We start from the raw sequence: 56,425 nt of genomic DNA, 5'->3' as shown, positions 1-56,425 counted from the left end.
CGGGATCAGCGCGACCGCGGCGAGCATCTTGTAGCCGTAGTTGACCGTGCTGACCGCCAGGAACAGCGAGGTCGGCCACTGCTGCGGGCCGAGCACGAAGGCGATGTAGAGCACGACGAAGCTGTCGACCAGTTGCGAGACGGCCGTCGAGCCGGTCGCGCGCAGCCATATGTGGCGCTCGCCGGTCGCGCGGCGGATACGCTGGAACACGGCGGTGTCGATCAGCTGGCCGGCGATGAAGGCAACCAGCGAGCCGGCGATCGTCCACAGCCCCTGCCCGAACACGGCGGCGAAGGCGGCCTGGTAGTCGTCCACGCCCTGGGGCTGCGCCGCGGTCACCCACCAGCCGGCGGGCACCAGCGCAATCGCGGCGAACGCGAACGCAAAGCCGTAGACGATCAACCCCGCCGCGAGCCAGGAGATCATCCGCACGCCGCGGCGGCCGTAGAACTCGTTCACCACGTCGGTCAGCACGAACACCATCGGCCACAGCAGGGTGCCGGCGGTGAAACTCAGCGAACCGCTCTGGCCGAACAGGTTCCACTGCATCGGCTCGATGCCGAGGGTGTCCTCCAGCGCGAAGATCTTGACCCCGATGAACTCGGCCAGCACCGCATTGGCGCAGAAGAACGCCGCCAGTGCGATGAACAGCCGGGTGGCGCGGTCGTGCAGCGGGTGGTGCATCACGGCCGTTCGGGCGGCGGCGAGAACGGGATCGACTCGGGCGAGACCGCGCCGCCGGAGATGATGAAGCTCATCGCCTGGTCGACGGTCCAGTCGGTCGGGGTGATCTTCTCGACCGGCACGATCTCCAGGTAACCGGACGTCGGGTTGGGCGTGGTGGGCACGTAGACCGCGGCCAGTTCGCGCCCGGTGCCCTGTTCCTTCAGGACCCGGGTGACGAAGCCAATGGACTTCATCTCGGTGTGCGGGAAGTCGATCAGCACCACCCGCTGGGTGCCGTCAGGCTTGGTCTGCAGGATGTCGAGCAGTTGCCGCGCGCTGCCATAGATGGTGCTGGCGAAGGGCACGCGCCGGATCAGCGACTCGAACCAGCGCAGCAGCCGCTGGCCTATCACCCGGTGCGCCATCATTCCCGACAGCAGGATCACCAGCACGGTGGCGACCAGCGCGATCAACGTCTGCACCCAGTCGCTGGCGAGCCAGCCGGCGATCTGCGGGTAGTCGTTGGCCAGCCGCACCAGCACCGGGCCGGTGATCGGCCGGCTGGTATCGGACAGCAGCACGAACACGAACTTGGCCACGACCCAGGTCAGCCACAGCGGCAGCAGGGTCAGCAGCCCGGTGATGAAGAGCCGTTGCAGGGTGGGGGGCTGGCGCATCGCGCGATTGTACGGGCGGCGCGGACGCGCCGCCGGTGCCTAGAGTTCGCGCACCAGCCGGAAGCCCACGTCGTCGTAGCCGCGTTCGGCGTCCAGCGCCCGGGCGCCGCCCTCCTCGTTGCGCCAGGAGGTGCCGAGCGCCTTGCGTTCGGTGCAGGTGGCGCCGCAATCACGCAGCCACAGGGAAATGTCGCGGCCGCTGATCTCCGGCGCCATCTGGCGTGATTCGGCGGTGCCGGGCAGGCGGTATTCGTGCCCGGTCTGGCGGCTGTACCACTCGGCATACGCCTGGGCGTCGACGGAGGACACGCAGACCACCGGTTCGTTGTCGCCCTGGCCGAAGCCGGGGTCGCGCCAGTCACGCGGCGCGAGCACGCGCAACAGCGATGCGCGTTCGCGGCAGCGGGCGGCGGGGCGCCCGGTGGCGGTGGCGAACTGCTGGTATTCGTCGCGGCTGACCGGCTTGCGGCTGATCGCCACGCCACCGGTGCCGAGCACGGCGCCCGAGGGGTCGTTGGGCAGGGTCTGCCCGCGTCGCGGGATCGCCTCTGCGCGGGCCTGCAGCCGCTGGGTGGCCGGCGCGGGCGAGCCGAGTGCCTGGGCCAGCGTCACCACGGCGGCGGCCCGGTCGCGGTCGAATCCGGCCGCGGCCGTGTCCATGCGGCCTTGCAGTGCCTGGTCGAGGTCTTCCAGCAGCGGCGGCGAGAGGGCAGCGATCGCACCGCCGGTTTCCTCCTCCAGCTTGCGCAACCAGCCGAGGTACTCCCTGGCGCGCTCGTCGCGCTGCCGGTCGACGTTGGCGATCATCTCGGCGCCGAGGGCCGCGGCGAGCTCGCCGGCGACCCGTTGCACCTCGGCGTTGTCGGGGTCGGTCTGCCAGGCGCGGACCACGCTCGCGTACGCGTTGGCGTCCTCGGGCGCGGTGAGGTCGCGTGCGGCCAGTTGCCGGCGTGCGTCCTCGAGCGCGTCCTGGACCGGCGCCTCGGGCAGCGGGCGCATCATCGAGGCGATCGGATCGGCCGAATGGGCCTCTTCGGCGGCGGGCACCCCGGCCCGGAGGAATCCGTCCTCGCCGCCGCGCGAGAGCAGCAGCGATGCCAGCCCGACTACTGCGATTACCGCCAGCCCGGCCCAGACCGGTCGCGGCACCAGCCGCAGCTGGCGGGCGGCGCGCTCGCGCCACATCGTCAGGCGCGGCCAGCTGCGCCGGCGCTCGACCAGGGTGAGCATCTCCGACATCTCGGCGACGTTCTGGAACCGGTCGCCGGTCTGCTTGGCCAGCGCGCGGTTCATGAAACGCTGCCAGTGGCGCAGGTGCGGCGGCAGCCTGGGAATCGGATCCTGCGCATGCATGACCGCCATCGAAAGCGCGTCGCCGGCCTGGTAGGGCAGGTGGCCGGCGAGCATTTCCCAGGCCAGCACGCCGAGGCTGTAGAGGTCGGCGCGACCGTCGACGTCCTCGCCACGGGCCTGTTCGGGGGCCATGTAGGCGGTGCTGCCCACGGCAAGCCCGGCGGCGGTGACGCGCGGTCCGAAGCCGCGCCGCAGGGCGATACCGAAGTCGGCCAGCAGCGGCCGCTCGGTGTCGTCGAACAGCACGTTCTCGGCCTTGACGTCGCGGTGCACAACGCCGTGGTCGTGCGCGTACTTCAGCGCCGACAGCAGCGCGCGCAGGGTTTCGATGACGCGGGGCTCGTCGACGCCGCCGCCCTCGAGCTGGAAGCTGCGCTGGCCGAGGTGGCCGCGCGCCATGTACGGCATCGCGTAGTAGGGCAGGCCCTCGGCGGTGCGGCCGAGTTCGTGGATGCGCACGACGTGGGCGTGCTCGAGCCGGGCGATCGTACGCACCTCGTTCTCGAAGCGGCGGCGGCTGACCTCGTCGGACAGGGCCTGGGTGGCCATGACCTTGATCGCCACCTCGCGGTCGAGCGCGACCTGTTCGGCCAGGTAGACGGTGGACATGCCGCCGTGATTGATCACGCGCAGCAGCCGATAGCCCTTGATCACCGGCAAGGGCGCGGCGGTGGCGTCGGTGTTTTGCGGGTGTGACATCGCGGTCGCGGCCCCCTCTCGCGGAGGTCGAGCATACCCCCCGGCGCAGGGCCCGTGAATCCTCGAATGCGATTGTTCACATCCGCGCCCGCAAGCACTGCGGCCACGGGCGGGAAGGGGCGTGAACCGCCGCGCGCGGTTAGTCCGTGGCGGCACCGGCGCGCGCGCCGCGGCCTTTTTTCAGGCGCACGTAGAGCTGCTTGCGGACCCTGGCCACCACCTCGCCGTCGCTGTCGACCACGTCGGTGTCGAACCAGCGCAGCACTTTGTCGCCGCCGGCCGCTCCGGCGCGCAGTTCATCGAGCACCGCCTCGTCGAGGTCGAAGCGCGCATGCACGACGCCGCGGCCGGGCTTGAGGAAGTCGATGGTGCCGGCGCGGTCCCAGACGATGTAGTCGCGCCCGATCGACTGCAGCACCAGCAGCATCCAGAACGGATCGGTCATCGCGAACAGGCTGCCGCCGAAGTGGGTGCCGACGTAGTTGCGGTTCCACGGCCGCATGCGCAGCTCGACCCGGGCGTGGCGGTAGTCGTCGCCGAGGAGGGTGACGTGGATGCCGCTGAACAGGAACGGCGGCCACAGGTTGATGCCGCGGCGGAACAGGCTGGCTTTCATGGGCGGGGCGGGACGACGTGGGTCGCACAGCCTGCCATACGGCTGCGTACAGTCAAGGCCGCGCGACTGCCGCTCCTACAAGAGCCACGCCCATGTCAGAACAGCACGGACGCCATCTTGCGGCGGTAGCGGCCGACCAGCTCGGCGTCGTCGATCACCTGGAAGGCGTCGATCAGCGCCTTGCGGGGCAGGCCTTCGGCGAAGTCGCGGTCGTGCTGCAGCATCGCGAGGAACTGTTCGAGCGCCTCCTCGTTGCGGCCGGCCGTCAGTCGGTGCGCGCCGAGCAGGTGCCGCGCGTGCAGGTCGGCCGGGTCGGCGGCGATCGCCTGCTGCAGCGACTCGGCCGGTGGCGCGTCCTTCAGCAGCGCGGCGAAGCCGAGGCTGGCACGGGCGCGGCGGGCGCGGTCGTCGGTGGCCAGGTTGGCGGGCAGGCCGTCCAGCAGCGGCTCGGCCTCGGCGGTCGCGCCGGTCTGCAGCAGGGCGACGGCGAGGTCGAGCTTCAGTTCGTCGTTGTCGGGGGTCAGTGCCAGCTCGCCGCGCAGGCGGGCGACCTCGGCCTGCGGGTCCAGCGGCGCGGTCGGCTCCGCGGCGGCGTCGTCGGCCGGCGCGGCCGGTTCGATCCCGTGCTGGCGCAGCAGCTCGCGGATCTGGCCCTCCGGCACCACGCCGGGGAAGCCGTCGACCGGCTGGCCGTCCTTGAGCAGGAACACGGTCGGAATCGAGCGGACCTGGAATGCCGCGGCGATCTGCGGCTCCTTGTCGACATCGACCTTGGCCAGCACGAACGCGCCGTTGTACTCGGCCGCGAGCTTGTCCAGCACCGGCCCCAGCTGCTTGCACGGCCCGCACCACTCGGCCCAGAAGTCGACCAGCACCGGCGTCTGCAGCGATTTCTGCAGGACATCGGCCTCGAAGGTCCCGGTGGTGGCGTCGAAAACGTGCGGCGTGGCGGTGGCGGTCATGGCGGCTCCTGGAGTGCTCGACCGGACATGGTGCCGGATGGCGGTTATTCCAAGCCGGGGATGACCGGGTCAGGGCGACGCGTGGCCGTCGCCCGGCTGGCGGTAGACCACGCCGTCCTTCATGACGAAGTCGACCGCCAGCACCGTCTCGATGTCCTCGAGCGGGTTGCCCGGCATCGCCACGATGTCGGCGCGCTGGCCGGGCGCGATCACGCCCAGGTCGTCGACACCCAGCACCTCGGCCGCGCGGATCGTCGCCATCTGCAGCGCTACCGCGGCGGGGATGCCGGCCTCGACCAGGTAGACGAACTCGCGCGCGTTGTCGCCGTGCGGGCCGACGCCCATGTCGGTGCCGAACGCCATCGGCACGCCGGCCCGGTAGGCGCGCGCTGCGGTGTCCTGGATCAGCGCACCGATCCGCGCCGCCTTCGGCCGCACCACGTCGGGGAAGTAGCCGTCGATCTTCGCCTTGTCGGCGACGAAGCGGCCGGCGTGGATGGTCGGGATGTACCAGGTGCCCTTGTCCTTCATCAGCGCCATCACCTCGTCGCTCATGTAGGTACCGTGCTCGATGCTGGTGACGCCGGCCACGACCGCGCGGCGCATGCCTTCCTCGCCGTGTGCGTGGGCGGCGACGCGGTAGCCGTAGTCCTTCGCCGTCTGCACCACCGCGGCGACCTCGTCGACGGTGAACTGCGGCGCGTCGCCCGACTTCGCGTACGACAGCACGCCGCCGGTGGCGGTGATCTTGATGACGTCGCTGCCTTCCTTGTAGCGCTGGCGCACGGCCTGGCGGGCATCGTCGACCGAGTTGATCACGCCCTCGGTCGGGCCCGGTGGACCGAGCAGGTGCGACAGCGCGGAGTTGTAGCCGTTGGTCGGGTCGGCGTGGCCGCCGGTAGTGGCGATCGACTTGCCCGCCGCCCAGATCCGCGGCCCCGGGACCAGCCCCTGGTTGATCGCGTCGCGCAGGTGCGGGGCGATCTCGCCGCCAAGGTCGCGCACGCTGGTGAAGCCGGACAGCAGCGTCTTCTCGGCGTAGCCGACCGAGCGGAACGCGTAGTCGACCTCGTCGAGACGGAAGCCTTCGGAGTAACTGTCCGGGCCGGACTGGCTGCCCAGGTGCACGTGCAGGTCGGTCCAGCCGGGTGTGCAGGTGTGGCGGGGGAAATAGAACACGTCGGCACCGGCAACGGCGTCGTGGCCCGGCGTCACCGCGGTGATCCGGCCATCGCGCACCAGCACCGTGTGCGGTCCGAGCACCTCGCCGCTGCGGCTGTCGAACAGCTGGTCGCAGTGCAGGGCGGTGGTCGGTGATTGCGCAGCCAGCGGCGCTGCGAACGGGGCGAGAAAGGCAAACAACAGCAGTGAGCGCATGCGTCCGGTCCCGTCGGGTGACGCCCGATCATAGCCGCGGCGCAGGGCCGGTGCGGTCAGGCCACCACGACGCGGTTGCGGCCTTCGGCCTTGGCCCGGTACAGCGCGGCGTCGGCCAGCTCGAGCAGCTGCGCGGGGGTGTTGCCGGCGGCCGGGAAGCTGGCCACGCCGATCGAGGCGGTTACCGGTGCCAGCGTGCGCCTCAGGTGGGCGACGGTGGTACCGCCGATCGCCTCGCGGATCTGCTCGGCGCGCCTGCGCGCATTCTCCGCGTCCGCCTCGGGCAGGACCACGGTGAACTCCTCGCCGCCGTAGCGGCAGGCGATGTCTTCGCCGCGGGTCACGCCTTCGAGCACCTGGCCGACGCGCGCGAGCAGGGCGTCGCCACCGGCGTGGCCGTTCTCGTCGTTGAAGCGCTTGAAGTGGTCGATGTCGATCATCAGCACCGACAGCGGCAGGCCGCGGCGCTGGCAACGCTGGAACTCGCGGGCGAGGTTCTCCTCGAGGTAGCGGCGGTTGTAGAGGCCGGTCAGCGGGTCGCGCAGGGACTGCACGCGCAGGGTCTCGCGCAGGTCCAGGTTGACCATCGTCAGGCTGAGGTGTTCGGCGATGGTCTCCACCAGCGCGGTGTCACTGTCGGCCTCGCCGTCGTCTTCGCGCGCGCTGACGTGCAGCAGGCCGAGCGAGTGGCCTTGCGCGACCAGCGGCACGCACAGCGTCCACACGCCCGCCAGCGAGGGCGCGGGGTCGAGGTGGGCGCAGCGCAGGTGGCCGTGCTGGTCGTCGGTGCGGTGCGGCTGGCCGCGTCGCAGTGCCCAGCACTGGTCGGGTGCGAGCAGGTCGTTGCTGGCGACCGCCGGCGTGCCGAACGCGGCGACGCCCTCGGCGAGGTTCTGCGAGGCGCGCAGCACGTAGCTGCAACCGCCGACGTGCGGCAGCAGTGCCTGCAGGGTGGTGGTGGTCAGCGCAAACGCCTCGTCCAGCGTCTGGCAGCTCTGCAGCATGCCGGCGTACTGGCCGACCACGCGGCGCTGCTCGGACAGGCGGTCGCGCTGCACCAGCACCGCCTGCAGTTCCGCGACCGCGGTGCGGGCCTCCTGCTCAAGCCGGCGCGAGCGGCGGTTCTCCCGCAGCAGGCCGGCCAGCATCGCCGCCAGCAGCAGCAGCGGCACCACAATGCCCATCACCACGAAGGCGGTCAGCAGGCTGGTGCGACGGTCACTGGTGGCACGGCGCTCGGCCAGCAGCCGGCGCTCGACCTCGCGGATGCCGTTGGACAGCGCGACCGTACGGCGCGTGCCGTTGCTGCGCAGGTCGGCCGCGAGCACCTCCTCGCCGGGGAAGCGCGACCGGTCGATCAGGCGTTCCAGCTCGGACAGGCGGTTGCGCACCGCGTTGCGCCAGCTGATCGCGCGGCGCTGCTGCTGCGGATTGTCGGCGGTCAGTTCGACCAACTCGTCGATGTGCTCGGACACCTGCGGCACGGCGAGCTGGTAGTCGGCGTAGGGCGCTTCCAGTCCGGTCCGGCGGTATCCGCGCGCGCCGGCCTCGGCGGCGCGCAGCGAGGCCTGCGCGGCGTCGAGGTGGCCCATGACCCGGTAGGAATGCTCGACCCAGGCGGCGCTGCGCTTGAGGTTCCCGATGCCGGTCACCATCGCCAGCCCGACCGCCAACAACAGGCCCGTCGCCAGCATCAGGGCCGGGTAACGCAGCGGTCGCAGTCGTGAGGTTGGAATGGTCGGGCTCCCCTTCGGACGGCGGCGCCAGTCTAGCAACGGTGCACGCCAAGCGCCGCCAAGGTTGCGGTCACCTTCCGTGGCGGTGGCATGGGCCCTGCGGTAGGCTTGCCGGTCCCCTCCACAAGTGTCCGCGCCGTGTCCACCGAAGCCTCCAGCGTCCCCAGCCAGACCGATCCGCGGGCGTTCGACCCCCAAGCCGTGGAGGCCGCCGCGCAGCGCTTCTGGAACGACAGCCGAGCGTTCGAGGTCGACGAGTCCTCGCCCAAACCGAAGTACTACTGCCTGTCGATGCTGCCGTACCCGTCGGGCGCGCTGCACATGGGCCACGTGCGCAACTACACGATCAGTGACGTCATCAGCCGCTACAAGCGGATGACCGGCCACAACGTGCTGCAGCCGATGGGCTGGGACGCGTTCGGGCTGCCGGCCGAGAACGCCGCGATCAAGCACAGGACGGCGCCGGCCAAATGGACCTACGCCAACATCGCCCACATGAAGCAGCAGCTGCAGGCGATGGGCTACGCGATCGACTGGTCGCGCGAGTTCGCCACCTGCCAGCCGTCGTATTACGTGCACGAGCAGCGCATGTTCGTACGGCTGATGAAGCAGGGCCTGGCCTACCGCAAGAATTCGGTGGTCAACTGGGACCCGGTCGACCAGACCGTGCTGGCCAACGAGCAGGTGATCGACGGCCGCGGCTGGCGCACCGGCGCGCTGGTGGAGAAGCGCGAGATCCCGCAGTGGTTCCTGAAGATCACCGACTACGCCCAGGAACTGCTCGACGGCCTCGACACGCTCGGTGGCTGGCCGGACGCCGTCAAGACCATGCAGCGCAACTGGATCGGCCGCTCGGAAGGGCTGGAGATCCGCTTCGACGTGCGCGACGCCAACGGCAACGCCACCGACCCGCTGACCGTCTACACCACTCGCCCCGACACGCTGCTGGGCGTGACCTTCGTATCGATCGCCGCCGAGCATCCGCTCGCGCTGCAGGCCGCCGCGGGCAACCCGGAACTGGCCGACTTCATCGCCGACCTGAAGAAGGGCGGCGTCACCGAGGCCGAGCTGGAGACGCAGGAAAAGCGCGGCATGGACACCGGCCTGCGCGCGGTGCACCCGGTCAGCGGCGAGGAAGTGCCGGTCTACGTCGCCAATTTCGTGCTGATGGGCTACGGCACCGGCGCGGTGATGGCGGTGCCCGGCCACGACCAGCGCGACTGGGAGTTCGCCACGCGCTACCGGCTGCCGGTGAAGATCGTGATCGTCCCCGATGCCGTGCGTGACGCACTGCGCGAGATCCGCAACGACCTGGGTGAACACGCCGACCCGATGGGCGCCGCCCTCGGCGAATCGCGCCCGACCGATGCCTACGACACCGGCGCCGCGGTGCAGGTGGTGCAGGAGTTCGTGCAGTCGATCGAGAACGACGGCGCGTATACCGACCGCGGCTGGCTGGTGAACTCCGGCGGGCTCGACGGCCTGGACTTCCAGCAGGCGTTCGATGCGTTGGCGGAACGTCTGGAAGGCGAGGGCCGCGGCGCGCGCAAGGTCAACTACCGCCTGCGCGACTGGGGCGTGAGTCGCCAGCGCTACTGGGGCTGCCCGATCCCGGTGATCTACTGCGACGCCTGCGGCGCGGTGCCGGTGCCGGAGGAGCAACTGCCGGTGGTGCTGCCGGAGGACGTCGAGTTCATGGGCACCGGCTCGCCGATCAAGGCGGACCCGGAATGGCGCAGGACGAGCTGCCCGACCTGCGGTGGCGCGGCCGAACGCGAGACCGACACCTTCGACACCTTCATGGAGTCCAGCTGGTACTACGCGCGCTACACCTCGCCGGGCGCCGAGCAGCAGGTCGACGCGCGGGCCAACCACTGGCTGCCGGTGGACCAGTACATCGGCGGCATCGAGCACGCGATCCTGCACCTGCTGTATTTCCGCTTCTACCACAAGCTCCTGCGCGACCAGGGGCTGGTGGCCAGCGACGAGCCGGCGACCAACCTGCTGACCCAGGGCATGGTCATCGCCGACACCTTCTACCGCGACAACGGCGACGGATCGAAGGACTGGATCAACCCGGCCGACGTCGACATCGCGCGCGACGAGCGCGGCCGCATCACCGGCGCCACGCTCAGGGCCGATGGCCGGCCGGTGGTGATCGGCGGCACCGAGAAGATGTCGAAGTCGAAGAACAACGGCGTCGACCCGCAGCTGATGATCGGCCGGTACGGTGCCGACACCGTGCGCCTGTTCTCGATGTTCGCGGCGCCGCCGGAACAGTCGCTGGAGTGGCACGAGTCCGGCGTCGACGGCATGGCCCGGTTCCTGCGGCGGTTCTGGCGCGAGGTCACCACCCACGTCGCCCAGCCCGACCACCCGGTGGTCGACGTGGCCACGCTCGACGCCGCCCAGAAGACCCTGCGCCGGCAGTTGCACGAGACCATCCAGAAGGTCGGCGACGACTACGGCCGCCGCCACGCCTTCAACACCGCGATCGCCTCGTTGATGGAGCTGCTCAACCACGTCGCGAAGTTCGACGACATGAGCGAGCAGGGCCGCGCGGTCCGGCACGAGGTGCTGGAGACGATGGTGCTGCTGCTCAACCCGGTCACGCCGCATGTCAGCCACGCGTTGTGGCAGGCGCTCGGCCATGCGGAAACGCTGCTCGAGGACGTGGCGTTCCCGGTCGCCGACCCGGCGGCGCTGGCGCGCGACGCGGTGACGCTGGCGGTGCAGGTCAACGGTAAGCTGCGCGGCACCATCGAGGTGCCGGTCAACATCGACAGGGCCGAGGCCGAACGGCTGGCGCTGGCCGAGCCGCACGTGGCGAAGTTCCTGGAAGGGCTGACCGTGCGGAAGGTGATCGTGGTGCCCGGCAAGATCGTCAATATCGTCGCGGGCTGACCTGTGCCTCCCACTGTAGGAGCGACGTAAGTCGCGACCTGTACATCGTGGCCGGAAACAACGTGCTTGCAGCTGCCACATTGCCGTCGGAGAAAAACGCCACGGTAATGGCAGGCATGTTTGGCAGGGTCGCCGCCAGCGCATCCTGACGCTCCGGCCGGGTTCGGCGGGTCGCGACTTACGTCGCTCCTAAAAAAAACGCCCGGTCGACCGGGCGTTTTTTATCGTCGAATCACCACCAGCCCCACCACGGCCACGGCGCCGGCCGGGTCACCACATCGACCCGATCGCGCATCGGCCACAGGTAGACCACGTCGGCGGCGACGCGCGGGAAGCGGTAGTCGTACTCGCCGATCCGCTGGTTCTCGTAGCCGTCGATGCGTCCGGTGAAGGTCACCTCGCGGTTCTTCTCGAACAGCGCCGGGTCGTAGAAGCCGTCGCGGCAGGCGATGAAGCGGCCGCCGACGTCGTCGGTGGCCCAGTACGGCCGGCCATGGGCGTTGAGGCGGGTCGACATCATCTCGAAACAGGTGCGGTTGGGTTGCGGTTCGACTTCGACGATGCGCCCGCCCCAGCGGACCACGGCGCCCGTGCGGTCGGTGTCCGCCGCTTCGAGCGGCGTGATCTGGGCGAACTCGCCCTGCAGCGGCCTGGGCTGGCTGACGCATGCGGCCAGCAGCGATACGCCCAGTATCAGCAACCCGAGGCGAGCCGCCGGTATGCCCGGCCCCTTCCCGATCATCCGGCCCTTCGCTGGGCGGTCCTGCTTCAACGTGCTTTTCATCGGCGTGCTCCGTTGTGGCCCCTGTCAGCGAGCCGTTCAGTGCGGACGGTGGGCGCGAAGGGCGCGGATCAACGATCGTCGCGCATTCGCGGTCCCGGTGTGTGCGCCAGCGTAGCGCCAATCGCTGAAACGCTGGCTGAGCCCGCGCACCGCGTCGGCATCCCGTGGGCGTGCCTGGCTGACCCGTTCAGCCCAGTCGAGCGCGGATTCGGCGGGCGCGCGCCCCAATCCCAGCCGGCTATAGCGACGGTCGAGCGCATGCCAGGCGCGCAACACGGAATCGCGCTGGCGCTCGCCCCGGCCGCTCAGCCATGCCATCCACAGCAGCGCCAGCAGCGCCGCCATCGAGAACAGCAGCCCCAGGGTGACGCCGTCCAGCCGTTCGAACCCGAGCGGCCGCAGCATGCGCTGCTGGCGTTCGGCGTCGAAGCCCAGCACGAAGTCGTTCCAGCCGCGGCGCAGCCAGTCGGTGTAGTCGAACAGGCCGCCGGTGTTGTCGAACAGGTCGCCGAACAGGCCGCCTGCGCCGGCACCGGGGCGGCGGTCGTCGATGGTGTCGTAGATGCGCTCGGGTGCGACCGCGGCGGTCGGGTCGACCCGCACCCAGCCGCGCCCCTCCAGCCACACCTCGGCCCAGGCGTGCGCGTCGGACCGCCGGACCAGCCAGTAGCCGCCCACCGGATTGCGGTAGCCTCCGACGTAGCCGGTGACCACCCGCGCGGGAATGCCGGCGCCGCGCATCAGCACCACGAACGCCGAGCTGTAGTGCTCGCAGAAGCCGGCCTGCTGGTCGAACAGGAACTCGTCGACCGCGTGGCGGCCGGGCAGCGGGGTGGTGAGGGTGTAGGCGAACTCGCGGGTGATCCAGTCCAGTGCCCGTCGGACGATCGCGGCATCGTCGGTGCCGGCCGCCGCTCGCCATTGCCGCGCCAGCGCCAGCGTGCGGGGATTGAACCCGTCCGGCAGCGCCAGCGCGATCCGGCGCAGGGCGGGACGCAAGTCGGCTTCGTACGCCAGCGGCGGCGCGGACTCCATCCGCCACCGGGTCAGCGACGTCAGCGGACGCGGCGCCAGGATTTCGTGGGCATGGGTCAGCCGGGTGCGCCCGGGCACGGCGAGTGGCAGGTCGAGCACGACGAACTGGCGCCGGTCGGTCGGCTCGACCGCCACCTCATAGTCCCAGCGCACGTCCGCGTGCTGCACCGGTGCCGGCGGCAACGCGGACAGCCAGCGCGATTGCGACCAGGTGCGTCCGTCGAAGTTCCACAGCACCGGGCCGCGCCAGTACATCTGCGAAGTCGGCGGGGTCGCGCCGAAAAAGTGCACCCGCAGCGCCGGGGTGTCGTCGGCGATCAGGTCGATCCACTGGCCCGGGCTCATCTCGCCCGACAGGCCGGGGCGGGCCATCGATCGCTCCGGCACACCCCACAACGGTGAACCCAGCCGCGGGAACAGCCAGAACGCCGCCAGCGCCAGCGGGAACCCGATGGCCAGCAGGCGGCCGACGCCGGCCAGGCGCCGTTTCGGGCCCACCACGGCGGGATCGCCCGACTCCAGGTCGGCCAGGCGCTGCAGCGCGCACAGCGCCAGTACCGCGCCGGCGACGCCCAGCACCAGCGCCAGCGGCCCCTGATCGAGCAGGAAGGTGGCGAACGGGGCGAACAGCGCAAAGCCGATCAGGCTGCGCGCATCACGCAGGCTGAACGTTTCGGCGGGCTTGATCGCCAGCATCGCCGCCAGCACGGCGCACCCGGTGTCGCGCCCGAAGTTGAAGCCCGACATCAGCACGACCGCGGCGAGCAACCCCAAGGCCAGGACCAGGCGCAGCAGGCCGTGCATGGGTCGCCGCCACGAGGCGAACCCGACCAGCAGCGCCGCGCCGCCGATCAGCAGTGCAAGCGACGTGGGCAGTTGCAGCAGCAGCGGCAGCAGGCACGCGGCCGCAGCGGCCAGCACCCAGCGGCGGCTGCCCGGATCGAGCGCGGCGGATGGGGCGCGCTCAGCCATGCGGCAGCAGGGCGAGCGCGCGCAGGCAAGCGTGGCGGTGCGCCGGACCGTGGTCGGGGCCGATCGGCGGCTGCCCCGGCAGCATCAGGCGATACCGGCGGCCGTCGCGCTCGGCCTCGTCCACCCAGCGCGCCAGCCGCGACACCCTGGATTCGTATGGCATCCGTCCCAGACCGTTCCAGTCCAGCACGACGTCGGCGCCGAGCGGCTGCTCGTACTCGCGCACCAGCAGGGTGTCGCGCCGCGCCGAGGACTTCCACGCGATCGCCCGCCGCGAATCGCCACGCCGGTAGCCGCGCAGGTGGTGGACGTCGTCACCACTGGGATGCACGCGTGCCTGCGCGCGGTCGCCGGAGCCGCTCGGCAGGGGCGGGCCGTCCGCTTCCGGCTGCGGGTAAACCAGCAGCGGCGCCTGCGGCCACACGTAGGACCAAGCGCGGGCGAGGCCGAGCGGCCGCGTCGTCGACACCCTCAGGCGGGGCAGGTCCAGCCATCCGCGTTCGCGCGTCGGCACCGACAGCTGGGCCTCGCCGCGGCCCTGTTCGAGGTTGAGCAATCCGGACTGGCCCGGAGTCGATTCGAGCGCGACCGCGAGTCCGCGGCGGCGTCGCCGGTCATCGCCCTGGCCGTGCACACGCAGCAGCAGGTCGTCACCGGCGGGCACCGGTTTGGCCTCGATCGCGACGACCGCCAACCCGGTCAGCTGCAACTGGCCGCCGATCAGGCTCGCCAGCCCTGCGCCGGCGAGCAGCAGGCCGAGCAGCAGTGCGGGATTGTTGTTGTAGTTCAGCGCGCCGAGCAGCATCGCCAGCAGCAGCCCCGCGTAAAACAGGCCGAACCCGGTCGGCAGCACGTAGACGCGACGGCGATCGAAACGCACCGGCAGCTCCTCGGGCATCCGCGGGCGCGCCCAGGCCAGTGCGAAGTCATGCAGCCGTCGCCGCAGCGTCGCCAGCATCGCTCAGTCCACCGGCACCGCGTGCAGGATCGCCTTCGCCAGCGCCGCTTCGCCGCCGGCGTCGGCATCGGCGACCAGCCGGTGCGCGGCGACCGGGCAGAACAGCGCCTGCACGTCTTCCGGCAGCACGTGTCCACGGCCGAGCAGCAGCGCGTAGGCGCGTGCGGCGCGGAGCAGTGCGAGTCCCGCGCGCGGCGACAGCCCGACCCGCACGCCCGGGTGCCTGCGGCTGCGCGCCAGCAACGCCTGCACGTAGGCGATCAGGGCATCGCTGGCGTGCACCGACCGCACCGCCTCGCGGGCGCCGATCACGTCGTCCACCGTCAGCAGCGGACGCACCTGGGCGATCAGCGCGCGCCGGTCGTCGCCGGCCAGCAGCGCGCGCTCGGCCTCCTCGCCCGGGTAGCCCAGCGCCAGCCGCAGCAGGAAGCGGTCGAGCTGGGAGTCGGGCAGCGGGTAGGTGCCCGACAGGTCGACCGGGTTCTGGGTGGCGATCACGAAGAACGGCGCGGGCAGCGCATGGCTCACGCCGTCCACCGTCACCTGGTGTTCCGCCATCGCTTCGAGCAGGGCGCTCTGCGTGCGCGGCGGCGCGCGATTGATCTCGTCGGCCAGCAACACCTGGGTGAACACCGGTCCCGGATGGAATTCGAACCGGCGCGCCTGCGGATCGAACACCGACACCCCGACCACGTCGGCCGGCAGCAGGTCGGAGGTGAACTGCACGCGCTGGAATTCCAGCCCGAGCGTCGCCGCCAGCGCATGCGCCAGCGTGGTCTTGCCCAGGCCGGGGAGATCCTCGATCAGCAGGTGGCCGTCGGAGAGCAGGGCGACGAAGGCCAGCCGCACCTCCTGCGGCTTGCCCAGCACCAGCGCGTTGACCTGTGTCTGCGCACGGTCAACGGCGCTGCGCAGGCGCTCGGGTAGGATGCTGGCCGAGTTGTGGGATGCCGAAGCCGATACCGCCATTCGCGCTCTCCTTCGAAGGTATTCCGCACCCGCCCTTGAACCCCTGTCGCCGCCGCGGGTCCACTCCCGTGGCGACGCTGCGGGTGCGGCACCACGGGTGCGGCGGCGTTTCCATCCGAGTCTACCGAGGTCGATCGTTCGATGCGGCAAAGCCCACCGTCCCAAACTCCCTTTTCCACCGACGTGCCCGCGCATGCGCCACACCCCGGTGCGGGTCGTGCACGCGCCGTGTTCTGGGCGCTGTTCGCGGTGGTGCTGGCGCTCAAGCTGCTGGTGGCGGCGCGGTTGCCGCTGTTCGTCGACGAGGCGTTCTACTGGCTCGAGGGCCAGCACCTGGCGCCTGCCTATTCCGACCTGCCGGGGCTGACCGCCTGGCTGGCGCGGCTGGGCGTCACCCTTGGCGGCGACACCACGTTGGGGCTGCGCCTGCCGTTCCTGTTGCTGGCTGCGCTGGTGCCATGGCTGGTGATGCGGATCACCGCGCGCGAGTACGGCGACGAATACGGCTGGCAGGCTGGCAGCTTCGCGCTGCTGTTGCCGCTGGCCGGCACCCTCGGCCTGCTGGCGCTGCCGGATGCGGCGATGGCGGTGGCGACGCTGCTGTGCGTGGACGCCGGCGCCCGCCTGCTGCGGCGGGTCAGCGCCGGGGCCGCGCTTGAACTGGCGCTGGGGCTGTCGATCGGCGCGCTGAGCCACTACCGCTTCATCGCGGTGATCGGCGTCGGCCTCGTTGCGCTGCTGCTGCTTCCCGACGGCCGCCGGATCCTGCGCGATGCCCGGGTGTGGACCGCGATCGCGATCGGCGCCGCCGCCTGGACGCCACTGGTGGCCTGGAACTTCGACAACGCCGATGCCGGCCTGCGCTTCCAGCTGGTCGACCGCCACCCGTGGGCGTTCCACATCGAAGGCCTGTGGTTCATCGCCATCCAGGCGCTGATGGTCACGCCGCTGCTGTTCGGCGCGTTGATGCTCGCCGGCTGGCGCGGCAGCCGCAGCGCATTGCCGACCTCGCGCTACCTCGGCCTGCTCGGTGGCCTGGTGGTGCTGGGCTTCTTCGGGTTGGGGTTTTTCGCCGACACCGAGCGGGTCAGTTTCCATTGGCCGCTGCCCGGCTATCTCGCATTGTTGCCGCTGCTGCCGGCCATCCTGTCGGCGTGGCCGCGCTGGCTGCGCATCGCGACGTGGGCCACCGCGGCCGTGGGGCTGGTGGCGATGCTCGGCTACTACACGGCGGTTTCGGTGCCCGACCTGCGTGCCCGCACGGCGGCGGAGAAGTGGTACCCGTCCAACTTCGCCGGATGGGGCGAACTGGCCGAGGTGGTGCGCGTGGCGCGGGCGCAGATGCCGGAGGACACCCGCATCGTGGCGGGCAGCTTCAAGCTTGGCGCCGAACTGGGGTTCGCGCTCGGAGAGCCGCGCATCGCCGTGCTCGACCATCCGCTCAACCACAAGCACGGACGTGCACCGCAGTTGCGTCTGTGGGACTTGCAGAGCGGTGGCGTGGAGGAATGGGGCGAGCAGCCGGTCCTGCTGGTCACCAGTCCGAGCGACGTGCCGTACAAGGACCTGCTGGGGCGGTACCACGACCTGTGCCGGATGGTCGGTCCGCTGCCACCGCCGCAGGTGATCAACGTCGACCACGGCAGCCAGCGCTTCCTGCTGTTCCGCATGGACGCCCGCGGCACGACTGCCACGACCGGGTGCACCGCGCCGGGCATGGCGTGGATCGACGAACCCGCGAGCGGCGCCTCGGTGGCCCCGCGCTTCGAGTTGCGGGGATGGGCGTTCAAGGACGGTGTCGGCGTGGAGCGGGTCGAGGTGACGCTGGACGGGAAGGTCGTGGCCGAGGCGCGCTACGGCCTGCCCAGTCCGGGCGTGGCGGGGTTCTGGCGGATATCCAATGACCCCAACCACCCCCGCGTCGGTTTCGAGGCGGCGGTCGACGCAAGCGCGTTCGGGCCGGGGCGCCACTGGCTGGGCCTGCGCCTGCACGGCAGCGACGGCAGCGTGGAGGCCTGGCCGGAGCAGCCGGTGGATATCCGCTGACGCCCGCGGCCGCCCGGCCGCTCAGGGCAGGGTGAAGCCCGCTTCGCGCAGCAGCCTCGAGGTTTCGATCAGCGGCAGGCCGACCAGGGCGGTCGGGTCGCGCGTCTCGATCGCTTCGAACAGGGTGATGCCGAGGCCCTCGGACTTGAAGCTGCCGGCACAGTCGAAGGGCTGTTCGCGATCGACGTAGCGGGCGATCTCGTCGGCGCCGAGTCGGCGGAACCGGACCGTGGTCGTGTCGAGGGCGACCCGGCGCCGGCCTTGGCCGCACACGCACACGCCGGTGCGGAACGCGACGGCGCGGCCGGACATCGCCTGCAGTTGCGCCACCGCCCGTGCCCGATCGCCGGGCTTGCCCAGCGGACGGCCGTCCAGTTCGGCCACCTGGTCGGAACCGATCACCCACGCCTGCTCGCGGGCAGCCACGGCTTCGGCCTTGGCCACGGCGAGGCGCTGCGCGAGCTCGGTGGGGGACTCGCCGGGGCGGGGAGTCTCGTCCACCTCCGGTCGCGCGGTTTCGAATTGCACTGCCAGCCGCGAAAGCAGCTCGCGCCGATAGACCGAGGTCGATGCCAGGATCAGGCGGGACGTGGTCATGGTCTCAGGCCACCGGCGCGCGGGCGCGCTCGATCCGGCCGAGTTGCAGCTCGATCCGTGCGCGGGCCTGGTCGATCGACTCGCGTACCTGTTCCAGTTCGGCCACGCTGGCGTCGGCGCCGTGCTCCCGCAGCCACAGGCGTTGCCGCAGCATCTCGCGCATCGCGTCGTGCACGGGGTCGTCGATATGATCCCCGGCCACCGCCTCGATCTCCGAACGCGCGGTGCGCAGCCGGGCTTCCAAGGCATCGGCGGCGTCAAGCAGTTGCCGGACCGCGCGTTGCCGGCGGCCGGTCCGCCGCCGCGAACCCACGGCCGTGAACAGGAGAATGGCCGCGATGGCGGCCAGCAGCAGAGCCAGGGTCGTTGCAGTTGCGTTCACGCTGGGCGATACGGCCGGGATGAACGCCCAGTCTGCCGCCCGGCCCCGGAGCGGGCAAATCCCGGCGGCCGGCGCTCGCAGCAGTGCGCCGCGGCAGGGATGTCGGATTGACAGGGGGTGGGGAGCTCCTTAACATTCCGCGGCTTATGTCTGCTGACGCGCCCAAAGTGCCGGTGCCCGAAGTCCTGGATGCCTGGCGCATGGTGGCGGCACGCCGCGGTGTCGAGGGCACGGTGCCTTTGGCGACCCTGGCGCGGTTGCGTGACAGTCTGGTCGATACCGACGGCGAGGTGGCTTTTTCGCTCGACTTCGGCACCGACGAGCTGCAAGTGCCCTACGTGGAGTTGACGGTCCGTGCCGGGTTGCCGCTGCAATGCCAGCGCACCCTGGAGCGGTTCGTGCTCCCCGTCGCGATCGAGCAGCGGCTGGGCCTGATCCGCGACGAAGCCGACGAGGCGGCGTTGCCACCGGGCTACGAGGCGCTGTTGATGCCGCCGGACGGCATGCTGCAGCCGATCGAGCTGGTGGAGGACGAGTTGATCCTGTCGGTTCCGGTGGTGCCGGTGAAGCCGGGCACCGAGGCGATGGAGCGCGACTGGGCCCCGGAGGCGGACGAACTGGAGCGCGCCAACCCGTTCGCGGCGTTGTCGGCCCTGAAAAACAAACCGGAGTCGTCGGAATAGAGCCCGCCGGCACCGCATCGAAGCAACAATTCACGGTTTTCCCTGGAGTAACACCATGGCTGTCCAGAAGTCCCGCGTCTCCCCGTCCAAGCGTGGCATGCGCCGCGCGCACGATTCGCTGTCCAGCAAGCAGCTGGCGACCGATCCGACCACCGGTGAGACCCACCTGCGCCACCACGTCACCGCCGACGGCTACTACCGTGGCAAGAAGGTGATCGACACCCAGTCGAAGATCGTCGACGAAGAGTAAGCTTCGACGCGCCCGCCGCTCACGCGGGCGCTCCCGCGTGCGCGGTTGCCGTCGAGGTTCGACGGTGGCCGCGGCAAGGTCGTCGCACTGAGTGCCCCGGCTGCGGCGAGCTTCATCGCCAGCGTGCTGGCGTCCGTGCAACGGCTTGTTCGCAGCGGGAGTGGTAATGACCGAGCGTATTTTTTCCCGCATCGCGGGCACCGGCAGCTATCTGCCGGAAAAGGTGCTGACCAACGACGACCTGTCCAAGCTCGTCGATACCAGCGATGAATGGATCGCCGCGCGTACCGGCATCCGCGAGCGCCACGTGGCCGCCGAAGGCGAGACCACCGGCGACCTGGCCTACCACGCCGCGGTGCGGGCGATGGAAGCGGCCGGCGTCGAGGCCTCCGAGCTCGACCTGATCGTGCTCGGCACCACCACCCCCGACCTGATTTTCCCGTCGACCGCGTGCCTGCTGCAGCACCGGCTCGGCGCCAACGGCTGCCCGGCGTTCGACGTCAACGCGGCCTGCTCGGGCTTCATCTACGCGCTGACGGTAGCGGACAAGTTCATCCGTTCCGGCGCGGCGAAGACCGTGCTCGTGGTCGGCGCCGAAACCCTGACCCGCATGCTCGACTGGAGCGACCGCGGCACCTGCGTGCTGTTCGGTGACGGCGCCGGTGCGGTCGTGCTCAAGGCCGACAGCGACACCGGCATCCTCAGCACCCACATGCACGCCGACGGCGGCAAGAAGGAGCTGCTGTGGAACCCGGTGGGCGTGTCGGTCGGCTTCAAGCCGGGCGAGCACAACGCCGGCGTCAAGGTGCTGATGACCGGCAACGAGGTCTTCAAGCACGCGGTGAAGGCGCTGGACGCCGTGGTCGAGGAGGCGCTCGAGGCCAACGGACTGGACCGCCACGAGATCGACTGGCTGATCCCGCACCAGGCCAACCTGCGCATCATCGAGGCGACGGCCAAGCGGCTGGACATGCCGATGGAGCGCGTGATCGTGACCGTCGACAGGCACGGCAACACCTCGTCGGGTTCGGTGCCGCTGGCGCTGGACGAGGCGGTCCGCTCGGGGCGCGTGCAACGTGGCCAGCTCGTGCTGCTGGAGGCCTTCGGCGGCGGATTCACCTGGGGCTCCGCGCTGCTGCGCTATTGACCGGTCAAACGGATGTTCTGGCAAGCGCCCCCGCCCCGTCGGGGGCGTTTGCGTTGAGGGCTTGTGGAAGCGGCGACTGTACGCGCCGGTACAGACGACCCGGCGCAATCACTCGTATCATGGCCAGCTGTTTTTTCGTTGGGGCGTCGCGTGACCGCACAACACACCGACCGACAGCTGGCGTTCGTTTTCCCGGGGCAGGGGTCGCAATCGCTCGGCATGCTTGCCGAGCTGGCGCAGGCACACCCGCTCGTCGCGGAGACGTTCGCCGAGGCCAGCGACGGCGCCGGCACCGACCTGTGGACACTGGCGCAGAGCGGGCCCGAGGATCGCCTCAACCAGACCGAGTTCACCCAGCCGGCATTGCTGGCCGCTGGCGTGGCGGTCTGGCGCGTCTGGACCTCGCGCGACGGCGTGCTGCCGGCGCGGCTCGCCGGCCACAGCCTGGGCGAGTACAGCGCGCTGGTCGCGGCCGGAGTGCTGTCGCTGGGCGATGCCGCACGGCTGGTGCGCCGGCGCGGCCAGCTGATGCAGGATGCCGCGCCGCCGGGCACTGGCGCCATGGCCGCCGTCCTCGGCGCCGAGGACGCGCTGGTCGAGGAGGTCTGCCAGGCGGTTTCCTCGCGCGAGGTGGTGGTGCCGGCCAACTACAACTCGCCCGGTCAGATCGTGATCGGGGGCCACTCCGCCGCGGTGGACAAGGCACTGGTCATGCTGGCCGAGCGTGGCGTGCGCAAGGCGGTGAAGCTGGCCGTCAGCGTGCCCTCGCACACTCCGCTGATGCGCGAGGCCGCCGAGCGGCTCGCCGAAACGATGGCCGACCTGGAGTGGCGGGCACCGCAACTGCCGGTCGTGCAGAACGTCGACGCGGAAGTCCACGGCGACGTGCACTCGATCCGCGACGCGCTGGTCCGCCAGCTTTACCTGCCGGTGCAGTGGACCGGTTGCGTGCAGGCGCTGGCGGGTGCCGGCATCACCCGGGTGGCCGAGTGCGGGCCGGGCAAGGTGCTGACCGGCCTGGTCAAGCGCATCGACAAGTCGCTCGATGCCCGTCCCATTGCCGCGCCGACCGATTTCGATGTCGCGCTGGCGGACTGGAAAGTTTCCTGAGGAGATGTCAATGAACCTTCCGTTGCAGGGCGAGATCGCCCTCGTCACCGGCGCCAGCCGTGGCATCGGCGCGGCCATCGCCGACGAACTGGCCGCCCAGGGCGCGACCGTCGTGGGAACCGCGACGTCCGAATCGGGTGCCGCCGCCATTGGCGAGCGGCTCGCGGCCGGCGGCGGCCACGGCCGGGTGCTGGACGTCGCCGACCCGTCCTCGATCGACGCACTGATCGACGGTATCGCCAAGGAATTCGGCGCCGTTTCGATCCTCGTCAACAACGCCGGCATCACCCGCGACAACCTGTTGATGCGGATGAAGGACGAGGACTGGCAGGCGATCATCGACACCAACCTGACCAGCGTCTACCGCACCTCCAAGGCGGTGATGCGCTCGATGATGAAGGCGCGCAAGGGCCGGATCGTCAACATCGCCTCGGTGATCGGCGTTACCGGCAACGCCGGGCAGGCCAACTACGCCGCCGCCAAGGCCGGCATCATCGCCTTCAGCAAATCGCTGGCCAAGGAGATCGGTTCGCGCGGGGTGACGGTCAATGTGGTCGCGCCGGGTTTCATCGACACCGACATGACCCGTTCGCTGCCCGACGACGCCAAGGACGCGATGCTGGGACAGATCGCGCTGGGCCGTTTCGGCGAGCCCGCGGACATCGCCCGCGCGGTGGCGTTCCTGGCCGGTCCGGCAGCGGCCTACATCACCGGCGAGACACTGCACGTCAACGGCGGCATGTACATGGCGTGAGGCCCGGTGGGCCTGGCGCGCGGCACAAGCACTTGAGGCGCAAGGACTTTTGCGGATACTCGCAAAGCGCCCGATTCCACTACACTATTCCATCGAATATCCCGTCCGGGAGGAGTGAACAGCAATGAGCAGCATCGAAGAGCGCGTCAAGAAGATCGTGGTTGAGCAGCTGGGCGTGAAGGAAGAGGAAGTCACCAACAACGCCTCGTTCGTCGACGACCTGGGTGCCGACTCGCTCGATACCGTCGAGCTGGTGATGGCGCTGGAAGAAGAGTTCGAGTGCGAGATCCCGGACGAGGAAGCCGAGAAGATCACCTCGGTCCAGCAGGCGATCGATTACGTCAAGGCTCACGTCAAGTCGTAATCCAGCCGTTGGAGCATGCCCGCGGCCGGTAGCACCGGAGCCGCAGGCCTGTCTTCCGCGTACAGACCGGGGCCGCATTGTGCGGCCCTGCGTCTTTCACACGTATCCGTCCGTCGTACATCCAGGCGCCCGGGCCGGCCCGGCCCGCCCGGGGCACCAGAAGTGGAGTCATCCATGTCCAATCGTCCGGCCTTCAACAGGCGCGTAGTGGTTACCGGCCTCGGCATCGTGTCGCCGCTGGGCAACGACCTGGCCAGCAGCTGGGACGGCATCGTCAACGGCCGTTCGGGCATAGGCCCGATCACCCACTTCGATGCTTCCTCGTTCACCACCCGGATTGCCGGCGAGGTGCGCGACTTCGACGCCACCCGGTGGATCCCGGCCAAGGACGCCCGCAAGATGGAAGAGTTCATCCATTACGGCGTGGCCGCGTCGATGATGGCGATGGAAGACGCCGGCATCACCGTGGACGATTCCAACGCCGAACGCATCGGCGCGCTGATCGGTTCGGGCATCGGTGGCCTGGTGGGCATCGAGCAGCAGACCATCAAGTTCAACGAGGGCGGCCCGCGCAAGATCTCGCCGTTCTACGTGCCCAGCACGATCATCAACATGTTGCCGGGGCAGGTGTCGCTGCTCACCGGCATCAAGGGGCCCAACTTCTCCGCGGTATCGGCCTGCGCGACCTCGAACCACTCGATCGGCATGGCGATGCGGATGATCCAGCACGGCGACGCGGACGTGATGATCGCCGGCGGTGCCGAGCGCGGGTCCTCGCCGACCTCGGTCGGCGGCTTCTGCGCGATGAAGGCGATGTCGACCCGCAACGACGAACCCGAGCGCGCCAGCCGGCCGTGGGACAAGGACCGCGACGGCTTCGTGCTCGGCGATGGCGCCGGCATCCTGGTGCTCGAGGAATACGAGCGCGCCAAGGCACGCGGCGCCCGCATCTATTGCGAGCTGGCCGGTTTCGGCGCCAGCTCCGACGCGTTCCACATGACTGCCCCGAGCGAGGACGGCGAAGGCCCGGCCCGTTGCATGGCCGCGGCGTTCAACGACGCCGGCATCAACCCGGGGGACGTCGGCTATCTCAATGCTCACGGCACGTCGACTCCGCTGGGCGATCTCGCCGAGACACTGGCGATCAAGCGTGCGCTGGGCGATCACGCCTACAGGACGATGGTCAGCTCGACCAAGTCGATGACCGGCCACCTGCTCGGCGCGGCCGGCGGTGCGGAGGCGATCTTCTCGGTACTCGCGCTGCACCACGGCATCATCCCGCCGACGATCAACCTCGAGGAGCCCGGTGCGGGCTGCGACCTCGATTACGTGCCCAACACCGCACGCGAGGTGAAGGTCGACATCGCGGTATCGAACGGGTTCGGTTTCGGCGGGACCAACGGCACGCTGGTGTTCCGGCGCATCTGATCCGCTCGCCGCGGCCGGTGCCTGCGCCGGCGGTTTCGACCGGCGCCCGGCTCGCGGCACCCGTAAGCGACTAGACATGCTCCTGACCCGCGCGCTGGCGCCTTCGCTGGACCTGCTGGACCTGCACCGGCAGGCGCCGACGCGTTACCGCCTGCTGCTCGAGTCGACGGCCCACGGCACTGCGCAGGGGCGCTGGGACCTGCTTCTCCTGGCCGACGGCGACTCACTGCGGCTGGGGTCCGATGGCCACACGCGCGACCGGCACGGCGCTGTCGTCGCGGGGGGATTCCTCGACGCGCTCGACCGGGCATGGACCGCTGAGCGCGTGGCGCGCGATGAGCCGCGCTGGCCCTTTCGCGGCGGCTGGGCGCTGTTGCTTGGCTACGAACTGGCGGCCGAAGTCGAACCGGTCCTGCAGCTTCCCGCCGCGGCAGGCGGTCTGCCGGTCGCGCTCGCACTGCGCTGCCCGGCCGCGGTCCTGCGCGATCACGTGACCGGCGAGTGCATCGCGATCGCCGAGCCCGCGCATGCGGCGCTGCTCGATGAGATCGAAGCCGACGTGGCGTCAATCGGCGCCACGGCGCTGCCCCCCTGGCGCATGCCCGCATTCATCCAGGAGGATCCGCCCGAGCGCTACACCGGCGGAGTGGCGCGGGTGCTGGAGTACCTCGCCGCGGGCGACGTGTTCCAGGCCAACCTGTCGCGCGGCTGGTGCGCGCGGTTCGACGCGCCGCTGGAGCCGGCCGCGTTGTTCCAGCGCCTGCGGGAGAACAACCCGGCACCGTTCGCCGGACTGTTCTCGGGCGGTCCGGAGGGCTGGGCGGTGGTCAGCGCGTCGCCCGAGCGGCTGGTTTCGGTCCGTGGCGAGGTGGTCGAGACCCGGCCGATCGCCGGCACCCGCGCCCGCTTTCCGGGCGACGACGACACATCGCGCATCAGTGAACTGGTCGGCCATCCGAAGGAGCGTGCCGAACACGTGATGCTGATCGACCTGGAGCGCAACGACCTGGGCCGCGTGTGCGCGCCCGGCAGTGTCGAGGTTGACGAACTGATGTCGGTCGAGAGCTACGCCCACGTCCACCACATCGTCAGCAACGTGCGCGGGCGGCTGCGCGGCGACGTGACCCCGGGCCAGCTGATCCGCGCGGTGTTCCCCGGCGGCACGATCACCGGCTGTCCCAAGGTCCGCTGCATGCAGATCGTCGCCGAACTGGAGGAGGTCGGCCGCGGCGCCTATACCGGCGCATTCGGCTGGCTCAACCGGGACGGCGATCTCGACTTGAACATCCTGATCCGCAGCGCCGAAGTGGAGGGCGACGTCCTGCGCTTCCGCACCGGCGCCGGCATCGTCGCCGACTCCGACCCGCAGCGCGAGCTCGACGAAACCCGGGCGAAGGCGCGCGGCATGTTGCGCGCGCTCGGCGTGGAGTAGCGATATGGCTTCCACGAGCCACTCCGCCGGGCCGACGTACCTGCTGTTCCGCGGTACGCAGCGCATCGCGGCGATCGCCCCGTGCGACCGCGGGCTGGCCTACGGAGACGGCCTGTTCGAAACCATGCGCGCGCGCGACGGCGACGTGCCGTGGTGGGATAGGCACTGGGCGCGTCTGCGCCATGGGGCGGAGCGGCTGCACATGCCGTTGCCGCAGCGGGAGCAGGTACGTGAGCAGGCGAGCGAACTGCTGGGCCGCGGCGACGCCGTGCTCCGCCTGCAGGTCACCCGCGGGTCCGGCGGGCGGGGATATGCACCGCCGACCGCCCCGGAGCCGACGTGGCTTCTCTCCAGCCATCCGCCGCCCACCCTCGCCGCACCCGGTGGCCTGCGGCTGCGCTGGTGCGACACCCGGTTGTCGGAGCAGCCGGCGTTGGCGGGCCTGAAGCACTGCAACCGGCTGGAGCAGGTGCTGGCACGCGCGGAATGGAGCGCGTCCGCCACCGGCGAAGCGGATGCCGACGAAGGCCTGATGTGCAGCAACGCCGGGCGGGTCGTGTGCGCGACCGCCGCCAACCTGTTCGTCCTGCACGGTGACCGGTGGTCGACCCCGCCGGTGGACCGCTGCGGCGTTGCCGGCGTCGCGCGCGGGTGGCTGCTCGAACAGTTCGAAATCGCCGAGCGTCCATTGGTCCCGGCCGAGGTCGAAACCGCCGACGCCGTCGTCCTGACCAATGCGGTGCGCGGTATCCTGCCGGTCGCGCGGCTGGGAGGGCGGCGCTGGCCGCTCCATCCCCGCGTGCTGGAGTGGCAACGGCGGCTCGCCGACGCCCACCCCGCGTTCGCCATGCCTGCCCCGGAGATGCCGTGAGCCGTACCCGCAAGAGCCGATTCGGCCTGTTGTTTCTGCTGTTGCTTGCCATCGTGGCCGCGGCTGGCTGGTGGGCCTGGCAGCGCTATGCGGCTTTTGCCGATGCCCCTCTGGCCGGGTTGGAAAAGGGCGCGAGCGTGGTGATCGAACGCGGGGATTCCCTGCCCGTGGTGATCGGCAAATTGCGCGATGCCGGCGTGCGCGAGGGCGAGGCGGCCGAATGGCGCCTGCTGGCGCGCCAGCTCGGTGCGGCCGCCAGCCTGCACGTGGGCGAATACGCGCTGGACCCGGGCACAACGCCGCGCGAACTGCTGCTGGCGATGCGCGAGGGCGACACCATCCAGCACCGCTTCACCATCGTCGAAGGCTGGAACATCCGCGACCTGCGCGCGGCGCTGGCCAAGGCCGATCCGCTGGAGCACGAGTCGGACGACCTCGACGACGCCGCGCTGATGGAATCGCTCGGCCATCCCGGCGAGCACCCCGAAGGCCGCTTCCTGCCCGAGACCTACCTGTACACCCGCGGCGACAGCGACCTGGACCTGCTTCGCCGCGCCTATGCCGCTTCCGAGCGCGCGCTCGCCGCCGCCTGGGAGCAGCGTGATACCGATACCCAGCTCGAGACGCCGTACGAGATGCTGATCCTGGCTTCCATCGTGGAGAAGGAGACCGGCATCGCCTCGGAGCGGCCGCAGATCGCCGGTCTGTTCGAGCGGCGCCTGAGGATCGGCATGATGCTGCAGACCGACCCGACCGTGATCTACGGCATCGGTGCCGACTACGACGGCAATATCCGGCGCAGCCACCTGACCACCGACACGCCGTACAACACCTACACCCGCGCGGGGTTGCCGCCGACGCCGATCGCGATGCCGGGCGTGGCCGCGCTGCAGGCGGTCGCCAATCCGGCCGAGGGCACCGCGCTGTACTTCGTCGCGATCGGCGATGGCAGCGGCCGTCACCTGTTCGCCGACACGCTGGCCGAGCACCAGGCCAACGTACGCAAGTACCTGCGCAACTATCGGCAGAACAACCGCCAGGACGCGCAGTGAGCCTGCAGTCACGGCCACGGCTGGTCTCGCTGGAAGGCGGGGAGGGCGCCGGCAAGTCGACTGTGCTGGAAGCGTTGCGCGACACGCTGGTGGCCGCCGGAGAGGAAGTCGTCTGTACCCGCGAGCCGGGCGGCACGCCACTGGCGGAACGCATCCGGGGGCTGCTGCTCGGCACGCCCGCACTCGGCGCCGCGCATGAAGCCCCGACCGCCGAAACCGAATTGCTGTTGATGTTCGCCGCCCGGGCCCAGCACGTGCGCGAAACCATCGAGCCGGCGCTCGCGCGCGGCGCCTGGGTCATCAGCGACCGCTTCACCGATGCCAGCTATGCCTATCAGGGGGCCGCGCGGGGCGGCGATCCGGAGTTCATCGTGCAGCTTGAACGCCAGGTGGTGGGCATCGCTCCGGGGCTGACCCTGCTGCTCGACGTGCCGGTCGCGATGGGCCTGCAGCGCGCCCGCGGCCGTGGCGAAACCGACCGGATCGAATCGGAGGCCGAGGACTTCTTCGAACGGGTGCGCGCCGCATACCAGCAGCGCGCCGCGGCCGAGCCCGAGCGGTTCCGGGTCATCGACGCCCGCCAGCCGGTCGCCGCCGTGGCCGCCGAAGCCGTCGCCCACCTGTGCCGTCATCGCGAGGGATTGCGATGACCGCGTTCGCGCCGTGGCAGCAGCAGGTCTACGGCCAGGCCTTGGCCGCGCTCGACGCCGGTCGCCTCGGTCACGGGCTGCTCTTCCACGGCCCGGCCCGGCTCGGCAAGTTCGCCGTGGCCGAGCGGCTGGCGCTGCGCGTGCTGTGTACCGGGCGCGACGCCGGCGGCGAGCCCTGCGGCCAGTGCCGCGGCTGCCGGTTGCTGGCCGCCGGCACCCATCCCGATTACCAGCGGGTGTCGTTCGGGCCCACCCGCGATGGCACGAAGCTGCGTACCGAGATCGTGATCGAACAGATCCGCCGGCTGTCCGAGCAGATGGCGCTGACCCCGCAGTACGGCGGTGCCCAGGTCGTGATCATCGATCCCGCCGATGCGATCAACACCGCGGCGGCCAACGCCTTGCTCAAGACACTTGAGGAGCCGGTGCCCGGGCGCTACCTGTGGCTGGTCAGCGCCCAGCCGAACCGGTTGCCGGCGACGATCCGCAGCCGCTGCCAGAAACTCGAATTCCGGTTGCCCACCCGCGCGGATGCGCTGGCGTGGCTGCAGGCGCAGGCGCATGCCCCCGGCGACGCGGAAGAGGCGCTGGAAGCCGCGCGTGGCCATCCTGGCCTGGCCCACGCATGGTTGCAGGGCGGCGAGTTGGCGTTGCGACGCGAGGTGGCGACCGACCTTGCGCGGATCGCCCGCGGTGAGCTGGCGGTCGTTGCCACGGCCCAGCGCTGGGTGGCCGACGATCATGCCGACCTGAGGCTGCGGTTTGCCGCCGACCTGGCGGTGAACGGCGCGGCCGAACGCTTGACCGAGCCGGTGCGCGCGCGCAGTCTGGCTGCATGGTTCGACCGGGCCAACCGCGCACGTGAACTGCTGCGCACCACGGTGCGCGCGGACCTCGTCGTGGTCGAACTGCTGATGGCGTGGCGCGCGGGGGACGCGCGCCGGCCGGCAGAACGACCGCGTGGATGAAGCGCGAACGGGGCGGGCGCGAATGACGCAGGCAAGCATCAACGAGGGAATCAACGCATGAACGCAGGCGGCGCCCGCCAGGGCATCCTGTCGCTGGCCGTGAGGGACAAGGCGTCGCTGTACAACGCCTACATGCCGTACATCAAGAACGGCGGCATCTTCGTGTCCACTCCGAAGCGGTACTTTCTCGGCGACGAGGTGTTCCTGTTGCTGACGCTGCCCGAATCGAGCGAGCGCCTGCCGGTGGCCGGCAAGGTGGTCTGGGTGACGCCGGCCGGTGCGCAGGGCAACCGGCCGGCGGGCATCGGCGTGCAGTTCGGTGACGGTGCCGAAGGCGAGAACGTGAAGGGCAAGATCGAGGCCCTGCTGGCCGGCGTGCTCAACGCCGAGCGGCCGACCCACACGATGTAGACCATGTCCCGGCGGCCCGTCGGGCATCGCCGGACCCGGAGCGGCTCCTACACGAGCGCGGATATCCCGCGCTCGCGATCAGCGCAGTGCCGGCGAATCCCAGCCCGGACGCGGCGCGAAGCGCTCGCCGTGGCGCGCCTGCAACTGCTTCAGCCGCTCCAGCAGCGCGTCGGCACCCGTCTCGCGGATGTACTGGATCGGGCCGCCGCGGAACGGCGCAAAGCCGGTGCCGAAGATCACGCCGGCGTCCAGCAGGTCCGCATCGGCCACCACGCCGTCGTGCAGGCAGGCGACCGCCTCATTGAGCAGCGGCAGCACCAGGCGGTCCTGCAGGTCCTCCGGCGCCTTGTAGTTCTCCGGCAGCTCGGGCTTCACCGCCTTGCCGTCCTCCCACTTGTACAGGCCCTCGCCGTCCTTCTTGCCGCGCTTGCCCGGCTCGGCGCCGCCGGCCAGCGCCGCCGGCACCTGCAGGCCGAGGAACGGCGACAGCTCCGCGCCGACGCCGGCGGCCACGTCCAGCCCGACCGTGTCGACCAGCTCGATCGGCCCCATCGGCATGCCGAACTTCACCGCCGCCTGGTCGATCGCCTTGCCCGGAATGCCTTCGGAATACGCGGTCACCGCCTCCAGCATGTAAGGGAACAGCACCCGGTTGACCAGGAAGCCCGGCGTGCCCGCGACCGGCACCGGCAGCTTGCCGATCGCCTTGCAGAACGCCGCCAGCCGCGCCTCGGTGTCGGCGCCCATCGCATCGTGTCGAACGATTTCCACCAGCGGCATCAGCGCGACCGGATTGAAGTAGTGCAGGCCACCGAACTGCGCCGGCCGCTGCACGCCTTCGCGCAGTTCGGTCAGCGGGATCGACGAGGTGTTGCTGGTCAGCAGCGCGTCGGGCTTCATCCGCGGCTCGACCGCGGCATACAGCTCGCGCTTGGCGTCGGCGCGCTCGACGATCGCCTCGATCACCAGGTCTGCGCTGGCCGCGCCGTCGCCGGCGAGGTCGCCCCTGAGCCGCGCGGCGACCGCAGGCCGCTTCGCCTCGTCCTTCACCTTTTTGGCGAACAGTTCGCCGGCGCGGTTCATGGCGTTGTCGATGAAGCGCTGCTCGCGGTCGGCGAGGGTGACCTCGAAACCCTTGTAGGCCGACCACGCCGCGATGTCGCCGCCCATCACGCCGGCACCGACCACGTGCACGCGGGTGATGCCGTGATCCTTGCCGACGACGCCCTTCAGGCGCTCCTGCAGGAAGAACACCCGGATCAGGTTGCGCGCGGTCGGGGTCGAGGCGAGCTTCGCCACCGACCTGCGCTCGGCCGCGAGCTTGCGGGCGGTGCCCCCGCCGGTGTTCTTCCAGGTGTCGATCAGCGCGTACGGCGCGGGGTAATGCTCCTTGCGTGCCTTGCGCGCGACCTGCTTGAGCGTCATCGGGGCGATGATCTGCCGCGCCGGCCAGGTGTTGGTCGCCCAGCCCATGAAGCGCTGCTTGAACGGCCGCTGCCGGCCCTTCAACGCCAGCGACGCGGCGCTGTCGACCAGCATCGCCTTGTCGACCACCTTGTCGACCAGCCCGTTGGCGCGCGCGGCCGCGGCCGACAGGGTGCGACCGGTCAGCATCATGTCCAGCGCCGCCGGCGCGCCGATCAGCTTCGGCAGGCGCACGCTGCCGCCCCAGCCCGGATAAATGCCGAGCTTGACCTCCGGCAGGCCGATCCGGGTCGATCCGTCCTTGCTGGCGACGCGGTAGTCGCAGGCCAGCGCCAGCTCGGTGCCGCCGCCCATGCAGAAGCCGTGGATCGCGGCGACGGTCGGGCAGGGCAGTTCCGACAGGCGCTGGAACACCTGCTGCCCGCGCTGCAGTGCACCGCCGACGTTGCCGGTGGCGTCGAAACCCTGGAACTCCTTGATGTCGGCGCCGGCGATGAAGCCGCTGTCCTTGGCCGAGCGGAACACCACGCCCTTGGGCGGGTCGATCGCGATCCGCTCCAGCAGCCCGTCCAGCTCGATCAGTACGTCCTGCGACAGCGCATTGACCGACTCGCCGGCGCGGTCGAGCGACAGCACCATGACGCCGTCGGCGCGCGCGGCGGCCTGCCAATGGGTCAGTCGGAGTCCGTCGAGCGTCGGCAGGGCGGTGTCGGGGGAAGCCATTGCGGCACCATCCGTTCAGGTATGGGTCAAGCCGCTATCATCCCGATGTTGTTTCGCCGGCGTCAAATGAGCGCGCGCCGCGCCGGCGCTCGCGTGACCGTTGGCGGTTGCGGGCCGCGCCTGCCGCCCCAATCCTCGAAGGTCGAACTTTTCCCCGCGGGATTGAACTTTTCCACCGCGGGCTTGTCCCATTGTTCGGCCACGGCCGAGCTGACAGGAGTGCCGGCGCGCGACATGGCCGAGAACAGGTTGTTGGACCAGGAGTTGGACCAGGAGCTGGTCAGGCGTGTCCAGCGGGGCGACAGCACGGCGTTCGATGCACTGGTACGCAAGTACCAGCACCGCATCATCGGGCTGATCGGCCGCTACGTGCCCGACTGGAGCGAATGCCAGGACGTCGCCCAGGACACCTTCGTGCGCGCCTACCGGGCGCTGCCGAATTTCCGCGGCGATGCGCAGTTCTATACGTGGTTGCACCGGATCGCAGTGAACACCGCCAAGAATCATCTCGTCGCCCGGAACCGCCGGCCGCCCGCGGACGACGTCGACATCGGCGACGCCGAGCAGTTCGACGCCGGCATCCGGCTGCGCGACACCGATACGCCCGAACGCGAACTCATGCGCCAGCAGGTCGAACAAACGGTGATGCGCGTGGTCCAGGGACTGCCCGAGGACCTGCGTGCGGCCATCACGCTGCGTGAGGTCGAAGGATTGAGCTACGACGAGATCGCCGAGCGGATGGGCTGCCCCATCGGCACCGTGCGGTCCCGGATCTTCCGGGCACGCGAGGCCATCGATGCCGAGCTGCGCCCGCTGCTGGGCAATGACGAGGGCGGGGAACCACGCCGGGAACGGAGCCACTGATGTCGAACCAAGCCCCATCCGATCGCGAAACACTGAGTGCCCTGTTCGATGGCGAACTGCGTGGCGACAGCGCCCGCTTCGCGTTGAAGCGGCTCGACCACGATGCCGACTGGCGCGACGCCTGCGGACGCTGGCAACTGGCTGGCGACGTGCTGCGCGGGCAGGCAATGGCACCGGCGCCGGTGGAATTCGCCGGGAAGGTCGCGGCGGCGCTGGGCAATGAACCCGTGGCCGCGGTTGCAGAAGCCCGGCCGATGCGCGGCCGCTGGATTGGCGGTGCGGCGCTGGCCGCGTCCGTCGCGGTGGCGGCGCTGTTCGTGACGCGACCGTTCGCGCCTACCGCGCCCACTCCCGCCGGCCCGATCGCGGCGGTCGAGGCTCCCGCGGCGCCGGTCGCGGCGGCAAGCAATCCGGCCGATGCGAGTCCCCCGCTCCGTGTGGCGACGACACTGCCGGCGTCGGACGAGACCGGGCGGAACGGGTCCGCCGAGCCCCTCGCTCCCGCAGGTGGCATTGCACTCGCAGGGGCCGCGGTGGCGGTGGCCGACGCGCCTCGCCGTTCCAGCCGGCGCAGCGCCGACGAGCGCGGCACCGACCGTCCGGTCCTCTCCGCCACTGCCGAGGCGCGCGACACCGCGGTGGCGGCCGCCGAGCCGCTGCCGCAGGGCGAGGCCGCCGGAACCGTCCACCCGTTCCTGCCCCCGGACGAGATCGTGGCGCGGCCGTGGCCGCGGGCCGTGTTGCCGGCCTACCGTGCCAGCGGCGCATTCACCGCGAGCTATGACGGCGCATCGGGGCCCGAAGCCCCGTCGTTCTATCCGTTCGAACCCGACCAGCTCGGAGCCCCGCCGGAGTCCAGCGACCCGGCCCGGACCGCTTGGCCGGAACGCTGACCGCGGCAAACGCTACGGGCCCGCGATACACGCCCGGGCCTGCCATTCCGGCGCCGTCATCGCGTCGCCGGCACTGTGATCCACCCGCCACCCCGAGGCCGATTCCATGAACCGACCGATCCGTTCCATCGCCCTGCTGGGCGCCCTCGCCGCCGCCCTGCCGGTGGCCTGCACCGCGCAGCAGTCGCCGACCACCGCGGCCGCCTCGCAGGCGGTGACGCCGGCGGCGCCGACGCCGATCGTCACCGGGCTGCCGGACTTCACCCAATTGGTGAAGCGGGTGGGCCCGGCCGTGGTGAACATCAGTGCCGAGATCGCCCCGCCCGAACGCGATCCGCGTTCGCAGATGCCTCCGGGTTTCGAGGACCTGCTGCGCCAGTTCGGCATGCCGTTCCCCGGGATGCCGGACGGCCCGCGCGGCGGCGGCACTTCGCTGGGCAGCGGTTTCATCATTTCCGATGACGGCTACGTGCTGACCAACCACCACGTCGTCAACGGCGCCGACAAAGTCACCGTGACGCTGTCGGACCGCCGCGAGTTCAAGGCCGAGGTGGTCGGCAGCGACGAGCAGTACGACGTCGCCCTGCTCAAGATCGACGCCGACAACCTGCGCTGGCTGCGGGCCGGCCAGTCCAGCGGGCTGCAGCCGGGCCAGTGGGTGGTGGCGATCGGTTCGCCGTTCGGCCTCGACCATTCGGTCACGGCGGGCATCGTCAGTGCGGTCGGCCGGTCCAATCCGTACGCCGGCCAGCAGTACGTGCCGTTCATCCAGACCGACGTGGCGATCAACCGCGGCAACTCGGGCGGTCCGCTGCTCAACACCTCCGGCGAGGTGGTCGGCATCAACTCGCAGATCTTCAGCAACTCCGGCGGCTACATGGGCGTCAGCTTCGCGATCCCGATCGACCTGGCGATGAACGCGGTCGAGCAGATCAAGGAGACCGGCGAGGTCCGTCGCGGCATGCTCGGCGTCGGCATCCAGCCGGTCACCGCCGAAGCGGCGCGGGCGATGGACCTGCCCGATGCCCGCGGTGCGATCGTCAACAACGTGCAGCCAGGCAGTGCCGCGGACAAGGCCGGCATCCGCCGGATGGACGTGATCCGGGCCTTCAACGGCACCCGCATCGACGATGCCAGCGACCTGCCGCCGCTGGTGGGTGCGGTGGCGCCGGGCAGCGCGGCCACCGTCGAGCTGCTGCGCGCCGGTGACACCGTGCGCTTGGAGCTGACCGTCGGCGCGGAAAGCGCGCTGGGTGCGCCGGCGACCCGGACCAGCGACGGCGATGAGGCGTCGCCCGCCGCCGCCCCGGGGTCCAACTCGCTGGGCATCGCCGCGCGCGAGCTGGACCCGACCACGCGCCAGCGCCTGGGCGTTGAGGGCGACGAAGGCGTCCTGCTGGCCCGGGTCGATCCCGCGATCACCCGCGAAAGCGGGCTGCGTGCCGGCGACGTGGTCCTGCAGGTCGGCCGCGACAGCGTCGACAGCGTGGCGGCGTTCAACCGCGCCCTGACCGGCGTGGAGGCCGGAGAAACCGTGATGCTGCTGGTCCAGCGCGGCGGCACCACCCAGTTCGTCGCCGTCACGGCGCCCGCGGACTGACCCTGTGCGCTCGGGCCGCGCCCCGCTCCGGAGAGTCGCCCCGGTCCCCCGGGGCCGGCCATCCGGTATGCGATAATCGCGCGTTAACTTCCGGCCCGAGCCCGCCGCCCCGCATGCAGCAGATCCGCAACTTCTCCATCATCGCCCACGTCGACCACGGCAAGTCGACCTTGGCCGACCGCATCATTCATTTGTGCGGTGGCCTGACGGCGCGCGAGATGGAAGCGCAGGTGCTCGATTCCAATCCGATCGAGCGCGAGCGCGGCATCACCATCAAGTCGCAGTCGGTGTCGCTGCCGTACACCGCGCGCGACGGCCAGACCTACTTCCTCAACTTCATCGACACTCCCGGCCACGTCGACTTCAGCTACGAGGTCAGCCGCTCGCTGGCCGCATGCGAGGGCGCGCTGCTGGTGGTCGACGCCGCGCAGGGCGTGGAGGCGCAGTCGGTCGCCAACTGCTACACCGCGGTGGAGCAGGGGCTGGAAGTGGTGCCGGTGCTCAACAAGATCGACCTGCCGACCGCCGACATCGACCGTGCCAAGGCCGAGATCGAGGCGGTCATCGGCATCGACGCAAGTGACGCGGTCGCGGTCAGCGCCAAGACCGGCCTCAACGTCCAGGACGTGCTGGAGGCGATCGTCACCCGGATCCCGCCGCCGAAGCCGCGCGACACCGACAAGCTGCAGGCGCTGATCATCGACTCGTGGTTCGACAACTACCTCGGCGTGGTGTCGCTGGTGCGCGTCATGCAGGGCGAGATCAAGCCCGGCGACAAGATCCTGGTCATGTCGACCGGCCGTACCCACCAGGTCGACAACGTCGGCGTGTTCACCCCCAAGCGCAAGGAGCTGGCGAAGCTCGGTGCCGGCGAAGTGGGCTGGATCAACGCCAGCATCAAGGACGTCCACGGCGCGCCGGTCGGCGACACCCTGACCCTGGCCGGCGACCCCGCGCCCAGGCCGCTGCCGGGCTTCCAGGAAATGCAGCCGCGCGTGTTCGCCGGCCTGTTCCCGGTCGACGCCGAGGACTACCCGGACCTGCGCGAAGCGCTGGAAAAGCTGCGCCTCAACGACGCTGCGTTGCGCTTCGAGCCCGAGAGCTCGGAAGCGATGGGCTTCGGCTTCCGCTGCGGCTTCCTCGGCATGCTGCACATGGAGATCGTGCAGGAGCGGCTGGAGCGCGAGTACGACCTCAACCTGATCACCACCGCGCCGACGGTGGTCTACGAGGTGCTCAGGACCGACGGCGACATCGTTTCGCTCGACAACCCGGCCAAGCTGCCGCAGAGCAACCTGATCGAGGAGATCCGCGAGCCGATCATCCGCGCCAATATCCTCACGCCGCCCGATTACGTCGGCAACGTGATCACCCTGTGCGAGGAGAAGCGCGGCAGCCAGATCGGCATCACCTACATGGGCCAGCAGGTGCAGATCAGCTACGAACTGCCGATGGCCGAGGTGGTGCTGGACTTCTTCGACCGGCTCAAGTCGGTCTCGCGCGGCTACGCCTCGCTGGACTACCACTTCCTGCGTTTCCAGGCCGGTCCGTTCGTGCGGGTGGACACCCTGATCAACGGCGACAAGGTCGACGCGCTCAGCATCATCACCCACCGCGCCCACGCCGACCGCCGCGGCCGCGAAATCAGCGAAAAGATGCGCGAGCTGATCCCGCGGCAGATGTTCGACGTCGCCATCCAGGCCGCGATCGGCTCGCAGATCATCGCCCGCAGCACGGTCAAGGCGATGCGCAAGAACGTGCTGGCCAAGTGCTACGGTGGCGACATCACCCGCAAGAAGAAGCTCCTCGAGAAGCAGAAGGAGGGCAAGAAGCGGATGAAGCAGGTCGGACGCGTCGAAATCCCGCAGGAAGCCTTCCTGGCGGTGCTCCAGGTGGACAACAAATAAAGGAAGCCGCATGCGCTGGTTCGAAATCGCCCTGGTGGCGCTCACCCTCGTCACCGGCCTGGTCTGGCTGCTCGACAAACTCGTTCTCGCCCGCCGCCGCGTGGCGCACCAGGGGCTGCTCGACGACGACGCCGAGCCCTGGTACGTCGACTACTCCAAGGCATTCTTCCCGGTGCTGCTGGTGGTGCTGATCCTGCGCAGCTTCATCGCCGAACCCTTCCGGATCCCGTCGAACTCGATGATGCCGACCCTGCTGACCGGCGACTTCATCCTGGTCAACAAGTTCACCTATGGCCTGCGGCTGCCGGTCACCAACACGAAGTTCGTCGACATCGGCGAGCCCGCGCGCGGGGACGTGGTGGTGTTCCGCCCGCCGCATCACCCGGACCAGGACTGGATCAAGCGCGTGATCGGCCTGCCGGGCGACCGCATCGGGTATTTCGACAACCAGGTCCACGTCAACGGCGTGCCGGTCTCCTACGAATCGCTCGGCATCTACGAAGGCCATGACAGCGGCATGGAAATGAGCGGCGCGGAGGAACTGGTCGAGCAGCTACCAGGCCGCACGCACCGCGTGCTCGAGCGCACCTCGTTGCCGTTCAGGGATCCGGCTCAGGGCGAGTGGGTCGTGCCGCCCGGCCACTATTTCGTGATGGGCGACAACCGCGACAACAGCGAGGACAGCCGATACTGGGGTTTCCTGCCGGAGGAGAACCTCCGCGGGAAGGCGTTCCTGATCTGGATGAACATCGATGGCGGCATCGGCTTCGACCGGATCGGCGACAGCATCCAGTAGGGGTCGGTTTGCGGCATAGTCCGCCTCGGGCCCAGACCCAATCCATACCAACATCCAGGGGAACACCGGTATGAAGCGCAACCAGGGTGGCATGACCCTTATCGGGTTCATCATCGTGCTCGCCGTCGTCGGCGTGTTTATCTACATGGGGATGAAGGTCATCCCGATGTACTCCGAGTACTACGCGGTCAAGCAGGCGCTTGACGGGCTGTCGAAAGAGCCGGAGATCAGCCAGCAGGACCCGGCCAGGATCAAGGACCTGTTCTTCCGCCGGCTGTACATCAGCTATGCCGACACGGTGAAATCCGAGCACGTCAAGATCGCCCGCAAGGATGCCGGCTACGTGATGACCGTTGACTACGAAGTGCGCAAGCCGCTGATCGCCAACCTCGACGTGGTCGGCAAGTTCAAGGCCGAACAGGAGCTGCGCCGCGGCGCGAACTGACCGGTGACCGAGCGGATTTCGCACCGGTTCGGCCGCCCCGAGCTGCTGGCCCAGGCACTGACCCACCGCAGCGCGGGCGCGCCCCACAACGAGCGGCTGGAATTCCTCGGCGACGCGCTGGTCAACCTGTTCGTCGCCGAGGCGCTGTACACGCGCTGGCCCAAGGCGGACGAGGGCGCGCTGACCCGCGCCCGTGCCGAACTGGTGCGCGAATCCGCGCTGGCGCCGATCGCCCGCGCGCTGGAGCTGGGCGGCCGGTTGACCCTCGGGCCGGGCGAAATGAAGTCCGGCGGGCACCGGCGCGATTCGATCCTGGCCGATGCGCTGGAGGCGCTGGTCGCCGCGATCTACCTCGATGCCGGATTCGAAACCTGCCGCGCGGCGGTGATGCCGTGGTTCGAGGCGGCGATGGACGCGCTGCCGCCTCCGCACAAGGTCGGCAAGGACGCCAAGACCCGCCTGCAGGAATGGCTGCAGGGCCGGCAGAAGCCGCTGCCGGTCTACCGCCTCGTCGAGGAGACCGGCGAGGACCACGCCAAGACCTTCCGGGTCAGCTGCACGCTGGCCCAGCCGGAGCTGGTGACCGAAGGCGAGGGCAACTCCCGCCGCGGTGCCGAGCAGGCGGCCGCCGAGGCGGCGATGGCGGCGATCGACGCCGACTGACCACCCGGACGGGCGAGGTAAGTCGCGACTCACCTCCCTCCCACTACAATTCCCCAGATGGACACCCCACACCACGCCGGCCACGTCGCCGTCATCGGCCGCCCCAACGTCGGCAAGTCGACCCTGACCAACGCACTGGTCGGGGCCAAGGTCAGCATCGTCTCGCCGCGGCCGCAGACCACCCGTCATCGCCTGCTCGGCATCGCCAGCTTCCCGCAGGGCCAGATCCTGCTGGTCGACACCCCGGGCCTGCACCGCGACCAGGGCAAGTCGACCGCCACCGCGATGCACCGCTGGATGAACCGCGCCGCCCGCGGTGCGCTGGAGGGCGTCGATGCAGCGATGCTGGTGGTGCGCGCCGGCCAGTGGGACGAGGCCGACAGCTTCGCCTACCAGGCGCTGCACCAGGCCAGGGTGCCGGTGGTGCTGGTGGTCAACCAGGTCGACCGGCTCAAGGACAAGACCGCGCTGCTGCCGTACCTGGCGCAGGTCAGCGAAGGCCGCGAGTTCGCCGCGGTGCACCCGGTCTCCGCGCTCAAGCGCAAGGGGCTGGAGCCGCTGGTGAAGGACGTGCTGGCGCTGCTGCCTGAGCAGCCGCCGCTGTACGGCGAGGACGAGATCACCGACAAGAGCCAGCGCTTCCTCGCCGGCGAACTGGTGCGCGAGCAGTTGATGCGCCAGCTTGGCGAGGAGCTGCCGTACGCGACCACGGTCGAGATCGAGCGGTTTGTCGTCGACGGGGCGCTGCTGCGGATCGGCGCGGTGATCTGGGTCGAGCGTGACGGCCAGAAGGCGATCGTGATCGGCAAGGGCGGCGAGCGCCTGCGCGAGATCGGCGCCAAGGCCCGCCAGCAGATGGAACAGCTGTTCGGCGCCAAGGTGTTCCTGGAAAACTGGGTGCGCGTGCGCGAGGGCTGGTCCGACGACGAGGCCGCGCTGCGGGCGTTCGGCTACCACGACTGACCGCGGGCGCTGCCGGTGCGCATCACCGCCGAACCCGCCTTCGTCCTGCATGCGCGCGCCTGGCGCGAGACCAGCTTGCTGGTCGAGGTGCTCAGCGCCAACCACGGACGGCTCGGCCTGGTCGCGCGCGGCGTGCAGGGGCCGAAGCGGCATCCGTTGCGGGCCGCGCTGCAGCCGCTGCAGTCGATCCGTCTGGATGCCGTCCAGACCGGCGAACTGGCCCAGCTGCGCGGGGCGGAAGCCACCGACGCCGCGCCGCGGCTGGTCGGCGACGCGATGCTGGCCGGCTTCTATCTCAACGAGCTCACCCTGCGCCTGACCCCGCGGAGCGACCCGCAGCCGGAGTTGTTCGGTGCCTACGCCCTGACCCGCGAAAGGCTGCGCACCGCCGAACCGCTGGGCTGGACGCTGCGCCGGTTCGAGCGCGACCTGCTCGACGCGTTGGGTTTCGGGTTCGACTGGAGCCATGACGGTGAGGGCGCGCCGATCGATCCCGCGGCGCGCTACCGGATCGATCCCGAGCAGGGGCCGTGGCGCCTGCTCAGCGACCGCGGCCAGGCCGACCGCAGCGGCGCCGCCACCGGCCGCGGATTGCTCGATCTCGCCGCCGATCGCCAGCCGGCACCCGAGGATCTCCCCGGCCTGCGCCGTGTCATGCGTGGAGTGCTGGCGCACCACCTCGGCCCGCGCGGGTTGAAATCGTGGGAGATGCTGGCCGGATTGCCGTCCGCCGGGCCGTCCAGGGGCTAGGGCGGCTCGGACTCGAAGATTCGGGCTCTTGCAGGAGCGGCTTCAGCCGCGATCCGGATGCGGTGCTTGCGGACGGTTGCAAGATCGCGGCTGAAGCCGGTCCTGCAAATGCGCGATCAATCGGTGCCGGGTTGTCCCCGTGTCCAGCTCGCGCCGGTTTCCGCCGCCGCCGTTTCGAAATCCGCGAGCAGGTCGGCATCCGCCGGTCGCTCGTGCAGTGCAGCGACCACGCCGGCCAGCCGCGCCGCACCGACGAAGCCGCAACTGGCGCGCAGCTTGTGCAGTTCGGCGCGCACGGCGTCCGCATCGCCCGCCCGGGCGGCGTGGGCGACCCGCTCGCGCGCGTGCGGCAGTTCCGCGATGAACAGCTGTCGCAGGGTGGCGACGTGCTCGCGGTTGCCGTTGAGCGCGTTGGCCGCGGCCTCGTCGTCCCAGACCGGGTCCGCCGCACCCGAAGTGGAAGCCAGGCCGAGCCGGTCGCGTACCGCGGCCTGTACCGTCGCGGCCGGCAGCGGCTTGACCAGCACCCCGTCGAAACCGGCCGCACGCAGCGCTTCAAGCGCGTGGCGATCTTCCGATGCGGTATGCGCGAGTGCCGGAACGTCGCGGCGCCCGTGCCGCAGCGCGCCCAGCAGCTCCTCGCCGCTGCCGTCGGGCAGGTTCGCGTCGAACAACCACAGGTCATGGTGTCGACGGTCGGCCACTGCGAGCGCATCGGCAACCGTCGCCGCGGTGTCCACCTCGGCCGGGACCGCCTGCACCGCCGCCGCCAGGAACGCGAGGCTGGCCGGATCGTCCTCCACCAGCAACACGCGCGGCAGCCCGCTCGTACCGTCGGCGGCGGTCATGCCGGCGAGTGCTTCGATGGCGTCATCAAGACAGGTTTCATCGGCGCTCCCCCGCGCTGGGTATGCTTTCACGATGTCGCGCCTGATCTTACGCCTGCTGTGGTGGTGCCTGCCGCTGGCCTCCCTGCTGGCCATCGATGCGCATGCGCGTACCGCGACCGCGCGCATCGACCGGGTCGACAGCGCGATCGCCACGCTGGACGGCGTGCGGGTGCAGTTGCACTGGCCAGCGCGGGCCCCGCACGGCGAGTTGCGACTGCAGGCCCGGCGGGCAATCGCACCGGCGCTGGGCTATCACTTCGAGCAGCTGGACTGGCGTTGCCGTCTTGAGCGCGACGGCGATGAATGGCGGTGCGCGGGCGAGCTGCACGGCGGTGGCGAGCGCATGCGGCTGTCGATCGCCCTGGGTCCGGCGACCACCACGGCGACGCTGCAGCGCGGTGGAAGCCGGATCCACCTGGATCGTGACGCCGCCGCGCCCGACCTCACCCGGATCGACCTGACCCGGGTGCCGCTTGCCTGGGCACAGGCGCTGCTCTCGCAGGCGTGGGACGCCGGCCGTATCACCGCAGGCACGCTGGACGGATCGTTGCGGGTCACCGCCCCCGACCACGGACCGCTGCAGGTCGCGGGGCCACTGGTGCTGGAGGCGGCGTCGTTCGACACGCCGGACGGCACGATCGCGGGCGAGAACATCGGCGCCCGCGTCACCGTCGAAGCCGAACTGGGTGAATCCGACCGCTTCTCGCTCGATGGCCAGCTGCGCGGTGGCGAACTGCTGTTCGGCACCACCTATGTGTCGCTGCAGGAGCGCTCGGTGGCGATCGGCGTGGAGGCCGCGCAAGCCGGCGGACGCTGGACGTTGCCGCGCATCGCCTGGCACGACCCCGGCATCCTCCGGGCGGAAGGTCACGCCGCGCTCGGCAGCGATGCGGGGTTGCAGGCGCTGGACCTGTATCTGCACGCCCCCGCCCTGGCGCCCCTGGCGGAGGGCTACCTCAGCGGCTGGCTGGGCGTCGCGGGTCTGGGCGACATGGCCCTCGATGGCGCCGCGGACGCCCGGCTGCGGCTGGGCACGGGTGGGCTGGAGCAGGCCGAGTTGCAGTTGCGGGACGTGGACCTGGTGGACGCGCGTGAGCGGTTCGCGTTCGACGGAATCGACGGCGACCTGCGGTTTTCCTCCGGTGCGCCGGTGTCCAGCCGCCTGGACTGGCGGGGTGGGGCGCTGTACGAACTGGCGTTCGGCCCGAGCCGCCTGTCGTTCCGCAGTGCCGACGGCGTACTGCAGCTGGCCGATGCCGTCGAGTTACCGATGCTCGGCGGTTCCGCGCGCATCGACCACCTGCAACTGCGGCCCCCTTCGGCCGGGCAGCCGCTCGACCTGCGTTTCGGGCTGAGCCTCGATGAACTGGACGTCGCAAGGCTGTCGACCGCCCTGGAATGGCCCGCGTTCACCGGCCGCCTCAGCGGCCGCATTCCCGAGGCGCGGTACTCCGACGACCGGCTCGAGCTCGACGGTGGCCTGGCGATGCAGCTGTTCGGCGGACAGGTGTCGGTCACCGCGTTGTCGATGGAGCGGCCGTTCGGCGTGTTGCCGACGCTGACGGCGGACATCGATTTCGACGACATCGACCTGATGGCGCTGACCGGCGCCTTCGACTTCGGCAGCATCAGCGGCAAGCTCGACGGCCGCATCGGCGGGCTGCGACTGGTGAACTGGCAGCCGGTCGCGTTCGATGCGCAATTGCGCACCGATCGCCACCGCGGCGTGAAGCAGCGCATCAGCCAGCGTGCGGTGCAGGATCTGAGCAGCGTCGGCAACAGCTCGTTCGTCGGCAGCCTGCAGGCGCAGCTGATCGGCTTCTTCGACGACTTCGGCTATTCGCGCATCGGCATCGGCTGCAGACTGGCCGACGAGGTCTGCACGATGGACGGACTGGGTTCAGTGGGCGACGGCTTTATTATCGTGCAGGGTTCGGGCCTGCCGCGGCTGGACGTGGTGGGATACAACCGGCGGGTCGACTGGCCGACGCTGGTGGAGCGGCTGGCGGCAGTGGGGTCGGGCGACGTCAAGCCGGTGGTCGACTGACCATCCGCAGGTGTGACCCGGCAGGCGGTCCGGTCCGGAGACATCGGCAAACAGTTCAACCAGGAGAGAGTGCATGCGTCGTTGGATGGGTATTCCGGTCGCCGCCGTGATGGTCACGGCCTGCGTCACGATCAATGTCTACTTCCCGGCCGCGGAGGCGAGGGAGGCGGCGCGGCAGTTCGTCGAGGACGTGATCGGCGACGAGGCGCAACCGGCGGCGCCGGCCGGGGACGGCGGCAGCGGCGGCCCCAGCGCGATGGTCGAACCGATGTCGCTGCGCGAGCTGGCGTCCCGGGTCGATGTCTACGCCCTGGTGGGCATCGGCAGTGCACATGCGCAGTCGCCCGACATCAGCATCAAGACGCCGGCGATCCAGGCGATCCAGTCCCGCATGGCGGCGCGTTTCGACTCGACCCTGCGCGCCGGGTTCGATGCCGGCGCGCTCGGCTTCGCCAGCGACGGCACCATCGTCGTGCGCGACGCGGCCAAGCTGCCGCTCAAGGACCGGGTGAAGATCCAGCAGGCGGTGGCTGAGGACAACCGCGACCGCAATGCCGTGTACCGCGAAGTGGCCGTCGCCAACGGCCACCCCGAGTGGGAAGGCCAGATCCGCGACGTGTTCGCCCGCCAGTGGATCGCCAGTGCCCGCAGCGGCTGGTGGTACCAGAGCGGCGGCAGCTGGAAGCAGAAGTAACCGCGGCGCCGCGGTGAGTGGGGACGCGATCGGGGGCGGCCGGAGCCGTCCCCGTCTGCGACAATACGCGCCCCCCGATTCACAGCAGCACCCGTGGCCCGCATCGACAAGACTCCCTTCGAAGCCGACATCACCGATCTGACCCATGACGGCCGCGGCGTTGCCCGCCGGCCGTCGACCGTCCCCGGCGAAGCCGGCAAGGCCGTTTTCATTGCCGGCGCGCTGCCCGGCGAACGGGTGGTGGCCGTCCAGACCGCGCGCCACCGCAGCTACGACGAGGCGCGCACGGTCGAAGTCCTGCAGGCCGCGCCGGAGCGCGTGAACCCGCGCTGCGGTCATTTCGGCACCTGCGGCGGCTGTGCCCTGCAGCACTACGACGAAGGCAAGCAGATCCTCGCCAAGCAGCGCGTGCTGCTGGAGAACCTGGAGCGCATCGGACACGTCAAGCCGGACGCCGTGCTGCCGCCGCTGGTCGACGCGGCCTGGGGTTACCGCCGCAAGGGCCGGTTCTCGGTGCGCCGGGTCGAGAAGAAGGACAAGACGCTGGTCGGCTTCCGCGAATCCGATCCGCGCTTCGTCGCCGACATCGCGGCCTGCCACACCGTGATCCCCCAGATCGGGCAGAAGGTCGAGGCGCTCGGGCGACTGGTCGACGGGCTGGAGGCACGGCGCGAGATCCCGCAGATCGAGTTCATCGCCGGCGACCCGGACGCCGACTTCAGCGGCGTCGCGCTGACCGTGCGCCACCTCGCACCACTGTCGGACGCGGACCGCGCCGCGCTGGTCGCCTTCGGTCGCGAGCACGGCTTCGCGATCTTCCTGCAGCCCGGCGGCGTCGACAGCGTGCACCCGCTGTGGCCCCAGGCGCCGCGGCTGGCGTTCACCCTGCCGGAGTGGGACATCGAGTTCCTGTTCCGCCCGCTCGACTTCATCCAGGTCAACGCCGGCCTCAACGGCCGCATGATCCGGCTGGCGCTGGACCTGCTCGACGCCCGACCCGAAGACCGCGTGCTCGACCTGTTCTGCGGGCTCGGCAACTTCACCCTGCCGCTGGCGCGCTCGGTGCGCGAGGTGGTCGGCGTCGAGGGCGAGGCCGGGCTGGTGGCGCGGGCGCGGGAGAACGCCGCGCACAACGGCATCGCCAACGCGCAGTTTTACGCGGCCGATCTTGGCAAGGACCTGAGCGGCCAGCCGTGGATGCGTGAGGGCTTCGACAAGCTGCTGCTCGACCCACCGCGCTCGGGCGCCGACTTCGTGCTGACCCAGCTGCCGCTGAAACAGTTCAAGCGGATCGTCTATGTCAGCTGCCACCCGGCTTCGCTGGCGCGCGACGCCGGCTACCTGGTCAACGAGAAGGGCTGGAAGCTCAAGGCCGCCGGGGTGATGGACATGTTCCCGCATACCGCGCACGTGGAGTCGATCGCGGTGTTCGAGCCGCGTTGACGTGCCGCGCTTTATTCCCGCGTTGGCTTGATCCGGTCCGATGTAGGAGCGACGTGAGTCGCGACCCGCCGAACCCCCCGTCACCATGTACAGGTCGCGACTCACGTCGCTCCTACAAAAGAGCCCGCCATGGCCCTGGAAATCGAACGCAAGTTCCTCGTCACCTCCGGCGCCTGGCGCGCGGCCGCGCACGAAGTCGTGCCGATGGCGCAGGGCTACCTCAACGACCTCGCGGCCATGGACACTGGCGCGATGAAGGCCTCGGTGCGCGTACGCATCGCCGGCGACGCCGCGTTCCTCAACCTGAAGTCGCGCGAGCTCGGCCACACCCGGCAGGAGTTCGACTACCCGATCCCGGTCGACGATGCCCGCGCGCTGCTGGCGCTGAGCGTCGGCGGGCTGGTCGACAAGCGGCGCCATTACGTCCGCCACGAAGGCCACCTGTGGGAGGTTGACGAGTTCCTCGGCGACAACGCCGGGCTGGTGGTGGCGGAGATCGAGCTGGGCCGCGCCGACGAGGCGTTCGCGAAGCCGGCGTGGCTGGGCGCCGAGGTGACCGACGAGCCGCGGTACTACAACCTGGCCCTGGCGACGCGGCCGTATGCGCAGTGGAGCGCGGACGAGCGGTAGCCCGGGCCGGACTCCTTGTAGGAGCGACGTGAGTCGCGACCTGTACAACGCCTCAAGGGTTCGGCGGGTCGCGACTTACGTCGCTCCTACGGAAACCGGCCCCGGCGCCTCCACACGCCACCACCTCACCATCTGCGCGACAATGCCGCCTGTTTCCGCGCGTCCACCGGAGTCCACCCATGCTCGTGATCGGCGTCGCCGGTACCGAACTCACCGCGCAGGAGCGCGACTGGCTGCAGCACGACGGCTGCGCCGGCGTGATCCTGTTCACCCGCAACTTCGCGTCGAAGGCGCAGGTCGCCGAGCTGTCGCAGGAGATCCGCGAGGCCGCGCCGCGTCCGCAACTGGTCTGCGTCGACCAGGAGGGCGGCAGGGTCCAGCGCTTCCGCGAGGGCTACAGCGCGCTGCCGCCGCTGGAGGTGTTCGGCGCGCAGTACCGAAGCGACCCGGCCGCCGCGCTGCAGATGGCCGAGCAGCACGCCTGGCTGATGGCCAGCGAGGTCCGTGCCAGCGGCGTCGACCTGAGTTTCGCGCCGGTGGTGGACCTCGGCCGTGGCAACCGCGCGATCGGCAACCGGGCGTTTTCGGAGGACCCGGAGGTGGTCGCCGAGTTCACCCGCGCCTACGTCCGCGGCATGCACGCGGCGGGCATGGCGGCGACGCTCAAGCACTTCCCGGGCCACGGCTCGGTGCTGGAAGACACCCATTTCGACGACGCCGTCGACCCGCGCCCGCTTGACGAGATCCGCGCGCTCGACCTCGTGCCTTTCGTCGCGGGCGTCGATGCCAAGGCCGACGCGGTGATGATGGCGCACGTGATCTACCCGGCCGTCGCGCCGGAACCGGCCGGTTACTCCAAAGTCTGGATCGAGGACATCCTGCGTGGCCGGATGGGGTTCCGCGGCGTCGTCTTCAGCGACGACATCGGCATGGCCGCGGCGTTCTCGGCCGGCGGCATCAAGCAGCGCGTCGACCTGCACCTGGACGCCGGCTGCGACGTGGTGCTGGTGTGCCATCCGGAACTGGTCGAGGAGTCGCTCAAGGCGGTCGAGGGGCGCGAGCTCAACACCGCCGCGCTGCTCGGCCTGATCGGCCGTGGCCCGATGGGCTGGGACGGGTTGCTCGCCGACGCGCGCTACGGCGACACCCGCGGCCGGCTGGAGGGCATGGCCTGATGAGCGACCTGCAGGCCGCCCTGGCCAATGCCGAAGTCATCCACGACCGCGCCACGCTCGAAGCGGCGATCACCCGCATGGCCGGACGCATCGGCGACGACTACGCCGGCACCGTGCCGCTCTACCTGACGGTGATGCACGGTGGCATGCCATTCGCCGCGCAACTGGCATTCGCGCTGGGCGAGCGCGGGCTGGACCTCGAGTTCGACTACCTGCATGCGACCCGTTACCGCGGCGCGACCTCCGGCGGCGAGCTGGTGTGGAAGCACCGCCCGGCGACGCCGCTGCAGGGCCGCCGCGTGCTGCTGGTCGACGACATCCTGGACGAGGGCCACACCATGGCCGGTATCGTCGCCTGGTGCTGCGAGCAGGGCGCCGCCGACGTGCGCATCGCCGCGCTGGCGGTGAAGGTGCATGACCGCTGCGTGGAAGGTGTCTGCGCCGACTACGTCGGCGTCGAAGTGCCGGACCGCTACGTGTTCGGCTACGGCATGGACTACCACGAGCAGGGTCGCAACCTGCCGGCGATCTACGCGTTGAAGTGACCGCGGACCGCCGTTGGCGGAGCGCGGATTTTGTAGGAGCGGCTTCAGCCGCGAGCGGACAACCATTCGCGCGCGCCGGCTCCGGATCGCGGCTGAAGCCGCTCTTGCAACGGCACAGGGCATTTCGGCACAAACCACTCCGGCGAAAGCAGGGCGACCGAATGAGCAGCGAAAACACCTCCATCGAACTGGCCGTCATCGGCGGCACCGGCCTCTACCAGCTGGCCGAGTTGCAGGACGCCGAGGCGCACCAGCCCGTCACCCGCTATGGCGCGCCGTCCGGCCCGGTCCGGGTCGGCACGCTCGACGGCCACCGCGTTGCGTTTCTCGCCCGCCACGGCGAGGGCCACTCGCTGCCGCCGCACCAGATCAACTACCGCGCCAACCTCGCCGCGCTGCAGGCGCTCGGTGCGCGCCGGGTGCTGGCGCTCAACACCGTCGGCGGCATCACCGAGCGCTTCGGCCCGCGCGTGCTGGCCTGCCCGGACCAGCTGATCGACTACACCTGGGGTCGCATCTCGACAATCTGCGATGAGCCCGGCACCGAGGTCGTGCACGTCGACTTCGGCGAGCCGTACACGCGCGCGCTGCGTCGGCAGGTGGTCGACGCGGCGGCCGGGGCCGGCGTCGCGCTGGTCGACGGCGGCTGCTACGGCGCCACCCAGGGCCCGCGGCTGGAAACCCGCGCCGAGATCGCGCGGATGCGCCGCGACGGCTGCGACCTGGTCGGCATGACCGGCATGCCCGAGGCCGGGCTCGCCCGGGAGATGGGGCTGGACTACGCCTGCCTTGCCATCGTCGCTAACTGGGCGGCCGGGGCCGGCACCGACCCCGACGAGGTCATCACCCTGCAGGACGTGCTGGACAACGTGGCCGTGGCGTCGGCCGGTCTTCCGGCCCTGTTGCGCGCGGTGCTGGCGGACAAAACTGCGGGCTGACCGTGCACCTGTGATTGTCAAGGGTGCGTTCAGTTTGCATACTCGGCCTGCGCCCGGGCTGTTCCCCCGCACCGGCGCGCCCCGCACCCAGCATGAGGTCACCAAGGATATGCAGTACGGCACTGTGAAGTGGTTCAACGACGCCAAAGGCTTCGGCTTTATTTCTCCAGAGGACGGTAGCGCGGATGTGTTCGCGCATTTTTCGGCCATCAACGCGAAGGGCTTCCGCAGCCTTCAGGAAGGCCAACGCGTCAGTTACGAGCTGACCCAGGGTCCGAAGGGCGCACAGGCGTCCAACATCACTTCGGCCGACTGAGCCGGGGCGATGTCGTCCAGGGGCCCCGCTTCGGCGGGGCTTTTTCGTGGCCGGCGTGCGCGCCGGCTGCGCTAGATTGGGCTCCCCTCCAGCAGCGGAGCCGACATGTCCACGTTGCCCGCATTCGAGACCCACCAGGTCGCCAACCAGCCGCCCCGCTTCGCCCCGTGCGACCTGTGGGCGACCGACGCCGTATTGCGCGACGCCGTGCAGCGCGAGGGCGCCGGTGCGTTCGCCGGACAGCTCGCCCGCTACGGCGCGCTTGCCGGCGACACCCTCTACGAACTGTCGTTCGATGCCCATCGCGATCGTCCGCGCCTGCGCAGCCATGACGCGACCGGCCACCGGATCGACCGGGTCGAGTTCCACCCGAACTACCACGCACTCATGCAGGCCGCGGTCGAGCAGGGCGTGGCCGGCCTCTCATGGCGTGATCGCCGGCCCGGCGCGCACGTCGCCCGTGCCGCGCTGAGCTATCTGCACCACCAGGTCGAGCCCGGCACGAGTTGCCCGCTGACGATGACCCACGCCGCGGTGCCGGTGCTCGCGCGCGAACCGGCCCTGGCCGAATGGGCCGGAAAGGCGGCCGCGCCGCACTATGACCCGCGTGACATTCCCATGGCCGACAAGGCCGGCATCACCCTCGGCATGGGCATGACCGAGAAGCAGGGTGGCAGCGACGTGCGTGCCAATACCACCACGGCCACTCCCGATGGCGACGGTGCCTATCGACTGGTCGGGCACAAGTGGTTCTTCTCCGCGCCGATGAGCGACGGGTTTCTGGTGCTCGCGCAGGCTCCCGGCGGGCTGGGCTGCTTCCTGATGCCCCGGCGTCTTCCCGGCGGGGAGAAGAACGCGTTCCGCCTGCTGCGGCTCAAGGACAAGCTCGGGGACTGGTCGAACGCGTCATCGGAAGTCGAGTTCTGCGGCGCCGTCGCGTACCCGGTCGGCGAGGAAGGTCGTGGAGTCGCCACCATCCTTGAAATGGTCATGCTGACCCGGCTCGATTGCATGCTCGGGGCGGCCGCACAGATGCGTATGGCCCTCGCCCACGCGGTGCACCATTGCCGGCACCGCGATGCATTCGGCCGCCGCCTGGCCGACCAGCCACTGATGCGCAACGTGCTGGCGGACCTGGCGATCGAGGCCGAGGCCGCACTGGTGCTGTCGATGCGCGTGGCGCGTGCGGTCGATGCGGCGCGGGGTGACCCGGCCGAAGCGACGTTTGCCCGCACCGCCACCGCCATCGGCAAGTACTGGCTGTGCCGGCGCGCACCGGCTTTCGTCAACGAGGCGCAGGAGTGCCTGGGCGGCAACGGCTACGTCGAGGAATCCCTTCTTCCGCGGCTCTACCGCCAGGCACCGCTCAATTCGATCTGGGAAGGCAGCGGCAATATCCAGTGCCTCGACGTGCTGCGCGCGCTGGCGAAGGAGCCGGAGGCCGGCATGACGTTATGGGCCGAGCTGCAACGCGCCGGAGATGGCCATCGCGCGCACTCCGCGGCGCTTGACCGCCTGCGCGGCACGCTGCTCGGGGACGGCCGGATGGTCGAACCGGCCGCCGCACGCCGCTTTGTCGAGGACCTCGCACTGGCCCTGCAGGCGGCCCTGCTGCTGCAATCGGGCAGTCCCGCCGCCGATGCGTTCTGCCGCAGCCGGCTCGGCGGCGAACACGGTTTGGCGATGGGGACGTTGCCGCCGGATCTGCCGTTCGGGCCGCTGATCGACCGGGTGTTCCCCCCGGCCTGACATCGGCGGCAGGGGGTCAGTCCAGGAACTGCAGTCGCGCCAGTTCCGCGTACAGGCCACCCTCGGCCAGCAGCTGTTCGTGGGTGCCTTCGGCGACGATCCGGCCGCGGTCCATCACCACGATCCGGTCGGCCTTGAGCACGGTCGCCAGGCGGTGCGCGATGACGAGGGTGGTGCGCCCCTGCATCAGTGTTTCCAGTGCCTGCTGCACGGCGCGCTCGCTCTGTGCGTCCAGCGCGCTGGTGGCCTCGTCCAGCAGCAGGATCGGCGCGTCCTTGAGCAGCGCGCGGGCGATGGCGATGCGTTGCTGCTGTCCGCCGGACAGGCGTGCGCCGCGCTCGCCGAGTTCGGTGTCGAGCCCCTGCGGCAGGGCGCCGACGAAATCGGTGGCATGCGCGGCGCGCACGGCGGTGTCGACTTCGGCATCGCTGGCTTCGAGCCGGCCATAGCGGATGTTGTCGCGGGCACTGGCCGCGAAGATGGTCGCCTGCTGCGGCACCAGCGCGACGGCTTCGCGCAGGCTCGCCAGGTCCAGGGTCCGCACGTCATGGCCGTCGACGCGCAACGCGCCGGTTTCCGGGTCGTGGAAGCGCAGCAGCAGGGAAAACACCGTGCTCTTGCCGGCGCCGGACGGCCCGACGAGCGCGACCGTTTCGCCCGGCTGCACGCGCAGGTTGAAGCCCTGCAGCGCGGGGAGGTCCGGCCGCATCGGGTAGTGGAAGGTGACGTCGTGGAAGGCGATTTCCCCGCGTACCGGCCGTGGCAGCCGCTGCGGCTGCGCCGGGCTGCTGATGGCCGGGTGTTCGCCGAGCAGTTCGCTGATCCGTCCCATGCCGCCGGCGGCGCGCTGCAGTTCGTTCCAGACCTCCGCCAGCGCGCCGACCGAACCGCCGGCGATCAGCGCGTACAGCACGAACTGGGCGAGGGTGCCGGCGCTCATGCGTCCCTCGGCGACGTCATGCGCGCCCGACCACAGCACCAGCGTGATCGCGCCGAACACCAGCACGATGGCGATGGCGGTGACCCAGGCCTGGGCTTGGATGCGGCGGCGGGCGGTGGCGATGGCGACCTTCAGCGCATCGCCGAAGCGGCCCAGTTCGTACGGCTCGCGCGCATGCGCCTGCACGGTGCGTACCGCGCCGAGGGTCTCGTTGGCGAGCGCGTTGGCATCGGCGACACGGTCCTGGCTGGCGCGCGAGATCTTCTGCAGCCGGCGTCCGCCGATCACGATCGGCAGCACGGCCAGCGGAATACCGAGCAGCGCGTAGGCGGCCAGCGCGGGCGCGGTCACGAACAGCATCGCGATGCCGCCGACGAAAGTCACGAGGCTGCGCAGCGCGACCGACATGCTGGTGGCGATCACCCCGCGCAGCAGCTCGGCGTCGGCGGTCAGCCGCGAAACCAGCTCGCCGCTGCGGTTGCGGTCGAAGAAGGCGGCATCGAGCGAGATCAGGTGCGAGTACAGCTGCCCGCGCAGGTCGGCGACCACCCGCTCGCCCAGCAGCGATACGAAGAAGAACCGGGCGGCGGTGGCCAGCGCCAGCGCCACGGCGACTGCGAACAGGATCGCGAACGCGCGGTCGATGGCGCCGCCACCGCCCTGGGCGAAGCCCTGGTCGATCATGATCCGGAACGCGTGCGGCAGGCTCAGGGTCGCGCTCGATGAGCAGCCCAGCGCGACGAGCCAGGCGACGAACAGCCCGCGATGGCGCCGGACGAACGGCCAGAGGGTGCGCAGGCTGCCGATCGGAGCCTTCTCGCGGCGGGTGTCGCCGATGGCGCCCTCGGGCGCGGCGGAAGCGTCATTCATCCGGCTATTGTCCGCCATCGGCGGCGCTGCCCGCACCCGTGGTGGCCGAGAGGCGCGGCCACTCGGTAACCGCGCCCGCTCAGTGCGCTTCGTCGACGCGGACCTGGTCACGGCTGGCATCGCGCAACTGCGCCTGCAGCGCGTCCGATCGGTCCGCCGGCAGGCGCAGGTGCAGCCGCGCCCCGGCGGCGTCGAAGGCCTCGTCGAGTTTTTCGGCGCCGTGCTGGGCCAGCGCGGTGTGCACCGCGCCGGTGTGCTCGAACGGGTAGCTCAGGTGCAGTTCGCAGTATTCCACCAGCGCCAGCCGCGGGGCCGCGCGCAGGCATTCGGCCGCGCAGCCGCCATAGGCGCGCACCAGCCCACCCGCACCGAGCTTGATGCCGCCATACCAGCGGGTGACCACCGCGACGACGCGGTCGAACCCCTGGCCGTCGATCGCGGCCAGGATCGGGCGACCCGCGGTGCCGGCCGGCTCGCCGTCGTCGCTGGAGCGGTACAGCCCGCCGATGCGCCACGCCCAGCAGTTGTGGGTGGCGTCGGCAGTGCCGACCGCGGCAATGAAGGCCGTCGCCGCCTCCGGCGAGTCGGCGGGGCCGGCGATGGCGAGGAAGCGGCTGTGCTTGACCTCGATTTCGTGGCGGACCTCGTGCGGCAGCGTGTCGGCGTTCATGACCCGGCCGGCGTCGCGGCGTCCGCGAGCTCGCGCAGGTCGTCCGGCAGCAACACGTCGGGGTGGGCGGCGCGCAGCTGCTCAAGGCTCGCACGGGCGGCGACGGGGTCACCGGCATCGCGGCGTTGGCGGATCCGCTCGATCCAGACCGCCGGGGCGAGCCCGGCATCGCTGGTGACGGGCAGATCGATGACGGTCAGCGCGGTGACAGCCGGCGCGGTGACGGTTGGCGGTGCGGCCTGCATGGACGACGCCGGGGACCTGCGCGCCTGCACCGCGGCGACTGGACTGCCGGGTTGCGCCGCGGTTTCGCGTTCCCGGGACGCTCGCAGCGAGGCGGCCTGTGCCGCGCTGCGCTCACTGGCGAAGGAAGACGCATCGCGGTCGGACACAGGCGCAGGCGGGGCGGGCGGGGCAGGAGGGGGCGGGGGAACGGCCGCTGCTGCCCGAAATGCCGTGGCCGGCTTCGCCACCTTCGCTTCCGGTGCGGCCGCGGCCGTGGCTGCCGACCGGGTGACCGATCGGGGTGCGGCGGATGGGGGCGACCGCTTCGTCATTGATTGCGGGGCGGCGTCATCCGGGGGGGAGCCGGCAGGCGCGACCCCGGGCGAAGCCGCGGTGCGGGCCGGGCTCGCCGGCGGCGCCGGTTCGGCAGGCGCCGCCGGCGCGGTGCCCCCGCTGCTGCGCTTGGCGGAGGCGACCGCCAGTTCCTCCGAGGCAGGTAGCGCGGCCGCCACCGGCGCCTCGCCCAGCGCCTCGAGGGCTTCCACCATCGGCCGCAGCTGCCATGCGATGCCGACCGCCAGCGCCAGTGTGGCCGCCAGACCTGCCACCGCCGGCCAGCGCCGGCCGGGCGACGGGCGGCGGCGGGTGGCGGCGGCCGCGTCCCGGCCCGCGCGGAGGATCCGGGCATCGATGTCGCCAGACGGAATGCGCGCCGGTGCGATCTTCGCCAGCCGATCGGCCAGGGCGCGCTCTTCCGCGGTCAACGGGTCGGCGCGGCGGTTCATGGCGCCAGCTCCGCGCGCAGCTTGTCCATGGCGTAGCGCAGGCGCGATTTCACCGTTTCGCGGCCGGCACCGGTCACCTCGCCGATCTCTTCCAGGCTCAGCTCCTGTTCCAGCCGCAACAGCACGACGTGGCGCTGCTCGTCGGGCAGGTGGTCGATCGCGCGCTGCAGGCGCCGGCGTTGTTCGAACTCGGACAATTCGTGCTCCGGCGTGGACGGGTCGGGCTGGCGGGCGGCGCGCTCGTCACCGTCCTCCGGCGGCGGCGGCCGGTGGCGGGCGGCGCGCCAATGGTCGTTCAGCCGGTTGTGGGCGATCCGGAACAGCCACGTCCGGAACGCCGCGTCCGGCCTCCAACCGGCCAAGGCACCGATCACCCGTTGCCAGACATCCTGGAACAGCTCGTCGGCCGTGGCCGGGTCGCGCAGCTGGCGCAGCAGGAACCGGTACAGCGGCGCGCGATGCCGGGCGTACAGCAGCTCGAATGCGGTCGCGTCGCCCCCGGCCCACGCCAGCACCAGCATCTCGTCACTCGGGTCGGCCGCCGCATTCATCGGCAGCAGGGTACGGGGTAGCGTTGCCGGCGCAAAGCCGGTGGGGCATGGTGGCGCCAGGGGAAACAGGGCGGGGTCGGCAACCAGGTCCATGGTTGGGCCAACGCCCGGGGACGGACGACGGGGTTGCAGACGACGCTCGGGGCCCGTTGCCGGCACCGGCACGCGCCGCGAGTGGCGCGTATTCTGCGTGAGTGACAGGGGCGGTACGTACGCAGTGACCATAGACGGACGCATGATCGGCGGGAAAGGCGAGGCGGGCGAAGCGGCTCCCGTGGCCGGGGCATTGGCGGCCGCGCTGCCGGAAGGCGGCCACGTCGCGGTGCGCTGGCGCATCGACGGGCAGGACGGTGGCGCCGCCAGTCCCGGCGCCGCGCCCGGGCTCGCCGCGCGTGCCGACCGCCTCCTGCAGGACGGCGCCGCACCGGCATCGCCCCTGCAGGCCGATCTCGCCTGGCAGAACGGCGCGGACGGGCGGTTCGCGATCGCCGCCGACCTGGGCGGGCCGCTGCCGCCCGCCACGCGTGAGACATGGATGACCCTCGCGCGGCAGGTTGTCGAGTCCCACGTCGCCACCGGGCAGGCGCACGCCCGGGTCGAGTCGCTGGAAAAGTCCGAGCGCCTGCAGCAGGCGCTGTACGAGATCGCCGACCTGGCCGGTTCCGACCTGGAGATGGTCGACATGCTCGGCCGCATCCACGAGGTGGTGGGCGGCCTGATGTACGCGGAGAACTTCTACATCGTGCTGTTCGACGACGTCCGCGACACGTTCCGCTTCCTCTATTTCGCCGACCGGATCGACACCTTCGAGGCCGATCCGGAACACGAACTGCTCGGTTCGGAGATGCCCAACAGCCTGACCCGCGCGCTGCTGCACCACGGCGAGCCGGTGCGGGGTTCCTCCAACGAGGTGCGTCGCCAGCTGGGTATCGGTCGCGACGATTCGCACGGCCCGGACAGCCAGGACTGGCTCGGCGTACCGATGCGGCGCGACGAACGGGTCTGCGGGGCGATCGTGGTGCAGAGCTACGACGAGCCCCACAGCTACGGCGACGAGGAGCGCGCGCTGCTGGCG

General features: G+C 70.6%; 53 protein-coding genes (2 of these 53 only partly in view). 34 read left to right on the top strand and 19 right to left on the bottom strand.

Annotation, left to right across the window (positions count from 1 at the left end; genetic code table 11):
• The 7 genes from U8331_RS10320 to U8331_RS10290 form a co-directional block, all read right to left on the bottom strand.
• Positions 1 to 684 carry the 5' portion of a queuosine precursor transporter gene (locus tag U8331_RS10320; RefSeq protein WP_481130950.1) on the bottom strand. It extends 87 nt beyond the left edge of the window, so the window shows 684 of its 771 coding nt (coding positions 1–684); it begins with the start codon at positions 682 to 684; its stop codon lies off the left edge, out of view.
• Complete coding sequence (locus tag U8331_RS10315) at positions 684 to 1,343, bottom strand: DUF502 domain-containing protein (protein WP_481130949.1); 660 nt, start codon at positions 1,341 to 1,343, stop codon at positions 684 to 686. Before U8331_RS10315 ends, U8331_RS10320 begins: the two co-directional genes overlap by 1 nt.
• Before the next feature lie 39 nt (positions 1,344 to 1,382).
• The gene (locus tag U8331_RS10310; RefSeq protein ID WP_481130948.1) at positions 1,383 to 3,395 is read right to left on the bottom strand and encodes a serine/threonine-protein kinase; all 2,013 of its coding nucleotides are present in this window, start codon (positions 3,393 to 3,395) and stop codon (positions 1,383 to 1,385) included.
• A 139-nt stretch (positions 3,396 to 3,534) separates the two neighbouring features.
• Complete coding sequence (locus U8331_RS10305) at positions 3,535 to 4,011, bottom strand: DUF4442 domain-containing protein (protein ID WP_481130947.1); 477 nt, start codon at positions 4,009 to 4,011, stop codon at positions 3,535 to 3,537.
• A gap of 95 nt (positions 4,012 to 4,106) precedes the next feature.
• On the bottom strand, positions 4,107 to 4,973 hold the full coding sequence (trxA, locus tag U8331_RS10300; protein ID WP_481130946.1) for a thioredoxin: 867 nt from the start codon (positions 4,971 to 4,973) through the stop codon (positions 4,107 to 4,109).
• 69 nt (positions 4,974 to 5,042) lie between these two features.
• Positions 5,043 to 6,350 (bottom strand): metal-dependent hydrolase family protein, encoded by a 1,308-nt coding sequence (locus U8331_RS10295; RefSeq protein ID WP_481130945.1) that lies wholly within the window; start codon positions 6,348 to 6,350, stop codon positions 5,043 to 5,045.
• A 56-nt stretch (positions 6,351 to 6,406) separates the two neighbouring features.
• The gene (locus U8331_RS10290; protein ID WP_481130944.1) at positions 6,407 to 8,044 is read right to left on the bottom strand and encodes a sensor domain-containing diguanylate cyclase; all 1,638 of its coding nucleotides are present in this window, start codon (positions 8,042 to 8,044) and stop codon (positions 6,407 to 6,409) included.
• A 180-nt stretch (positions 8,045 to 8,224) separates the two neighbouring features.
• Between U8331_RS10290 and leuS the strand changes: the two genes are divergently transcribed.
• Entirely contained in the window at positions 8,225 to 10,990 is a 2,766-nt protein-coding gene (gene leuS / locus U8331_RS10285) for a leucine--tRNA ligase (protein WP_481130943.1), read from the top strand.
• 232 nt (positions 10,991 to 11,222) lie between these two features.
• Here leuS and U8331_RS10280 read toward each other — a convergent pair whose 3' ends face one another.
• From U8331_RS10280 to U8331_RS10265, 4 genes are all read right to left on the bottom strand, one after another.
• Positions 11,223 to 11,732, bottom strand: coding sequence for a Slp family lipoprotein (locus U8331_RS10280; protein ID WP_481132955.1), 510 nt, complete (start codon positions 11,730 to 11,732; stop codon positions 11,223 to 11,225).
• A gap of 78 nt (positions 11,733 to 11,810) precedes the next feature.
• On the bottom strand, positions 11,811 to 13,781 hold the full coding sequence (locus U8331_RS10275) for a transglutaminase TgpA family protein (RefSeq protein ID WP_481130942.1): 1,971 nt from the start codon (positions 13,779 to 13,781) through the stop codon (positions 11,811 to 11,813).
• Positions 13,774 to 14,739 carry a DUF58 domain-containing protein gene (locus tag U8331_RS10270; RefSeq protein ID WP_481130941.1) on the bottom strand — a complete coding sequence of 322 codons (966 nt, stop codon included), beginning with the start codon at positions 14,737 to 14,739 and terminating at the stop codon, positions 13,774 to 13,776. The genes U8331_RS10275 and U8331_RS10270 overlap by 8 nt, the downstream gene beginning before the upstream one ends.
• A 3-nt stretch (positions 14,740 to 14,742) precedes the next feature.
• A complete protein-coding gene (locus U8331_RS10265; RefSeq protein ID WP_481130940.1) occupies positions 14,743 to 15,708 on the bottom strand; it encodes an AAA family ATPase in 966 nt (321 codons plus the stop codon).
• Between the two features lie 141 nt (positions 15,709 to 15,849).
• On the opposite strand from U8331_RS10265, the gene U8331_RS10260 reads away from it, so the two are divergent.
• A complete protein-coding gene (locus tag U8331_RS10260) occupies positions 15,850 to 17,754 on the top strand; it encodes an ArnT family glycosyltransferase (protein ID WP_481130939.1) in 1,905 nt (634 codons plus the stop codon).
• A gap of 21 nt (positions 17,755 to 17,775) precedes the next feature.
• Here the strand turns inward: U8331_RS10260 and U8331_RS10255 are convergent, their stop codons facing one another.
• Entirely contained in the window at positions 17,776 to 18,351 is a 576-nt protein-coding gene (locus U8331_RS10255) for a Maf family protein (protein ID WP_481130938.1), read from the bottom strand.
• A 4-nt stretch (positions 18,352 to 18,355) separates the two neighbouring features.
• Positions 18,356 to 18,733: a hypothetical protein gene (locus U8331_RS10250; protein WP_481130937.1), complete on the bottom strand. Its 378-nt coding sequence runs from the start codon at positions 18,731 to 18,733 to the stop codon at positions 18,356 to 18,358.
• Between the two features lie 146 nt (positions 18,734 to 18,879).
• Here U8331_RS10250 and U8331_RS10245 point away from each other — a divergent pair, with 146 nt between their 5' ends.
• The 13 genes from U8331_RS10245 to U8331_RS10185 all read left to right on the top strand — a co-directional run bounded on the left by U8331_RS10245 (position 18,880) and on the right by U8331_RS10185 (position 29,853).
• Positions 18,880 to 19,416 carry a YceD family protein gene (locus U8331_RS10245; RefSeq protein WP_481130936.1) on the top strand — a complete coding sequence of 179 codons (537 nt, stop codon included), beginning with the start codon at positions 18,880 to 18,882 and terminating at the stop codon, positions 19,414 to 19,416.
• Between the two features lie 55 nt (positions 19,417 to 19,471).
• Positions 19,472 to 19,666: a 50S ribosomal protein L32 gene (rpmF, locus tag U8331_RS10240; RefSeq protein WP_036207027.1), complete on the top strand. Its 195-nt coding sequence runs from the start codon at positions 19,472 to 19,474 to the stop codon at positions 19,664 to 19,666.
• 166 nt (positions 19,667 to 19,832) lie between these two features.
• A complete protein-coding gene (locus U8331_RS10235; protein WP_481130935.1) occupies positions 19,833 to 20,813 on the top strand; it encodes a beta-ketoacyl-ACP synthase III in 981 nt (326 codons plus the stop codon).
• 219 nt (positions 20,814 to 21,032) lie between these two features.
• On the top strand, positions 21,033 to 21,923 hold the full coding sequence (gene fabD / locus U8331_RS10230) for an ACP S-malonyltransferase (RefSeq protein ID WP_481132954.1): 891 nt from the start codon (positions 21,033 to 21,035) through the stop codon (positions 21,921 to 21,923).
• A gap of 10 nt (positions 21,924 to 21,933) precedes the next feature.
• A complete protein-coding gene (gene fabG / locus U8331_RS10225; RefSeq protein WP_481130934.1) occupies positions 21,934 to 22,677 on the top strand; it encodes a 3-oxoacyl-ACP reductase FabG in 744 nt (247 codons plus the stop codon).
• 124 nt (positions 22,678 to 22,801) lie between these two features.
• Positions 22,802 to 23,041, top strand: a complete 240-nt coding sequence (gene acpP, locus U8331_RS10220) for an acyl carrier protein (RefSeq protein WP_031373652.1) — start codon at positions 22,802 to 22,804, stop codon at positions 23,039 to 23,041.
• Positions 23,042 to 23,215: 174 nt separating this feature from the next.
• Entirely contained in the window at positions 23,216 to 24,469 is a 1,254-nt protein-coding gene (fabF, locus tag U8331_RS10215; protein WP_481130933.1) for a beta-ketoacyl-ACP synthase II, read from the top strand.
• 76 nt (positions 24,470 to 24,545) lie between these two features.
• Positions 24,546 to 25,901 (top strand): aminodeoxychorismate synthase component I, encoded by a 1,356-nt coding sequence (locus tag U8331_RS10210; RefSeq protein WP_481130932.1) that lies wholly within the window; start codon positions 24,546 to 24,548, stop codon positions 25,899 to 25,901.
• Positions 25,902 to 25,905: 4 nt separating this feature from the next.
• Positions 25,906 to 26,772 carry an aminodeoxychorismate lyase gene (gene pabC / locus U8331_RS10205; protein WP_481130931.1) on the top strand — a complete coding sequence of 289 codons (867 nt, stop codon included), beginning with the start codon at positions 25,906 to 25,908 and terminating at the stop codon, positions 26,770 to 26,772.
• Positions 26,769 to 27,824, top strand: coding sequence for an endolytic transglycosylase MltG (gene mltG, locus U8331_RS10200; RefSeq protein ID WP_481130930.1), 1,056 nt, complete (start codon positions 26,769 to 26,771; stop codon positions 27,822 to 27,824). Before pabC ends, mltG begins: the two co-directional genes overlap by 4 nt.
• Positions 27,821 to 28,474: a dTMP kinase gene (gene tmk, locus U8331_RS10195; protein WP_481130929.1), complete on the top strand. Its 654-nt coding sequence runs from the start codon at positions 27,821 to 27,823 to the stop codon at positions 28,472 to 28,474. The genes mltG and tmk overlap by 4 nt, the downstream gene beginning before the upstream one ends.
• Positions 28,471 to 29,442 carry a DNA polymerase III subunit delta' gene (locus tag U8331_RS10190; RefSeq protein WP_481130928.1) on the top strand — a complete coding sequence of 324 codons (972 nt, stop codon included), beginning with the start codon at positions 28,471 to 28,473 and terminating at the stop codon, positions 29,440 to 29,442. The genes tmk and U8331_RS10190 overlap by 4 nt, the downstream gene beginning before the upstream one ends.
• A gap of 57 nt (positions 29,443 to 29,499) precedes the next feature.
• On the top strand, positions 29,500 to 29,853 hold the full coding sequence (locus U8331_RS10185) for a PilZ domain-containing protein (protein ID WP_481130927.1): 354 nt from the start codon (positions 29,500 to 29,502) through the stop codon (positions 29,851 to 29,853).
• Positions 29,854 to 29,931: 78 nt separating this feature from the next.
• Here the strand turns inward: U8331_RS10185 and U8331_RS10180 are convergent, their stop codons facing one another.
• Entirely contained in the window at positions 29,932 to 32,001 is a 2,070-nt protein-coding gene (locus U8331_RS10180) for a 3-hydroxyacyl-CoA dehydrogenase NAD-binding domain-containing protein (protein ID WP_481130926.1), read from the bottom strand.
• Positions 32,002 to 32,235: 234 nt separating this feature from the next.
• Between U8331_RS10180 and rpoE the strand changes: the two genes are divergently transcribed.
• The 9 genes from rpoE to recO all read left to right on the top strand — a co-directional run bounded on the left by rpoE (position 32,236) and on the right by recO (position 40,882).
• Positions 32,236 to 32,865, top strand: a complete 630-nt coding sequence (gene rpoE / locus U8331_RS10175) for an RNA polymerase sigma factor RpoE (RefSeq protein WP_481132953.1) — start codon at positions 32,236 to 32,238, stop codon at positions 32,863 to 32,865.
• Entirely contained in the window at positions 32,865 to 33,758 is an 894-nt protein-coding gene (locus tag U8331_RS10170) for a sigma-E factor negative regulatory protein (RefSeq protein WP_481130925.1), read from the top strand. Before rpoE ends, U8331_RS10170 begins: the two co-directional genes overlap by 1 nt.
• A gap of 106 nt (positions 33,759 to 33,864) precedes the next feature.
• A complete protein-coding gene (locus U8331_RS10165) occupies positions 33,865 to 35,358 on the top strand; it encodes a DegQ family serine endoprotease (RefSeq protein ID WP_481130924.1) in 1,494 nt (497 codons plus the stop codon).
• 113 nt (positions 35,359 to 35,471) lie between these two features.
• Positions 35,472 to 37,265, top strand: a complete 1,794-nt coding sequence (lepA, locus tag U8331_RS10160; protein WP_481130923.1) for a translation elongation factor 4 — start codon at positions 35,472 to 35,474, stop codon at positions 37,263 to 37,265.
• 10 nt (positions 37,266 to 37,275) lie between these two features.
• The gene (gene lepB, locus U8331_RS10155; protein ID WP_481130922.1) at positions 37,276 to 38,061 is read left to right on the top strand and encodes a signal peptidase I; all 786 of its coding nucleotides are present in this window, start codon (positions 37,276 to 37,278) and stop codon (positions 38,059 to 38,061) included.
• A gap of 70 nt (positions 38,062 to 38,131) precedes the next feature.
• Positions 38,132 to 38,506, top strand: a complete 375-nt coding sequence (locus tag U8331_RS10150) for a DUF4845 domain-containing protein (RefSeq protein ID WP_481130921.1) — start codon at positions 38,132 to 38,134, stop codon at positions 38,504 to 38,506.
• Between the two features lie 3 nt (positions 38,507 to 38,509).
• A complete protein-coding gene (gene rnc / locus U8331_RS10145) occupies positions 38,510 to 39,169 on the top strand; it encodes a ribonuclease III (RefSeq protein ID WP_481130920.1) in 660 nt (219 codons plus the stop codon).
• 57 nt (positions 39,170 to 39,226) lie between these two features.
• Complete coding sequence (gene era, locus U8331_RS10140; RefSeq protein WP_481130919.1) at positions 39,227 to 40,132, top strand: GTPase Era; 906 nt, start codon at positions 39,227 to 39,229, stop codon at positions 40,130 to 40,132.
• 15 nt (positions 40,133 to 40,147) lie between these two features.
• A complete protein-coding gene (recO, locus tag U8331_RS10135) occupies positions 40,148 to 40,882 on the top strand; it encodes a DNA repair protein RecO (RefSeq protein ID WP_481130918.1) in 735 nt (244 codons plus the stop codon).
• A gap of 116 nt (positions 40,883 to 40,998) precedes the next feature.
• Here the strand turns inward: recO and U8331_RS10130 are convergent, their stop codons facing one another.
• Entirely contained in the window at positions 40,999 to 41,730 is a 732-nt protein-coding gene (locus tag U8331_RS10130; RefSeq protein ID WP_481130917.1) for a response regulator, read from the bottom strand.
• Between the two features lie 73 nt (positions 41,731 to 41,803).
• On the opposite strand from U8331_RS10130, the gene U8331_RS10125 reads away from it, so the two are divergent.
• The 9 genes from U8331_RS10125 to U8331_RS10085 all read left to right on the top strand — a co-directional run bounded on the left by U8331_RS10125 (position 41,804) and on the right by U8331_RS10085 (position 51,309).
• On the top strand, positions 41,804 to 43,819 hold the full coding sequence (locus U8331_RS10125; protein ID WP_481130916.1) for a translocation/assembly module TamB domain-containing protein: 2,016 nt from the start codon (positions 41,804 to 41,806) through the stop codon (positions 43,817 to 43,819).
• Between the two features lie 73 nt (positions 43,820 to 43,892).
• Positions 43,893 to 44,513 (top strand): DUF1318 domain-containing protein, encoded by a 621-nt coding sequence (locus U8331_RS10120; protein WP_481130915.1) that lies wholly within the window; start codon positions 43,893 to 43,895, stop codon positions 44,511 to 44,513.
• Positions 44,514 to 44,606: 93 nt separating this feature from the next.
• A complete protein-coding gene (gene rlmD, locus U8331_RS10115; RefSeq protein ID WP_481130914.1) occupies positions 44,607 to 45,956 on the top strand; it encodes a 23S rRNA (uracil(1939)-C(5))-methyltransferase RlmD in 1,350 nt (449 codons plus the stop codon).
• A gap of 129 nt (positions 45,957 to 46,085) precedes the next feature.
• A complete protein-coding gene (locus U8331_RS10110; RefSeq protein WP_481130913.1) occupies positions 46,086 to 46,586 on the top strand; it encodes a CYTH domain-containing protein in 501 nt (166 codons plus the stop codon).
• A gap of 179 nt (positions 46,587 to 46,765) precedes the next feature.
• Positions 46,766 to 47,761: a beta-N-acetylhexosaminidase gene (nagZ, locus tag U8331_RS10105; protein WP_481130912.1), complete on the top strand. Its 996-nt coding sequence runs from the start codon at positions 46,766 to 46,768 to the stop codon at positions 47,759 to 47,761.
• Positions 47,761 to 48,306 carry a hypoxanthine-guanine phosphoribosyltransferase gene (locus tag U8331_RS10100; protein WP_481130911.1) on the top strand — a complete coding sequence of 182 codons (546 nt, stop codon included), beginning with the start codon at positions 47,761 to 47,763 and terminating at the stop codon, positions 48,304 to 48,306. Before nagZ ends, U8331_RS10100 begins: the two co-directional genes overlap by 1 nt.
• A gap of 161 nt (positions 48,307 to 48,467) precedes the next feature.
• A complete protein-coding gene (locus U8331_RS10095; RefSeq protein WP_481130910.1) occupies positions 48,468 to 49,244 on the top strand; it encodes an S-methyl-5'-thioinosine phosphorylase in 777 nt (258 codons plus the stop codon).
• Between the two features lie 109 nt (positions 49,245 to 49,353).
• On the top strand, positions 49,354 to 49,560 hold the full coding sequence (locus tag U8331_RS10090) for a cold-shock protein (protein WP_481132952.1): 207 nt from the start codon (positions 49,354 to 49,356) through the stop codon (positions 49,558 to 49,560).
• Between the two features lie 105 nt (positions 49,561 to 49,665).
• On the top strand, positions 49,666 to 51,309 hold the full coding sequence (locus tag U8331_RS10085) for an acyl-CoA dehydrogenase family protein (RefSeq protein WP_481130909.1): 1,644 nt from the start codon (positions 49,666 to 49,668) through the stop codon (positions 51,307 to 51,309).
• 16 nt (positions 51,310 to 51,325) lie between these two features.
• Here U8331_RS10085 and U8331_RS10080 read toward each other — a convergent pair whose 3' ends face one another.
• From U8331_RS10080 to U8331_RS10065, 4 genes are all read right to left on the bottom strand, one after another.
• The gene (locus U8331_RS10080) at positions 51,326 to 53,119 is read right to left on the bottom strand and encodes an ABC transporter transmembrane domain-containing protein (RefSeq protein ID WP_481130908.1); all 1,794 of its coding nucleotides are present in this window, start codon (positions 53,117 to 53,119) and stop codon (positions 51,326 to 51,328) included.
• 79 nt (positions 53,120 to 53,198) lie between these two features.
• Entirely contained in the window at positions 53,199 to 53,789 is a 591-nt protein-coding gene (locus U8331_RS10075) for an IMPACT family protein (protein WP_481130907.1), read from the bottom strand.
• Entirely contained in the window at positions 53,786 to 54,799 is a 1,014-nt protein-coding gene (locus tag U8331_RS10070; protein ID WP_481130906.1) for a hypothetical protein, read from the bottom strand. Before U8331_RS10070 ends, U8331_RS10075 begins: the two co-directional genes overlap by 4 nt.
• Positions 54,796 to 55,350 carry an RNA polymerase sigma factor gene (locus U8331_RS10065; RefSeq protein WP_481132951.1) on the bottom strand — a complete coding sequence of 185 codons (555 nt, stop codon included), beginning with the start codon at positions 55,348 to 55,350 and terminating at the stop codon, positions 54,796 to 54,798. Before U8331_RS10065 ends, U8331_RS10070 begins: the two co-directional genes overlap by 4 nt.
• 235 nt (positions 55,351 to 55,585) lie before the next feature.
• On the opposite strand from U8331_RS10065, the gene U8331_RS10060 reads away from it, so the two are divergent.
• A protein-coding gene (locus U8331_RS10060; protein WP_481130905.1) for a bifunctional diguanylate cyclase/phosphodiesterase crosses the window boundary here: on the top strand, positions 55,586 to 56,425 show its start. Its footprint extends 2,067 nt past the window's final position; the window shows 840 of its 2,907 coding nt (coding positions 1–840); its start codon is at positions 55,586 to 55,588; the stop codon falls past the right edge of the window.

The organism is Lysobacter sp. CC-YZS074, from assembly GCF_056739745.1.
The sequence above is the reverse complement of the archived record's forward strand: the minus strand, read 5'-3'. Positions and strand labels throughout refer to the sequence as shown.

What these genes read in the sequence shown, in the direction of transcription:
- U8331_RS10255 (WP_481130938.1), bottom strand. Translation starts at nt 18,351, where the DNA reads ATGACCACGTCCCGCCTGATCCTGGCATCGACCTCGGTCTATCGGCGC.
- U8331_RS10305 (WP_481130947.1), bottom strand. Translation starts at nt 4,011, where the DNA reads ATGAAAGCCAGCCTGTTCCGCCGCGGCATCAACCTGTGGCCGCCGTTC.
- U8331_RS10130 (WP_481130917.1), bottom strand. Translation starts at nt 41,730, where the DNA reads ATGACCGCCGCCGACGGTACGAGCGGGCTGCCGCGCGTGTTGCTGGTG.
- trxA (WP_481130946.1), bottom strand. Translation starts at nt 4,973, where the DNA reads ATGACCGCCACCGCCACGCCGCACGTTTTCGACGCCACCACCGGGACC.
- fabD (WP_481132954.1), top strand. Translation starts at nt 21,033, where the DNA reads ATGCTTGCCGAGCTGGCGCAGGCACACCCGCTCGTCGCGGAGACGTTC.
- lepA (WP_481130923.1), top strand. Translation starts at nt 35,472, where the DNA reads ATGCAGCAGATCCGCAACTTCTCCATCATCGCCCACGTCGACCACGGC.
- U8331_RS10095 (WP_481130910.1), top strand. Translation starts at nt 48,468, where the DNA reads ATGAGCAGCGAAAACACCTCCATCGAACTGGCCGTCATCGGCGGCACC.
- fabF (WP_481130933.1), top strand. Translation starts at nt 23,216, where the DNA reads ATGTCCAATCGTCCGGCCTTCAACAGGCGCGTAGTGGTTACCGGCCTC.
- U8331_RS10100 (WP_481130911.1), top strand. Translation starts at nt 47,761, where the DNA reads ATGAGCGACCTGCAGGCCGCCCTGGCCAATGCCGAAGTCATCCACGAC.
- U8331_RS10210 (WP_481130932.1), top strand. Translation starts at nt 24,546, where the DNA reads ATGCTCCTGACCCGCGCGCTGGCGCCTTCGCTGGACCTGCTGGACCTG.
- rpmF (WP_036207027.1), top strand. Translation starts at nt 19,472, where the DNA reads ATGGCTGTCCAGAAGTCCCGCGTCTCCCCGTCCAAGCGTGGCATGCGC.
- U8331_RS10275 (WP_481130942.1), bottom strand. Translation starts at nt 13,781, where the DNA reads ATGGCTGAGCGCGCCCCATCCGCCGCGCTCGATCCGGGCAGCCGCCGC.
- U8331_RS10270 (WP_481130941.1), bottom strand. Translation starts at nt 14,739, where the DNA reads ATGCTGGCGACGCTGCGGCGACGGCTGCATGACTTCGCACTGGCCTGG.
- U8331_RS10295 (WP_481130945.1), bottom strand. Translation starts at nt 6,350, where the DNA reads ATGCGCTCACTGCTGTTGTTTGCCTTTCTCGCCCCGTTCGCAGCGCCG.
- U8331_RS10170 (WP_481130925.1), top strand. Translation starts at nt 32,865, where the DNA reads ATGTCGAACCAAGCCCCATCCGATCGCGAAACACTGAGTGCCCTGTTC.
- U8331_RS10290 (WP_481130944.1), bottom strand. Translation starts at nt 8,044, where the DNA reads ATGCTGGCGACGGGCCTGTTGTTGGCGGTCGGGCTGGCGATGGTGACC.
- U8331_RS10080 (WP_481130908.1), bottom strand. Translation starts at nt 53,119, where the DNA reads ATGAATGACGCTTCCGCCGCGCCCGAGGGCGCCATCGGCGACACCCGC.
- U8331_RS10310 (WP_481130948.1), bottom strand. Translation starts at nt 3,395, where the DNA reads ATGTCACACCCGCAAAACACCGACGCCACCGCCGCGCCCTTGCCGGTG.
- U8331_RS10165 (WP_481130924.1), top strand. Translation starts at nt 33,865, where the DNA reads ATGAACCGACCGATCCGTTCCATCGCCCTGCTGGGCGCCCTCGCCGCC.
- U8331_RS10265 (WP_481130940.1), bottom strand. Translation starts at nt 15,708, where the DNA reads ATGGCGGTATCGGCTTCGGCATCCCACAACTCGGCCAGCATCCTACCC.
- pabC (WP_481130931.1), top strand. Translation starts at nt 25,906, where the DNA reads ATGGCTTCCACGAGCCACTCCGCCGGGCCGACGTACCTGCTGTTCCGC.
- U8331_RS10190 (WP_481130928.1), top strand. Translation starts at nt 28,471, where the DNA reads ATGACCGCGTTCGCGCCGTGGCAGCAGCAGGTCTACGGCCAGGCCTTG.
- U8331_RS10085 (WP_481130909.1), top strand. Translation starts at nt 49,666, where the DNA reads ATGTCCACGTTGCCCGCATTCGAGACCCACCAGGTCGCCAACCAGCCG.
- U8331_RS10090 (WP_481132952.1), top strand. Translation starts at nt 49,354, where the DNA reads ATGCAGTACGGCACTGTGAAGTGGTTCAACGACGCCAAAGGCTTCGGC.
- U8331_RS10245 (WP_481130936.1), top strand. Translation starts at nt 18,880, where the DNA reads ATGTCTGCTGACGCGCCCAAAGTGCCGGTGCCCGAAGTCCTGGATGCC.
- U8331_RS10280 (WP_481132955.1), bottom strand. Translation starts at nt 11,732, where the DNA reads ATGATCGGGAAGGGGCCGGGCATACCGGCGGCTCGCCTCGGGTTGCTG.
- acpP (WP_031373652.1), top strand. Translation starts at nt 22,802, where the DNA reads ATGAGCAGCATCGAAGAGCGCGTCAAGAAGATCGTGGTTGAGCAGCTG.
- U8331_RS10120 (WP_481130915.1), top strand. Translation starts at nt 43,893, where the DNA reads ATGCGTCGTTGGATGGGTATTCCGGTCGCCGCCGTGATGGTCACGGCC.
- U8331_RS10150 (WP_481130921.1), top strand. Translation starts at nt 38,132, where the DNA reads ATGAAGCGCAACCAGGGTGGCATGACCCTTATCGGGTTCATCATCGTG.
- U8331_RS10260 (WP_481130939.1), top strand. Translation starts at nt 15,850, where the DNA reads ATGCGGCAAAGCCCACCGTCCCAAACTCCCTTTTCCACCGACGTGCCC.
- U8331_RS10315 (WP_481130949.1), bottom strand. Translation starts at nt 1,343, where the DNA reads ATGCGCCAGCCCCCCACCCTGCAACGGCTCTTCATCACCGGGCTGCTG.
- fabG (WP_481130934.1), top strand. Translation starts at nt 21,934, where the DNA reads ATGAACCTTCCGTTGCAGGGCGAGATCGCCCTCGTCACCGGCGCCAGC.
- U8331_RS10065 (WP_481132951.1), bottom strand. Translation starts at nt 55,350, where the DNA reads ATGAATGCGGCGGCCGACCCGAGTGACGAGATGCTGGTGCTGGCGTGG.
- U8331_RS10235 (WP_481130935.1), top strand. Translation starts at nt 19,833, where the DNA reads ATGACCGAGCGTATTTTTTCCCGCATCGCGGGCACCGGCAGCTATCTG.
- rpoE (WP_481132953.1), top strand. Translation starts at nt 32,236, where the DNA reads ATGGCCGAGAACAGGTTGTTGGACCAGGAGTTGGACCAGGAGCTGGTC.
- U8331_RS10110 (WP_481130913.1), top strand. Translation starts at nt 46,086, where the DNA reads ATGGCCCTGGAAATCGAACGCAAGTTCCTCGTCACCTCCGGCGCCTGG.
- U8331_RS10180 (WP_481130926.1), bottom strand. Translation starts at nt 32,001, where the DNA reads ATGGCTTCCCCCGACACCGCCCTGCCGACGCTCGACGGACTCCGACTG.
- era (WP_481130919.1), top strand. Translation starts at nt 39,227, where the DNA reads ATGGACACCCCACACCACGCCGGCCACGTCGCCGTCATCGGCCGCCCC.
- U8331_RS10185 (WP_481130927.1), top strand. Translation starts at nt 29,500, where the DNA reads ATGAACGCAGGCGGCGCCCGCCAGGGCATCCTGTCGCTGGCCGTGAGG.
- U8331_RS10125 (WP_481130916.1), top strand. Translation starts at nt 41,804, where the DNA reads ATGTCGCGCCTGATCTTACGCCTGCTGTGGTGGTGCCTGCCGCTGGCC.
- U8331_RS10070 (WP_481130906.1), bottom strand. Translation starts at nt 54,799, where the DNA reads ATGAACCGCCGCGCCGACCCGTTGACCGCGGAAGAGCGCGCCCTGGCC.
- lepB (WP_481130922.1), top strand. Translation starts at nt 37,276, where the DNA reads ATGCGCTGGTTCGAAATCGCCCTGGTGGCGCTCACCCTCGTCACCGGC.
- U8331_RS10075 (WP_481130907.1), bottom strand. Translation starts at nt 53,789, where the DNA reads ATGAACGCCGACACGCTGCCGCACGAGGTCCGCCACGAAATCGAGGTC.
- nagZ (WP_481130912.1), top strand. Translation starts at nt 46,766, where the DNA reads ATGCTCGTGATCGGCGTCGCCGGTACCGAACTCACCGCGCAGGAGCGC.